Origin of the sequence: Sphingomonas sp. CCH10-B3 (genome assembly GCF_001556185.1) — a bacterium.
Lineage (GTDB): Bacteria > Pseudomonadota > Alphaproteobacteria > Sphingomonadales > Sphingomonadaceae > Sphingomonas > Sphingomonas aquatica.
In genome coordinates this window covers 1-55,119 of sequence record NZ_LSIJ01000074.1, presented here as the reverse complement: position 1 = coordinate 55,119, position 55,119 = coordinate 1, and the positions used below count along the sequence as shown (strand labels likewise).

The 55,119-nt window shown below is 66.3% G+C and carries 59 protein-coding genes and 1 pseudogene (1 of these 60 only partly in view); 8 read left to right on the top strand and 52 right to left on the bottom strand.

Annotation, left to right across the window (positions count from 1 at the left end):
- The 4 genes from AX672_RS18655 to AX672_RS12620 all read right to left on the bottom strand — a co-directional run.
- Positions 1-92 carry the start of a helix-hairpin-helix domain-containing protein gene (locus AX672_RS18655; RefSeq protein ID WP_231731323.1) on the bottom strand. It extends 796 nt beyond the left edge of the window, so the window shows 92 of its 888 coding nt (coding positions 1-92); the start codon lies at positions 90-92; its stop codon lies beyond the left edge, outside the window.
- On the bottom strand, positions 64-2,727 hold the full coding sequence (locus AX672_RS12630; protein WP_168727470.1) for an error-prone DNA polymerase: 2,664 nt from the start codon (positions 2,725-2,727) through the stop codon (positions 64-66). The genes AX672_RS18655 and AX672_RS12630 overlap by 29 nt, the downstream gene beginning before the upstream one ends.
- Positions 2,728-2,913: 186 nt before the next feature.
- Positions 2,914-4,353 carry a Y-family DNA polymerase gene (locus tag AX672_RS12625; protein WP_066651885.1) on the bottom strand — a complete coding sequence of 480 codons (1,440 nt, stop codon included), beginning with the start codon at positions 4,351-4,353 and terminating at the stop codon, positions 2,914-2,916.
- Entirely contained in the window at positions 4,256-5,044 is a 789-nt protein-coding gene (locus AX672_RS12620) for an ImuA family protein (RefSeq protein WP_066651883.1), read from the bottom strand. The genes AX672_RS12625 and AX672_RS12620 overlap by 98 nt, the downstream gene beginning before the upstream one ends.
- Positions 5,045-5,171: 127 nt before the next feature.
- Between AX672_RS12620 and AX672_RS12615 the strand changes: the two genes are divergently transcribed.
- Positions 5,172-6,107: a carbon-nitrogen hydrolase family protein gene (locus tag AX672_RS12615; protein WP_066651879.1), complete on the top strand. Its 936-nt coding sequence runs from the start codon at positions 5,172-5,174 to the stop codon at positions 6,105-6,107.
- A 128-nt stretch (positions 6,108-6,235) separates the two neighbouring features.
- Positions 6,236-7,732 (top strand): 1-hydroxycarotenoid 3,4-desaturase CrtD, encoded by a 1,497-nt coding sequence (gene crtD / locus AX672_RS12610; RefSeq protein ID WP_066651878.1) that lies wholly within the window; start codon positions 6,236-6,238, stop codon positions 7,730-7,732.
- Here the strand turns inward: crtD and AX672_RS12605 are convergent.
- The 12 genes from AX672_RS12605 to AX672_RS12550 all read right to left on the bottom strand — a co-directional run bounded on the left by AX672_RS12605 (position 7,710) and on the right by AX672_RS12550 (position 18,429).
- Complete coding sequence (locus AX672_RS12605; RefSeq protein WP_066651877.1) at positions 7,710-8,429, bottom strand: hypothetical protein; 720 nt, start codon at positions 8,427-8,429, stop codon at positions 7,710-7,712. The two genes, crtD and AX672_RS12605, sit on opposite strands and share 23 nt — an antisense overlap.
- 32 nt (positions 8,430-8,461) lie before the next feature.
- The gene (gene pufC / locus AX672_RS12600) at positions 8,462-9,586 is read right to left on the bottom strand and encodes a photosynthetic reaction center cytochrome PufC (protein ID WP_066651876.1); all 1,125 of its coding nucleotides are present in this window, start codon (positions 9,584-9,586) and stop codon (positions 8,462-8,464) included.
- Positions 9,583-10,557 (bottom strand): photosynthetic reaction center subunit M, encoded by a 975-nt coding sequence (gene pufM / locus AX672_RS12595; RefSeq protein WP_066651874.1) that lies wholly within the window; start codon positions 10,555-10,557, stop codon positions 9,583-9,585. Before pufM ends, pufC begins: the two co-directional genes overlap by 4 nt.
- Before the next feature lie 17 nt (positions 10,558-10,574).
- Complete coding sequence (gene pufL / locus AX672_RS12590; RefSeq protein WP_066651872.1) at positions 10,575-11,399, bottom strand: photosynthetic reaction center subunit L; 825 nt, start codon at positions 11,397-11,399, stop codon at positions 10,575-10,577.
- A 149-nt stretch (positions 11,400-11,548) separates the two neighbouring features.
- Positions 11,549-11,734 (bottom strand): light-harvesting antenna LH1, alpha subunit, encoded by a 186-nt coding sequence (gene pufA / locus AX672_RS12585; protein ID WP_066651870.1) that lies wholly within the window; start codon positions 11,732-11,734, stop codon positions 11,549-11,551.
- A gap of 26 nt (positions 11,735-11,760) precedes the next feature.
- Entirely contained in the window at positions 11,761-11,949 is a 189-nt protein-coding gene (gene pufB, locus AX672_RS12580; protein ID WP_231731321.1) for a light-harvesting antenna LH1, beta subunit, read from the bottom strand.
- Between the two features lie 184 nt (positions 11,950-12,133).
- Positions 12,134-13,579, bottom strand: a complete 1,446-nt coding sequence (bchZ, locus tag AX672_RS12575) for a chlorophyllide a reductase subunit Z (protein WP_066651864.1) — start codon at positions 13,577-13,579, stop codon at positions 12,134-12,136.
- Positions 13,576-13,755 carry a hypothetical protein gene (locus tag AX672_RS12570; protein ID WP_066651862.1) on the bottom strand — a complete coding sequence of 60 codons (180 nt, stop codon included), beginning with the start codon at positions 13,753-13,755 and terminating at the stop codon, positions 13,576-13,578. Before AX672_RS12570 ends, bchZ begins: the two co-directional genes overlap by 4 nt.
- Positions 13,752-15,287, bottom strand: a complete 1,536-nt coding sequence (bchY, locus tag AX672_RS12565; protein ID WP_066651858.1) for a chlorophyllide a reductase subunit Y — start codon at positions 15,285-15,287, stop codon at positions 13,752-13,754. The genes AX672_RS12570 and bchY overlap by 4 nt, the downstream gene beginning before the upstream one ends.
- 5 nt (positions 15,288-15,292) lie before the next feature.
- Complete coding sequence (locus AX672_RS12560) at positions 15,293-16,276, bottom strand: chlorophyllide a reductase iron protein subunit X (protein ID WP_066651857.1); 984 nt, start codon at positions 16,274-16,276, stop codon at positions 15,293-15,295.
- Entirely contained in the window at positions 16,273-17,202 is a 930-nt protein-coding gene (gene bchC / locus AX672_RS12555; protein WP_066651856.1) for a chlorophyll synthesis pathway protein BchC, read from the bottom strand. The genes AX672_RS12560 and bchC overlap by 4 nt, the downstream gene beginning before the upstream one ends.
- Positions 17,203-17,304: 102 nt before the next feature.
- The gene (locus AX672_RS12550; protein WP_066651855.1) at positions 17,305-18,429 is read right to left on the bottom strand and encodes a methyltransferase; all 1,125 of its coding nucleotides are present in this window, start codon (positions 18,427-18,429) and stop codon (positions 17,305-17,307) included.
- A gap of 111 nt (positions 18,430-18,540) precedes the next feature.
- Here AX672_RS12550 and AX672_RS19235 point away from each other — a divergent pair, with 111 nt between their 5' ends.
- Positions 18,541-19,668: a hydratase gene (locus AX672_RS19235; RefSeq protein ID WP_331711196.1), complete on the top strand. Its 1,128-nt coding sequence runs from the start codon at positions 18,541-18,543 to the stop codon at positions 19,666-19,668.
- A gap of 3 nt (positions 19,669-19,671) precedes the next feature.
- Here the strand turns inward: AX672_RS19235 and bchO are convergent, their stop codons facing one another.
- Genes bchO through AX672_RS12530 form a run of 3 tightly spaced genes read right to left on the bottom strand, consistent with a single transcriptional unit; the run spans position 19,672 to position 23,280 of the window.
- Entirely contained in the window at positions 19,672-20,556 is an 885-nt protein-coding gene (gene bchO / locus AX672_RS12540) for an alpha/beta fold hydrolase BchO (protein WP_066651853.1), read from the bottom strand.
- Entirely contained in the window at positions 20,549-22,318 is a 1,770-nt protein-coding gene (locus tag AX672_RS12535; protein WP_269454051.1) for a magnesium chelatase subunit D, read from the bottom strand. Before AX672_RS12535 ends, bchO begins: the two co-directional genes overlap by 8 nt.
- Complete coding sequence (locus tag AX672_RS12530) at positions 22,315-23,280, bottom strand: ATP-binding protein (RefSeq protein ID WP_066651851.1); 966 nt, start codon at positions 23,278-23,280, stop codon at positions 22,315-22,317. Before AX672_RS12530 ends, AX672_RS12535 begins: the two co-directional genes overlap by 4 nt.
- 47 nt (positions 23,281-23,327) lie before the next feature.
- Between AX672_RS12530 and AX672_RS12525 the strand changes: the two genes are divergently transcribed.
- Positions 23,328-23,804: a TspO/MBR family protein gene (locus AX672_RS12525; RefSeq protein WP_066651902.1), complete on the top strand. Its 477-nt coding sequence runs from the start codon at positions 23,328-23,330 to the stop codon at positions 23,802-23,804.
- A 163-nt stretch (positions 23,805-23,967) separates the two neighbouring features.
- Here AX672_RS12525 and AX672_RS12520 read toward each other — a convergent pair whose 3' ends face one another.
- The 28 genes from AX672_RS12520 to AX672_RS12385 form a co-directional block, all read right to left on the bottom strand.
- Positions 23,968-24,624, bottom strand: a complete 657-nt coding sequence (locus tag AX672_RS12520) for a tetratricopeptide repeat protein (RefSeq protein ID WP_066651849.1) — start codon at positions 24,622-24,624, stop codon at positions 23,968-23,970.
- Positions 24,624-24,983 carry a cytochrome c-type biogenesis protein gene (locus tag AX672_RS12515; protein ID WP_082730540.1) on the bottom strand — a complete coding sequence of 120 codons (360 nt, stop codon included), beginning with the start codon at positions 24,981-24,983 and terminating at the stop codon, positions 24,624-24,626. The genes AX672_RS12520 and AX672_RS12515 overlap by 1 nt, the downstream gene beginning before the upstream one ends.
- 47 nt (positions 24,984-25,030) lie before the next feature.
- Entirely contained in the window at positions 25,031-25,549 is a 519-nt protein-coding gene (locus AX672_RS12510) for a DsbE family thiol:disulfide interchange protein (protein WP_066651844.1), read from the bottom strand.
- Positions 25,546-27,474, bottom strand: a complete 1,929-nt coding sequence (locus AX672_RS12505) for a heme lyase CcmF/NrfE family subunit (protein ID WP_066651843.1) — start codon at positions 27,472-27,474, stop codon at positions 25,546-25,548. Before AX672_RS12505 ends, AX672_RS12510 begins: the two co-directional genes overlap by 4 nt.
- Positions 27,475-27,484: 10 nt before the next feature.
- Positions 27,485-27,919, bottom strand: coding sequence for a cytochrome c maturation protein CcmE (gene ccmE, locus AX672_RS12500; RefSeq protein ID WP_066651901.1), 435 nt, complete (start codon positions 27,917-27,919; stop codon positions 27,485-27,487).
- A gap of 106 nt (positions 27,920-28,025) precedes the next feature.
- Positions 28,026-28,751: a heme ABC transporter permease CcmC gene (gene ccmC / locus AX672_RS12495; protein WP_066651842.1), complete on the bottom strand. Its 726-nt coding sequence runs from the start codon at positions 28,749-28,751 to the stop codon at positions 28,026-28,028.
- A gap of 44 nt (positions 28,752-28,795) precedes the next feature.
- Positions 28,796-32,101: a glycosyltransferase gene (locus AX672_RS12490; protein WP_066651841.1), complete on the bottom strand. Its 3,306-nt coding sequence runs from the start codon at positions 32,099-32,101 to the stop codon at positions 28,796-28,798.
- A 73-nt stretch (positions 32,102-32,174) separates the two neighbouring features.
- Positions 32,175-33,179: a quinolinate synthase NadA gene (gene nadA / locus AX672_RS12485; protein ID WP_066651840.1), complete on the bottom strand. Its 1,005-nt coding sequence runs from the start codon at positions 33,177-33,179 to the stop codon at positions 32,175-32,177.
- Between the two features lie 53 nt (positions 33,180-33,232).
- Positions 33,233-34,003: a hypothetical protein gene (locus tag AX672_RS12480; RefSeq protein ID WP_231731319.1), complete on the bottom strand. Its 771-nt coding sequence runs from the start codon at positions 34,001-34,003 to the stop codon at positions 33,233-33,235.
- An 82-nt stretch (positions 34,004-34,085) separates the two neighbouring features.
- Positions 34,086-34,787, bottom strand: a complete 702-nt coding sequence (locus AX672_RS12475; protein ID WP_066651838.1) for a DUF4230 domain-containing protein — start codon at positions 34,785-34,787, stop codon at positions 34,086-34,088.
- Positions 34,784-35,638, bottom strand: coding sequence for an MBL fold metallo-hydrolase (locus AX672_RS12470; RefSeq protein ID WP_066651836.1), 855 nt, complete (start codon positions 35,636-35,638; stop codon positions 34,784-34,786). The genes AX672_RS12475 and AX672_RS12470 overlap by 4 nt, the downstream gene beginning before the upstream one ends.
- Positions 35,639-35,751: 113 nt before the next feature.
- The gene (locus tag AX672_RS12465; protein ID WP_066651834.1) at positions 35,752-37,305 is read right to left on the bottom strand and encodes a M56 family metallopeptidase; all 1,554 of its coding nucleotides are present in this window, start codon (positions 37,303-37,305) and stop codon (positions 35,752-35,754) included.
- Positions 37,302-37,670: a BlaI/MecI/CopY family transcriptional regulator gene (locus AX672_RS12460; protein ID WP_066651832.1), complete on the bottom strand. Its 369-nt coding sequence runs from the start codon at positions 37,668-37,670 to the stop codon at positions 37,302-37,304. The genes AX672_RS12465 and AX672_RS12460 overlap by 4 nt, the downstream gene beginning before the upstream one ends.
- A gap of 280 nt (positions 37,671-37,950) precedes the next feature.
- A complete protein-coding gene (locus tag AX672_RS12455) occupies positions 37,951-39,228 on the bottom strand; it encodes a glycosyltransferase (RefSeq protein WP_231731316.1) in 1,278 nt (425 codons plus the stop codon).
- A gap of 25 nt (positions 39,229-39,253) precedes the next feature.
- Positions 39,254-39,586: a Grx4 family monothiol glutaredoxin gene (gene grxD / locus AX672_RS12450; protein WP_066651830.1), complete on the bottom strand. Its 333-nt coding sequence runs from the start codon at positions 39,584-39,586 to the stop codon at positions 39,254-39,256.
- A gap of 8 nt (positions 39,587-39,594) precedes the next feature.
- A complete protein-coding gene (locus AX672_RS12445; RefSeq protein ID WP_066651829.1) occupies positions 39,595-39,828 on the bottom strand; it encodes a BolA/IbaG family iron-sulfur metabolism protein in 234 nt (77 codons plus the stop codon).
- A 4-nt stretch (positions 39,829-39,832) separates the two neighbouring features.
- Positions 39,833-40,153, bottom strand: a complete 321-nt coding sequence (locus AX672_RS12440; RefSeq protein ID WP_066651896.1) for a DUF1476 domain-containing protein — start codon at positions 40,151-40,153, stop codon at positions 39,833-39,835.
- A gap of 59 nt (positions 40,154-40,212) precedes the next feature.
- The gene (locus tag AX672_RS12435) at positions 40,213-41,214 is read right to left on the bottom strand and encodes an NADPH:quinone oxidoreductase family protein (protein ID WP_202189329.1); all 1,002 of its coding nucleotides are present in this window, start codon (positions 41,212-41,214) and stop codon (positions 40,213-40,215) included.
- Between the two features lie 66 nt (positions 41,215-41,280).
- Entirely contained in the window at positions 41,281-42,126 is an 846-nt protein-coding gene (locus AX672_RS12430; RefSeq protein WP_066651824.1) for an N-acyl homoserine lactonase family protein, read from the bottom strand.
- A gap of 126 nt (positions 42,127-42,252) precedes the next feature.
- Complete coding sequence (locus AX672_RS12425; RefSeq protein WP_066651823.1) at positions 42,253-43,215, bottom strand: NAD-dependent epimerase/dehydratase family protein; 963 nt, start codon at positions 43,213-43,215, stop codon at positions 42,253-42,255.
- 31 nt (positions 43,216-43,246) lie between these two features.
- Complete coding sequence (locus AX672_RS12420; protein WP_066651822.1) at positions 43,247-43,915, bottom strand: hypothetical protein; 669 nt, start codon at positions 43,913-43,915, stop codon at positions 43,247-43,249.
- Positions 43,916-43,979: 64 nt separating this feature from the next.
- Positions 43,980-44,627 (bottom strand): CoA transferase subunit B, encoded by a 648-nt coding sequence (locus AX672_RS12415; RefSeq protein ID WP_066651820.1) that lies wholly within the window; start codon positions 44,625-44,627, stop codon positions 43,980-43,982.
- A complete protein-coding gene (locus AX672_RS12410; protein ID WP_066651818.1) occupies positions 44,627-45,070 on the bottom strand; it encodes a hypothetical protein in 444 nt (147 codons plus the stop codon). Before AX672_RS12410 ends, AX672_RS12415 begins: the two co-directional genes overlap by 1 nt.
- Positions 45,071-45,119: 49 nt before the next feature.
- A complete protein-coding gene (locus tag AX672_RS12405; protein ID WP_202189328.1) occupies positions 45,120-45,653 on the bottom strand; it encodes a DUF4440 domain-containing protein in 534 nt (177 codons plus the stop codon).
- Positions 45,653-46,360 (bottom strand): CoA transferase subunit A, encoded by a 708-nt coding sequence (locus AX672_RS12400; RefSeq protein ID WP_066651816.1) that lies wholly within the window; start codon positions 46,358-46,360, stop codon positions 45,653-45,655. Before AX672_RS12400 ends, AX672_RS12405 begins: the two co-directional genes overlap by 1 nt.
- Before the next feature lie 63 nt (positions 46,361-46,423).
- On the bottom strand, positions 46,424-47,110 hold the full coding sequence (locus AX672_RS12395; RefSeq protein ID WP_066651814.1) for a VIT1/CCC1 transporter family protein: 687 nt from the start codon (positions 47,108-47,110) through the stop codon (positions 46,424-46,426).
- A 201-nt stretch (positions 47,111-47,311) separates the two neighbouring features.
- On the bottom strand, positions 47,312-47,896 hold the full coding sequence (locus AX672_RS18650; RefSeq protein ID WP_202189327.1) for a cytochrome c3 family protein: 585 nt from the start codon (positions 47,894-47,896) through the stop codon (positions 47,312-47,314).
- Positions 47,881-48,468 (bottom strand): hypothetical protein, encoded by a 588-nt coding sequence (locus AX672_RS12385; protein ID WP_202189326.1) that lies wholly within the window; start codon positions 48,466-48,468, stop codon positions 47,881-47,883. Before AX672_RS12385 ends, AX672_RS18650 begins: the two co-directional genes overlap by 16 nt.
- A gap of 174 nt (positions 48,469-48,642) precedes the next feature.
- On the opposite strand from AX672_RS12385, the gene AX672_RS12380 reads away from it, so the two are divergent.
- Positions 48,643-49,455: a universal stress protein gene (locus AX672_RS12380; protein ID WP_066651808.1), complete on the top strand. Its 813-nt coding sequence runs from the start codon at positions 48,643-48,645 to the stop codon at positions 49,453-49,455.
- A 27-nt stretch (positions 49,456-49,482) separates the two neighbouring features.
- Here AX672_RS12380 and AX672_RS12375 read toward each other — a convergent pair whose 3' ends face one another.
- A complete protein-coding gene (locus tag AX672_RS12375) occupies positions 49,483-50,406 on the bottom strand; it encodes an SMP-30/gluconolactonase/LRE family protein (protein WP_066651806.1) in 924 nt (307 codons plus the stop codon).
- A gap of 56 nt (positions 50,407-50,462) precedes the next feature.
- Here AX672_RS12375 and AX672_RS12370 point away from each other — a divergent pair, with 56 nt between their 5' ends.
- The gene (locus AX672_RS12370) at positions 50,463-52,124 is read left to right on the top strand and encodes a thiamine pyrophosphate-binding protein (RefSeq protein ID WP_066651804.1); all 1,662 of its coding nucleotides are present in this window, start codon (positions 50,463-50,465) and stop codon (positions 52,122-52,124) included.
- Between the two features lie 57 nt (positions 52,125-52,181).
- Here AX672_RS12370 and AX672_RS12365 read toward each other — a convergent pair whose 3' ends face one another.
- The 3 genes from AX672_RS12365 to thiS all read right to left on the bottom strand — a co-directional run bounded on the left by AX672_RS12365 (position 52,182) and on the right by thiS (position 54,228).
- The gene (locus AX672_RS12365; RefSeq protein WP_066651802.1) at positions 52,182-52,352 is read right to left on the bottom strand and encodes a CsbD family protein; all 171 of its coding nucleotides are present in this window, start codon (positions 52,350-52,352) and stop codon (positions 52,182-52,184) included.
- A gap of 65 nt (positions 52,353-52,417) precedes the next feature.
- Positions 52,418-53,182, bottom strand: a complete 765-nt coding sequence (locus AX672_RS12360) for an alpha/beta hydrolase (protein ID WP_066651800.1) — start codon at positions 53,180-53,182, stop codon at positions 52,418-52,420.
- A gap of 41 nt (positions 53,183-53,223) precedes the next feature.
- Positions 53,224-54,228 carry a sulfur carrier protein ThiS gene (thiS, locus tag AX672_RS12355; RefSeq protein ID WP_082730539.1) on the bottom strand — a complete coding sequence of 335 codons (1,005 nt, stop codon included), beginning with the start codon at positions 54,226-54,228 and terminating at the stop codon, positions 53,224-53,226.
- 50 nt (positions 54,229-54,278) lie between these two features.
- On the opposite strand from thiS, the gene aroQ reads away from it, so the two are divergent.
- Together aroQ and AX672_RS19280 are read left to right on the top strand one after the other, a co-directional pair.
- Positions 54,279-54,710 (top strand): type II 3-dehydroquinate dehydratase, encoded by a 432-nt coding sequence (gene aroQ / locus AX672_RS12350; protein ID WP_231731314.1) that lies wholly within the window; start codon positions 54,279-54,281, stop codon positions 54,708-54,710.
- A gap of 30 nt (positions 54,711-54,740) precedes the next feature.
- Positions 54,741-54,974 carry a hypothetical protein gene (locus AX672_RS19280; RefSeq protein WP_443026237.1) on the top strand — a complete coding sequence of 78 codons (234 nt, stop codon included), beginning with the start codon at positions 54,741-54,743 and terminating at the stop codon, positions 54,972-54,974.
- On the opposite strand, the pseudogene AX672_RS19085 reads toward AX672_RS19280, so the two are convergent.
- Positions 54,911-55,119 (bottom strand): annotated as a pseudogene (locus AX672_RS19085) (acetyl-CoA carboxylase biotin carboxyl carrier protein); the annotation flags it as partial. The gene AX672_RS19280 and the pseudogene AX672_RS19085 overlap by 64 nt on opposite strands.

Below are 55,119 nucleotides of genomic sequence, written 5' to 3'. Positions count from 1 at the left end.
CCGGTGATCTGGCGGAACCCGAGGCGGAGGGCGTGGGCTGCGCTTCTTTCTAGCCCCTCCCCTTCAGGGGAGGGGCTTACGCTCCAACCCATTATCCCATTCGCTCGCATTGACATCGATCCCGCGCACCTCGACACCGTGCTCGCGTGCATCGCGGACGATCTGCGCGGGCGCGTAAAACCCCATCGGCTGCGAATTGAGCAGGGCGGCGGCGAACACCGCCGGCTGATGGCACTTGATCCACGACGAGACGTACACCAGCCGCGCGAACGACAGCGCATGGCTTTCGGGAAAGCCGTACGAGCCGAACCCCTCGATCTGCTGGTAACAACGCTCGGCGAAATCCTGCGCGTAGCCGCGCGCGACCATCCCGCCGACGAGCTTTTCCTGGAACTTGTCCATGCCGCCGACATGCCGGAAAGTCGCCATCGCGCGCCGCAACTGGTTCGCTTCGGACGGCGTGAAGGCCGCCGCGACGATCGCGAGCTTCATCGCCTGTTCCTGGAACAGCGGCACGCCGTAAGTCTCGCCGAGCAGGGTCCGCAGCTCGTCGGGGTCGTGCGGCGGCGCGGGCGAGGGGAATTCGACCTTCTCGAGTCCAGACCGCCGCCGCAGATAGGGATGCACCATGTCGCCCTGGATCGGCCCCGGCCGCACGATCGCGACCTGCACGGTCAGGTCATAGAGTTTGCGGGGCTTCAGCCGCGGCAGCATGTTGATCTGCGCGCGGCTTTCGACCTGGAACACGCCGATGCTGTCGCCCTTGCACAGCATGTCATAGGTCGCGACGTCCTCGGCCGGGATGCTGTCGAGCTCGTAATCGCCGAGGTCATGCTCGCGCATCAGCTCGAAGCTCTTCTGGATGCACGTCAGCATCCCGAGCGCGAGCACATCGACCTTCATCAGCCCCAGCGCATCGATGTCGTCCTTGTCCCATTCGATGAAGGTGCGGTCCTCCATCGCGGCATTGTGGATCGGCACCATCTCGTCGAGCCGCCCCTGCGTCAGCACGAAACCGCCGACATGCTGCGACAGGTGGCGCGGGAAATTGAGCAACTGGTCGACCAGCAATTTCATGCGCTGGATGTTGGGATCGGCGAGGCTGAAGCCGGTTTCGGCGAACCGCTTTTCCTCCATCGCGCTGGCATAGCTGCCCCAGACGGTGCTGCTGATCCGCGTTGTCACATCCTCGGTAAAGCCCAGCGCCTTGCCGACTTCGCGCACCGCGCTGCGCGGGCGGTAATGGATGACGGTCGCGGCAATCCCGGCGCGGTCGCGGCCATAGCGGCGGTAGATGTACTGCATCACTTCCTCGCGCCGCTCATGCTCGAAATCGACATCGATGTCGGGCGGCTCGCGGCGCTCCTCCGACACGAAGCGCGAGAACAGCAGGTCGTGCTGCATCGGATCGACCGAGGTGATGCCGAGCAGGAAACACACCGCCGAATTGGCGGCCGACCCCCGCCCCTGGCACAGGATCGGCGGATCGCAACTCCGCGCGAAGCGGACGATGTCGTGGACGGTCAGGAAATAATAAGCGTAATCGCACTTGCGGATCAGCGCGAATTCCTCGTCGAGCATCTTTTGCAGCCGATCGGGAATGCCGTCGGGGTGGCGCGCGCGCGCGGCCTCCAGCGAGAGATGTTCGAGCCACGCCATCGCGTCCCACCCCTCGGGCACCGGCTCATGCGGATATTCGTAGCGGATCTGGTCGAGCGAGAAGTCGATGCGCGCGAGCAGGCGGTCGGTCTCGGCGACGGCTTCGGGGCAATCGGCGAACAGGCGGGCGATTTCGGCCGGGGATTTCAGGTGACGCTCGGCATTGGCCTCGAGACGCTTGCCCGCCGCCGCGATCGTCGTGCCGTGGCGGATGCAGGTGAGGATGTCGTGCAGCGGCCGTGCGGCGGGATCGGCGAACAGCGCGTCGGTGGTCGCGATCAGCGGCACGCCGAGCCGCGTCGCGCGCGCCTTGGCCCGTGCGAGCAGGCGCCGGTCGCGGCCATGAAAGGCAAAGGTCGCGGCGAGCCATACGCGGTCGGGGGCGACGGATTTGAGGCGCCTGACTACCCTATCAACCCCTCCCACGTTCGTATCGAGCGAAGTCGAGATACAAGCCACAAGCGACACGACCTCCGCCTCCCGTGTCTCGATGTCTCGATCAAGCTCGACAGAGCCTTCGCTCGACACGAACGGTGGGGGTGGAGAAGGTCTGTCCTCCACCCGCAGCGCCACCACATTGGTCGGCGGATCGACCGCCAGCTCGTACCGCTCGCGCGCATGATGCAACGGCACCGTCTGCGCCGGATCGACGCTCGACTCCGGCATCACGATCAGCAGCAGATCTTCGGCATGGCCCAGCAGGTCATCGAGCGAGAGGATGCAACTCCCCTTCTGCGCGCGCAGATTGCCGAGCGTGAGGAGCCGGCACAGCCGCCCCCAGCCGCGCCGGTTGGCAGGATAAGCGACGATGTCAGGCGTGCCATCGGCAAACACCAGCCGCGCACCGACCGCGAGCTTGAAGTCGATCGGCGGTAGCCCCGCCTCCGCCGCCGCCTCGCACGCCTCACGCAGCGCCAGATGCGCGCGCGCCGTCCCTGCCACCGTATTGCGATCGGCAATCCCGATGCCGCTCAGCCCCAGTGCAAGCGCGGTGGCGACCATGTCCGACGGATGCGACGCCCCGCGCAGGAACGAATAATTGCTCGCGGCGACGAGTTCGGCGGGCATTATCTTGGTTCACGCGGCGCGGAGACGCGGAAATTGCCGACTCCTTTATTCGTCATTGCGAGCGCAGCGAAGCAATCCACGGCGTCTCGCGTGACACTGGATTGCTTCGCTGCGCTCGCAATGACGGTGTTTTGTCGTGAGCGGGAACCGCCCCGCGCCGCCGCGTGAACCAATTCTCCGCTCCCCTCACGCGAACAGCCCGTGCATATACCACCCCGGCGCCACCCGCTCGGCGCCGTACAGCCCATGCCGGAAGATCCAGAAGCGCCGCCCGCGCGCATCCTCGACGCGGTAGTAGTCGCGCGTCAGTCCGGCATTGTCGTCGCGCTTCCACCACTGCGCGGCGATCCGCTCCGGGCCTTCGAAGCGCGTCACTTCATGCACCCCGCGCCGCCAGCGGAAGCGGTGGGGCGGGCCGTCGGGGACTTCGGCGATGACGTCGATCATCTGCGGCGGATCGAACAGATGGATCGGCCGCGATGGTGGCTCGCCCGCTTCGGGCGCATCCCAGTCGATGGCTTGCGGCGCGTCGATCGCGGGCAGCGCGAGCACGGCCTGCTCGGGGATATGGCTGTCGCGCGGGCGCAGCCGGCGGAACTTGCCCTTGCCCGCGCGCGCGCTCAGCCGGTCGATCAGCGCCGCCAGCTCGCCCTCGGCCACCGCCCCGCCCTCAAGCTGCAACTGCGTGGGCGCCATCGGTTCGAGCAGCGGCACCGCGAGCCGGATCAGGTCGAAGCCGAACCCCGGATCGATTGGATCGGCAAGCGCGTCGAGCCGCTCGCCGAACAGCCGCATCACATCCTTGGCGCCCCGCATCGGCAGGCTCGCCTCGACGCTCAGATCGCGCGCGACGCCGTCGCTGCGATAGAGCCGCGCGGCATAGCGCCGCCCGCCCATGTGTCGCTCGGCGAGCGCGACTTCGGCCTCCGCCGCCAGTTCGCCGAGCATTTCCAGCGGTCCAAGCAGCCGCGCGAGCCGGTCGCCGACATCGGCGCCGAAACGCGCGACCAGCGGCGCACTCGGCCGCGCGGCGAGGTCGCCGATCGTCTTCAGCCCCGCGCGGCGTAGCGCGAGTTCGGTGTCGTCATCGGCCTCGAGCGCCGCGATCGGCAACCGCCGCACCGCCGCGGCTTCGTCCGCCGCCGGCGCGGTCTGATAGCGTGCGAGCGCCTGCGCCGCCTCGGGCGTGCCCGCCAGCGCATGCCGCACCTGCCAGCCCGCCGCCGCCAGCCGGGTCGCGACATCATCGGCGATCGCTTCGGCATCGCCGCAGCCCGTCACGTCGAGCGTCACGCCCGTATCGCTGTCGAGCGCCACCATCGGCGTGTAGCGGTCGCAGCCATCGGCAATGCGTTCGAACAGGTGCAGATCGCCCGCCGGATCGGCATCGATCACGACCAGATCGGGCTCGCGCGCGCGGGCATCGGCGAGCGTCAGCCCGGCCAGCCCGCGCCCGCGCTCGCAGGTCGCGACGATCCGCATGGCGCCGCGCTGCTTGGCGGTAAAGACCAGAAGAGCGTTGGGCGGGCTATCCGCTGCGCCGTTCGTGCGGCGCCAGCGGTCCGCCGCCAGATGTGGCCAGTAGAGCGCCAGAAAGCGCCGCGTCTCGGAAAATCTTCGCGTCACGGTCCCACTCCACACGCCAGCCCAAATCGGCGCGACCGCCGCGCTGGCGCAATAATTGAACATCGAGCGTCGGATGCCCCGGCGCCTCGGCGTCGAGCGGCGCGGCAGCGGCCGCCGCCACCGACCAGCGCGTGTGTGCAGCACTAGGCGACGGCTCGGCCTCGGCGCGCAGCATCAGCACGGTGACGCCCGAGGCTTCGGCGGCGACCGTCAGCCGCCGGCTCGCGGTAAGGTCGAGCACGCGCGGTTCGCGCCACAGCTCGATCACCGCGACCGCGACATCGGGGCAGCGCACGACGTCGTTGGCGACCTTGAGCAAGCTCGCCGGATCGTCGAGCACGCCGAGCACCACCCGCCCCGGATCGAGCCCGAGTTCGGCCAGCCCCGGCGCATGCAGACACCCCCCGCGCCGCTCGGCACTTGCCTCGCGCAGCCAGAAGATCGTCGCGGGAGTCTCGGCCCCCGCAATCCGGCTCGCGAGCATTGCCGCAAAGCCGCCCGCGCAACCGCTATCGTCCTGTCCTTGCGCGAACAGCTCGTGCACCCCGGCACGCGCCAGCCCGCCGCCGAGCGCGGAATCGATCCCCGCATGCCCGGTCGCAACCAGACACGGCGCCTCCTTGGCGCGCACGCGCTCGACAGCGGCAATGCGCTGCCGCAAACTGGCAATGATCTCCGCCGAATCGGGCATATCTGTTCCTGATATGTTCTTTTTCGGCTTGTGGCGAGCATGAGTCAAGCATCGCTGCTCCCCGGCTGACCCAATCGCGCACGCCCACGCCATTCCCAGCCACGGCCCGTACCGCTAAGCTTCGCCGATGACCGACCCCGTCACCCTCGCCGCGCTTCAGCTCGGCACCGATCCCGCGGGCACTGCCGCGACGCTCGATCGCATCCTTGGCTGTGAGACCGCGATCCTCGCTTCGGGCGCGGCGGTCGTGGTGATGCCCGAGGCGCTGCTCGGCGGCTACCCCAAGGGCGAGGGCTTTGGCACGCGGCTCGGCTATCGCCTGCCCGAAGGCCGCGAAGCCTTTGCCGCCTATCACGCGCAGGCGATCGACCTCGACGGCCCCGAAGTCACAGCACTCGCCGGCCTGTCGGCGCGCACCGGCGCCAGCATCGTCATCGGCGTAATCGAGCGCCAGGGCGCGACGCTGTTCTGCACCGCGCTGTTCTTCGATCCCGCCGAGGGCCTTGTCGCCAAGCACCGCAAGCTGATGCCGACCGCTGCCGAACGGCTGGTCTGGGGGCTGGGCGACGGATCGACGCTGCCGGTGGTCGACAGCCCTGCCGGGCGGCTGGGAGCGGCCATCTGCTGGGAAAACCATATGCCGCTGCTGCGCACCGCCATGTATGCGAAAGGCGTCGAGATCTGGTGCGCGCCGACCGTCGATGATCGCGACATCTGGCGCAGCACGATGCGCCACATCGCGCATGAAGGCCGCTGCTTCGTCGTGTGCGCCTGCCAAGTCCAGCCGAGCCCCGCCGCGCTGGGCCTTAGCCGCGACGGCTGGCCCGACGACAAGCCGCTGATCCGCGGCGGCAGCATGATCGTGGGGCCGCTCGGCGATGTGCTCGCCGGGCCGCTGGAAGGCGACGCCGGGCTCGTCACCGCGACGATCGATCCGGGCGAGATCATCCGGGCGCGCTATGACTTCGACGTCGTCGGCCATTATGCCCGCCCCGACATCTTCGAGCTGCGCGTCGACGAAAGCCCCCGCCCGGGTGTTGCCTTTGGTCGACACGAGGTTTGACGCTCGCTCCATCCGCATCTGGACTCGCTGCCACTACCCCCAAAAAGCACCTGTCGCGCCCGCGCCCTGCGTGATAGCGCTGCCGCGATGCAACCGCGTGCGGCCAATTTCATCCTGACGCCCGCCCCATGACCCAGGCCCCCGTTCTCATCATCGGTGCCGGCATGGGCGGCCTGAGCGCCGCCGCGCTGCTCGCCGCGCGCGGGGTGCCGGTGCTGGTGCTCGAGCGCCAGCCGACGCCGGGCGGCAAGCTGCGGCAAGTGCAGGTCGCAGGTGCGGCGATCGATGCCGGGCCGACGGTGTTCACGATGCGCTGGGTGTTCGAGCGGCTGTTTGTGGAGAGCGGCGGCGATTTCGCGCGCGAAGTGCGGCTCGCCCCCACCGAGCTGCTCGCGCGCCATGCCTGGGACGATCGCGGCATCTTCGACCTGTTCGCCGATCAGGCCGCGACCCAAGCCTCGATCGGCGATTTCTTCGGAAGCGCCGAGGTGAAGGGGTACAGCGCCTTCAGTGCTGAGGCCAAGGCGATCTACGACGTTCTGCTGAACAGTTTCCTCGAAGGATCGCGCCCGACCCCGATCACGCTGATGACGCGCATCGGACTGCGCCGCCTGCCCGACGCGCTGGCGATCAAGCCGCACCAGTCGTTGTGGCGCGCGCTCACCCGGCATTTCAAGGACGCGCGGCTGCGGCAGTTGTTCGGGCGCTATGCCACCTATTGCGGCGCCTCGCCCTTTGCCGCGCCCGCGACGCTGATGCTGATCGCTCATGTCGAGCAGCAGGGCGTGTGGCTCGCGCAGGACGGCATGCACGCGATTGCCCAGGCGATCGAAGCGCTCGCGGTGCGCAACGGCGCGTCCTTCCGCTATAACGCGGGGGTCGAGGCGCTGATCGTCGAGGGCGGGCGCGCGGTCGGGGTGCGGCTGGCGGATGGCGAAGAGATCCGCGGCAGCGCGCTGTTGTGCAATGCCGATCCGGCGGCACTCGCGGTCGGCAAGTTCGGCGATGCCGCTCGGCGGGCGACGCCGGGGGCCGAGCGGATGCAGCGCTCGCTGTCGAGCATGACTTGGATGGTCAATGCCCCCACCAGCGGCTTCCCGCTCGTGCGGCACAATGTCTTCTTCTCCGACGATTACCGCGCCGAGTTCGACGCGATCTTCGGGGCGGGCAAGCTCCCGGGCAAGCCGACGATCTATGTCTGCGCGCAGGACCGCGACGATCGCGGCGCGCGCGTCGGCGAAGGGCCGGAGCGACTCCAGCTCATCGTCAATGCCCCCGCCAATGGCGACGGCCCCGGCCCGAGCGCGGCCGAAGTCGCGGCATGCGAGGCCGCGACTTTCGGTTTCCTCAAGCGCTGCGGGCTCGACATTGCCTATACGCCCGACACCGCGCTGCTGGTGTCGCCGGCGAAGTATGAAGCGCTCTTTCCCGCCACCGGCGGCGCGCTCTACGGCCTTGCCGCGCACGGCTGGCGCACGCCGTTCCAGCGACCGGGCGCAGCGAGCAAGCTGCCGGGGCTTTATCTGGCGGGCGGCGGGGTGCATCCCGGCGCGGGACTGCCGATGGCGAGCCTGTCGGGGCGGCTCGCCGCGGAGCGGATCGTCAGCGACCTGACGCGGCGCTGACCTTGCGCGGCGGCGCGGTGCGGATGGTGAAGGCGATGATCAGCGACACGCCGACGATGCTCGGCACGGCCCAGATCAGCGGATTGAAGACATGGTCGGGCACCAGCCTGATCAGCCCGACCGACAGGAAGGCGGTATAGGCCGAAATCCCCATGCCGAGCAGCGATCGGAAATGCTGCTGGATGTATGCGCGAGGCTGCACCACCGGCGCCCAGATATAGAAAAGCTGCGTCGCCATCGCGATCAGTCCGATCGCCGCGACCAGCATCATCAGCGGCTGGCCGAGCGTGAAGCCGACGACGCCGCAATTGATCGCCGACGCAATCACGACCGCGAACAGCGCCTGATGTCGCACCCCCCGCAGTTCCGCACGGCTGCTCCGGTAGCGCGCGACCGCCAGCCCGTAATCGGCAAAGCCGATCGTCAGCAGCCCGAGGTACAGCATCATCCAGCCGAACAGCCCCGCGAACAGCGCGCGGTCCTTGATCATCGGCAGGCGCTGCTCGGGGCCATAGAGCGACAGCAGCGCCATCGCGATGGCAAGGCCGCCCGCAACCATCAGCGCGCGCGCGGCGACGTCGCCCCATCGGCGGTGGACCTTGCCGCCCTTGCGCGACGCGATCGGCGCCCAAAAGGCGATCAGCCCGGTCGCGCCCGCCAAAACGTGAAGGACGACGATGGCTCCGAACAGAGTCATCGTCGTCCCTCAGACATCGGCCGAACGGCCGGTTACTTGGTGCCGACCGGCGTCGATGCCGCAGGTGCAACGGGCGCCGCCGCAGCAGGCTTGGCAGGCGCCGTACCGGTCGCTGGCGCAGGTGCCACCACCGCGTTCGCCACCTTTGCGGGCGCGAGCATCGGATAGTCGGCGAGCATGCTCACCCCGGCCATCGGCTTGTTCAGCCCCTGGTGGCAGGTCGTGCAATTGACCTTGTACGGGTCGCCATGCGGTCCCTTGCGATTGGCCGGGAACACCGACGCGAGCGAGGTGATGTACGCATTGTTGGTGTCGCGCACCATGCGGATGCCATACCACGCCTGCGCCCGTTGCGGCCGGCTGTTCGACCAGCTGCTGAACGAATCCGTGTTGTGGCAATAGGTGCAATTGACGTTCAGCGACGACGACATATGCATCATGAAGGCATAGGTCTGCTCGGTACGCGCGATCGATCCGCCGGGCTTGCCGGTCGGCAAGGCCGTATTCCCCTGGACGCGGGCATTCTGGGCGCCCTGGATATAGAGCGAGAACGGATCATAGGGCAGCGAGGCATAGGCCACCGTCGGCGTCGGCGTATTCTGTCCGCGCTTGTTGCCCATCAGGCGGCCGCCGGGCTCGGGCGCCATCGCCCATTTATACTGCGGCACCGCATTGCCACGGTGGCACGTCCAGCAGGTGACGCCTGTGCCTTTCACGTGCGTCGACCAGTTGCCGTTGATGTTGATCGTCATCTGCAACATCCGCCGCGCCACGACCTTGGTATATTTCTCGTCCGAGGCCATGTTTTCGGGGTTGTGGCAGTAATTGCAGCCGACCTTGGCGGGATCGCCCTCAGTGGGCGCGATCCAGTTGTTCATCGACGCCATCAGATAGTTGAAGCGCTCGGCACTGACGCCTTTCAGCACCTGCACATTCTGATAGGTTTCGCCCGCCGTCGGGCCACCGTCGGCCGGCAGCGGGAACGGCGGCGCGGGGACCGGCTGCGCGGTCAGCCGGTTGACCGCGATGATCTGATCACCGCCCGTGCCGCGGAAGCCGGTCTGCTCGCTCTTCTTCGGGCCGAGTTCGCACCCGGCTAGGCCAAGCGCGGCGCCGCCGATCGCGGCAACGCGGAGGATGTTCCAAGGACCGCTCATTTCGCTGCTCCCGGCAAAGTGGCGGGATCGACCACGCCCGTCGAAGGATAGCTCGGCGCATAGCCGTGCTGCTGCGCCCACAGATACCAATTGTCGACCACGGTGCCGGTCAGCAGGATGCCGATGCCGCCGGTCAGCGTCGTCAGCACCGCGAACCACCACGCCCAGCGGTGGATCGATTCCATCGTCGCGTTGAAGCCCATCGTCCACCGCCAGAACAGAGCGGCGCGTTCGGACGCCGTCCCGCGGTCGGTAATCTGCTCGATTTCGCGTTCACCGCCATACCGACCAACGGCCAGGATCGTGCCGCCATGCATCGCAAACAGCAGCGTCGAGCCATAGAGGAAGGCGATCGAGAGTGCGTGGAAGGGATCGTAGAACAGGTTGCCGTAGCGGATCGAGAAGGCCGCGGTCCAATCGAGGTGGGGGAAGATGCCGAACGGCACCGCTTCGGACCAGCTGCCCATCAGCACCGGGCGGATGAAGCCGAGCACGAGATAGAGCCAGATTGCCGACGCGAACGCCCAGGCAACATGCGTCCCCATGCCGAGCGCCAGCGCGCGGCGATAAGTGCGCACCCACCACAGCAGGATCGACGCGGTCAGGAAGAAGCCAGCGATCAGCCACCAGCCGCCTTCGGCGAGCGGGGGCAGGATGCGCAGGCCATATTGCGGCCCCGGCGGCTCCAGCGCGAGCCAGGGCAGCTGACGGACGAACTGCACCGGGCTCCAGTTGACCGACGCCAGCATGTTGAGACCGATGATCTCGAACGCGATCACGCCGAACACCATCGACAGGACGCCGAGCCAGCCGAGATAGATCGGGCCGATCTGCGCGTTGCCGATCTTGCCCGCCCAGTACAGGAAGCCGGCGGGCTGCGTACGGGGGTCCTCGTCGCCCTTGGTTGGCGGCCCCATTTCCGGTGCAGCGCGGAGCTGCACCTGGGTGAAGATATTTTGATAGCTAGCCATGAGTTTCGCCCTCCCCTTCAGGCCCAGATCGGCAGGTTGAGCCACCAGGTCCACCATTCGGGCCAACCGCGAGTCCACAGCGGGCCAGAGATGATGATGCAGACCGCGCTCCAGAACACCGCGGCGATCGCGAGGAACAGGCCCAGCCGGTGGATGCCGAGCGTGCCGATCGAATAGCCGATCGTGTCGCGGAAGAAGGCGTCTTCATATTCGGGCGACTTCACATCCTCGCCCGGCTGCGGATTGACCGCCGACAGCACCAGCCCACCGTGCAGCGCGAGCGCGAGGGTCGTGGTGAAGAAGAAGCTCACCGCGATCATGTGCGCCGGGTTGTAGTGGAAGTGCAGATATTGGTAGCCGGTGTTCGACACCCAATCGAGATGGCTGAAGATCCCGTATGGGAAGCCATAATGCCACGCGCCCAGCAGCAGCGGGCGGAACACCACCAGCGTCACATAAGCGAGGATCGCGAAGCTGAAGCCGATCGGGACATGATAACCCATGCCCAGCTTGCGGCAGATTTCGACTTCGCGCAGCGCCCAAGAACAAAAGGCACCGGTCGCGCAGATCGTGATGATCTGCCACAGCCCGCCTTCCTTGAGCGGCGCAAGGCCAAGCCCATATTTCAGATCGGGCGGTGCGATACTGATAAGCCACGGGTTCCATGTCGGCCCGAGCGATGCGCCATAAATGATGAGCGCAGTGCCGAGCGTCGCGAACAGCGCGGTCGTGACCCCGAAAAAGCCGACATAGAAGGGGCCAATCCAGAAATCGAACAGATCGCCGCCGACGAGCGTGCCGCCTCTAACCCGGTATTTCCGTTCAAAACTTAAGAGTGCCATGGATCAGCTCCTTCTCCCGCCGGCTGACGACGGGATGGCAGTTAAATTCCTTCGTCGGGGACTGGACGGACCTGGGCGCTTTTGGCGCCAATCAGGTCACGTCCGCCCCACCGCACCTGGATGCGGCAATTGATTGCCCGAAGGCTGACTCAGGACGCAGCAGCGGCCGTCGTCGTCACCGCAGCGGCTGCTGCCGGCGGATTGGGTGCCTCGAGCCAATTGTAACGATTGGTGCTCAGCAGAATGAAGTGGATGAGGATCGCGAGCGTGAACAGGAACACTGCCAGCGCCGTAAGAATCCTGCGTCCATCGAAGGTTGTCCACATTCTCCACATGACTTGATCTCCTTAGTTGCCCTTGATCAGGCCTTGCCGGCCACCGGAGCCTGGATCGGCGCAGTCGCCGCCATGCCGGCCTTGTACGGCGCGGTCCCGGGGAACCACGGGCGCCACTGCCAAACCAGGAAGTGGGCGATCACAGCGATGAGGACGAAGACCCCCATGCTGATGGTAAAGAGGGAGTGGAACTCCTTCGCTTCTTCCGGGGTCATATAGGTCCCCGGCCCCAGTCTTTCGTCTGTCATATCGCAGATTCCTTCAGTTTCGGTCGTTCCGGCGAGATCAGGCGCGCGGGACGCGTCCCCCGACGGTATCCACCCGACGCGACGCGCCGTGAGGATGGTGGGTGCCGATCGGCCCGGCTGGGGGCCGCATGGCAAAGGGTGTGGCGAAGCGTCATACGCTCCGGCTTTCGCTGATCGCGAGCGCGAGGCGCTCGGTCGTGACCTTGGCTTCGCCCGCGCGGCGCGCCCCGCGCTCGGCGGCGTCGCGGATGCGCTTGGCGGCGGAAATGCGCACCAGCACCGGCTCACGCTCGACGACGGCATCGAGCGCGACCTTGGCCTCGTCTTCCCAGGCAAGTTCGCGCTCGAGCCGTGCCGGCGTCGCCTCGGCCTGGTCGAGCTGGGTGCTGAGCGGGATGATGTTGAACAGCGCGTCGAACAGCGCGTTGCACACTTCCTGAATTAGATAGGTCGCGCCCGAATAGCCCATGTACGGCGTGCCCGTGTGGCGGCGGATCGCAGCGCCCGGGAAGGACACGGGGATGTAGATGCTGCGCGCCCCCGCTTCGGCGAGGTACATCCGCTCGTTATAGCTGCCGAACATGATCAGCGGCGGGTTGCTGGCGATTGCTTCGCGGACGGCGGCATTGTCGGGCTTCACGCCCGCCGTGCGCCGGAACGAGAAGTGGCACGGCAGGCCCATATCGTTTTCGAGGAAATTGCGGATGCCGCGCTCATAGGTTTCGGTCGCCACCACCGCGAAGCTCGCGGTTGCGAAGAAATCCTGCGTCACCGAGCGCCACAGATCCCACAGCGGTTTGATCGTCGTGTGCTTTTCGCGCTCGATGAAGGGCTCGGGATCGAGGCCCGTCAGCTCGCCGAGTTTGCGCAGGAACAGCGTCGTCGATTCAAGGCCGATCGGTGCCTGCAGGTACGGCCGCTCCAGCGCCTCGCACAGCCCGCGACCGAATTCGCGGTACATGCAGATGTTGACATGCGCGTTCGCCAGCTTGGGCACATCGGCAAGATGGCTGCCGAGCGGGAACACCATGTTGATCTCGGCGCCAATGCCCTCGACCAGCCGCCGGATTTCGGCGAGATCGCTCGGCATGTTGAAGGTGCCATACATCGGCCCGATGATGTTGACGCGGGGCTTTTCGCCCTCCTTCAGCACCTTCGGGGTCGGCACTTTCTTCGGCCCGAACTGCGTCCACAGCCAGGTCAGCGCACGGTCGCCCGACTGCCACTGATCCTCGTCGATCGTGCGCGGCAGGAAACGCTGGATATTGGTGCCTTCAGGCGTCACGCCGCCGCCGATCATCTCGGCGATCGAGCCGGTCACCACCACGGCGGGCAGATCGGGATCGAGCGTCTTCCACGCGCGCTTCATCGCGCCTTCGGTGCCGTCGCGGCCGAGCTCCTGCTCGCCGAGGCCGGTGACGACGATCGGCAGCTCGTGCGGTGGCAGACCATCGGTGTAATGCAGCACCGACGTCACCGGCAGATTCTCGCAGCCGACCGGGCCATCGATGATGACCTGCAATCCCTTGATCGCAGTGAAGGCGTATACGGCGCCCCAGTAACCGCCCGCGCGGTCGTGATCGAGGACGAGCGTCATTGCTCGGTCTCCACCATTGGTTGGGGGATGACGAAGCGGAACAGCAACCGCCGCGTGGCGATCGGTTGTGCGCGCCAGTCAACCGGCAGCGTCAACTGCGGCACGGCGAACTGGCCGGAGTCGGCCGTCGATGCATCATCGACGACCAATTTGAGCTGGGGGCGTCGCGCGCTCATGTGCCGACGCTTTCTTCGGCCTTGGCCATCGCGATCCGCTTGGCGGCGTATTTGGCCTTGAACTCGGGGCGCTCGACCGGCGTTTTTTCCCAGATCCCGGCAGCATGGCCGGTGCCGACACCGTCGAAGAAGGCACTCATCCGGTCCATGCGGCTCTGGTTGGCGAGGGCGGCATTAACGACCATCGCCAGGCTTCCGGCGCCTGCCGGCCCCATCAGCGGGCGGGCCGAGATGAGATTGGTGAAATAGAGCGCCGGAATCGATTTCTGCTTGGCGTGCTGGACGACCGGCGTGGTGCCGATCGCGAGATCGGGGCCAAATTCCTCGATCGCCGCGATGTCCTGCTCGAGGCTGGCGCGGTATTGCACCCGGCAGCCATGCGCTTCGAGCCAGTCGCGGTCGGGATCCGACCACACCGTGCGCGGGCAGGCAGTGCCGACATAGGGCACATCGGCGCCGCTTTCGATCAGCAGCCGCGCGACCAGCAGCTCGGAACCTTCATAGCCCGACACAGTGATCCGGCCCTTGATGGGCTTCGCCGCGAGTGCCCCGGCAATGGCGGGGAGGAATTTGTTCTTCGACGCGTCGATCTTGTCTTGCGCAATGCCGCACGCCGCCCCGATTGCGTCGAGCCACGCCGCCGTCCCGTCGCGCCCGACCGGCGCCGAGCCGACGACACTGCGCCCCGCCGCTTCAAACTCGCGCACCGATGCCGTGTAGAAGGGGTGGATCGCGCCGACGACCGCGCAATCGAGCGCCGAATAAAGCTCGCGCCATTCGCGCGTTGGCACGACCGGGCCTGCCGCAAGGCCCAGCGGCTCGAGCATGATGCCGATGCCCGGCGGGTCGGCGGGGAACATTTCGCCCAGCAACGTCACCGTCGGCCGGTCTGCGCGCTGCTTGGGCGCAGCGACCGGGCCGAGTTCGGCTTCGCGCCGCGCATAGGCGAGCATCGCGCCCGCGAGCACATCCTTCGCCTCGGCATGCGTCGGAACGCCGAAACCGGGCACGTCGATGCCGATGACGCGCACGCCGTTGATCTGGTCGGGCAGCAATTGCAGCGGCACGCCGCTCGCCGTCGGCACGCACAGATTGGTGACGATGATCGTGTCGTAAAGCGCAGGATCGGCGAGGCCGTGAACGGCATCGCGAATATCCTCAAACAGCTTGCCGGTGACGAGCGTTTCGGAGGAGAAAGGCACATAGCCGACCGTGCGGCGCGCGCCATAGAAATGGCTCGTAAAGGTCAGGCCGTACACGCAGCACGCCGAGCCCGACAGCACCGTCGCGGTGCGGCGCATCCGCAGGCCGACCCGCAGCGACCCGAACGCCGGGCACATCGACTGCGGCTGATCGTGTGGGCCCCGAGATTGATCAACTGGGTAATCGGCGGCATAGCGATCGAGAATCTCGGCCTTGCCCGCCTGCGCGGCCGCCGCCTTCAGCGTCGCCCCCGACGCGCAGCCGCCCTCCGCCACGCCTCCGGAGAGGTCGATCAGGTCGCGGTCGCGTGCAGGGGTTTCGATGTCCATGCCGCTCAGACCGTGTCGTAAACGACTTCGAGGGTGGGCTTGGCGACGAAATCGACGCCGCGCATGTCGGCCTGCGTCGCGGGCTTGAGCGTGAAATCGGCGCCGGTCACATCGGCGCTGAACAGCCCGAGCAAGCCATCCTGGTCGAGCGGGGTCGGCCGCAGCGGCGGCGCTTCGGCGACGTTGATCGCGAGCTCCTCGAACAGCGGCGCCCATTGCCCGCCGGGCTTGCCGATGATCTGGTAATTGGCGCTTTTCTTGCGGATGTCCTCGTTGGCCGGGATCGCCGTCAGCACCGGAATGCCGACCGCTTGCGCAAAGGCATTGGCCTCACCCGTGCCGTCGTCCTTGTTGAGGATCATCCCCGCGACGCCGACATTGCCGCCCATCTTGCGGAAATATTCGACCGCCTTGCAGACGTTGTTGGCGACGTAGAGCGACTGGAGATCGTTCGACGCGACGACGATCACTTTCTGGCACATGTCGCGCGCGATCGGCAGGCCGAAGCCGCCGCACACCACGTCACCCAGGAAATCGAGCAGGACGTAATCAAAGCCCCATTCGTGGAAGCCGAGCTTTTCGAGCGTTTCGAAGCCGTGGATGATGCCGCGCCCACCGCAGCCGCGCCCCACTTCGGGCCCGCCGAGTTCCATCGCGAAAACGCCGTCGCGCTGGAAGCAGACATCCTCGATGCCGATTTCCTCGCCCGCCAGCTTCTTCTTCGAGCTGGTCTCGATAATCGTCGGAGTCGATTTGCCGCCGAACAACAGGCTGGTCGTATCGCTCTTGGGATCGCAGCCGATCAGCAGCACGCGCTTGCCTTGCTGCGCCATCATGTAACTGAGGTTCGCCAGCGCGAACGACTTGCCCGACCCGCCCTTGCCGTAGATCGCGATGATCTGCGTTTCCTTGGTCACCGGACCGGTCGGCACCGGATCGGGCTCGTGGCTGGCCTCTTCGCGCAGCTGGCCGGGGTCGAGCATGCTCATTGGCTTCTCCAGTCGAGGACCATCTTCAGGCAGTCGCCGCCGGCAAAGGCAGCGGGATAGGCCTGGTCCGCTTGCGACGCGGGACGGATATGGCTGACGAGGCCATCGAGGCTGAGCGCGCCGGTCTCGATCAGCGCGAGCGTCGCGCGCAGGTCGTCGGGCGTGAATTCGGCGGCGATCCGCAGCCGCGCCTCGCGCATGAAGGCGGGCGGAAAGGCGAAATCGAGCCGGTCATAGAAGCCCGCAAGCAATATCTCGCCGCCGCGCCCCAGCCGCGTGATCAGCGTATCGAGCAGCCCGCTGGCGCCGCTGACGTCGGCGATCGTTCGGTAATCCTTGCGATCGTCGTCGGCGGGGTCGACCACGGCATAGCCGAAATCGTCGCCGCGCCGCGCCGGGTCGGTTTCCCATACCAGCGGCGCCGGATCGCCGCGCGCAATCGTGATGCGCGCCATCAGGCGGCCGAGAATGCCGTGGCCGACGATCAGCTCGGGCGCGGCACCACCGGCAATCGCATGATGCGCGGTCGCGGCGAGCGCGATCAGGATGCCGTCGATGCCAAGCGACTCGGGCACTCCCAGCGCGCGCGCCGCCGGCAGCACGATTCGCGCCGCCGACCCGCCGAACAGGCCGCGCGCGCCAACATAGCAATTGGCGCCGGGCACGAAGACCCATTCGCCGATCCGTCCGCGCGCATCGTCGCCCGCATCGACGATACGGCCGACCGATTCATAACCAGGGACCAGCGGATAGCCCATGCCCGGGAAGGTCGGCATCTTGCCCGACCACAGCAGCTTTTCGGTGCCGGTGCTGATGCCGCTCCACGCAATCTCGACGAGCACGTCAGCGGCGCCCACCGGGTTCAGGGCAAGCGCACGGAGCGACAGCCTTTCGGGCTCCTCCAATACGACTGCCAGCGTTTGCATCGCCGATCCCCTAGGGTCGAAGCAGTCCCGAACGGACTCCCTCTAGTTCAATGTCAACTTACTTGGACAGTTTGTGATGTCAACTTTTTAGGACGCGATTTCTTACACGGCAGCAACAATCACGCGGACATTTATCGGCAGCGGAGTCGTGACGGTCCAGGAACGACGGAATCCTGCCGAGTCGAGCATCTGCCGTATCTCGCGCGCGCTGCGGGGCCGCCCTGAGCCCATCGCCCAAAGGTAAAGCCCGAAATAAGCATCGCCGATGGTTTCAGCCCCCCTGGTCTCGGCCATCGGCTCGGCAATCACGAGTCGCCCGCCGGGTAAAAGGGCCGCGCGGATGTTGCGCAGCAATTGTGCGGCGGGCGCGTCGTCATGGTCGTGCAACACGCGCACCAGCGTCACCAGATCGTGCCCCGGCGGGATTGGCCCGGCAAGGAAATCACCGCCATGGGTGGCGATCCGGTCACTCAAACCCTCGCGCGCGAAGGCATCGGCAGCGCGCGCAGCGACCGCGGGCAGATCGAACATCGCAAGTGCGAGCCCCGGCACCGCAGTCGCGACCGACCGGACGAACCGCCCCTCGCCGCCGCCGATGTCGAGCATGCGCTGATGCCGCGCAAAATCATAAGCGCCAATCACATCGGCGGCGACCAGCGGCTGCGATGCCGCCATAAGTCGCGAATAAGCAGCGACTTCGTCGGCGCTGCCCTGCCCTGCCTCGCCAGCATAATGCCAGAAACGCTGCAGCGCTCCACCGCCGCCGCCACGCCGCAGCAGCGCGACGGGGTCGGCGAGGTCGGCATAGAGCAAGCGGTGGTGCGCGATCATTTCGACGATCCCGGCATTGGCGCGCAGCGCAGCGCCGTCGCCGGTCAGCGCCCAGCGGCCGCCGCCGACCGGTTCGGTCATTCCGATCGCCGCTGCCGCCCGCATCAACCTGTCGGCGGCCGCGACCGGCATCGCCCATTCTTCGGCCAGCGACTCGATCGCGACTGGCCCCGCTGCCAACCGGTCGAACACACCGAGTTCGACGCAGGCAGCCAGAATCTGCGAAAAGATAAATCCCGCGACGCGATCGAAAATTGCGCGCGCGCGGCGTCGGGCAATCGGCCGTGTCAGCGGAAACCGCGCGGCAAAGCGTTGGAACGCGGGGTTCCCGACGATGCCGTTGCGCCAGTTGATCCAGCGCACACGCCAATTGTCGCTTGATTGAAACAGATTCATATGTCCAATTAGTTGGACGGTTGCCGATGTGCCGTCAATCGCCACCTTGGGGACGGATGCCCGTCCGCTGTATCGGCCCGCTGCATCGGCCCGCTGAATCGGAGAGTGCGCATGTCGACTGCCGAACCGTTCCGACCCAATGGTGCGCGACCGCTCACGCGCGGTACGCTCGATCCTGACTGGAGCCCGCTCTGGTCAGGGCTGGCACGCATCGGCGGTGTCCTGCCGCCGCAGGCCGAGCCCGCTGGCGAGCGCTGCGCCGTCCTCGAACGCGCAGCCTTGCCGCAGCTGCGCCCCGCCAGCCTGCGCTATCCCGCCATCGGCCCGCGTTTCGACGTCGAGGTGGGGCCAGGCGGCTATGCGTGGTGGTATGTCGATGCGACCAGCGATTGCGGCCGTTATGGACTGACGATCATTGCCTTTATCGGCAGCGTCTTTTCGCCCTATTACAAGATGAGCGGGCGCCACGACCCCGAAAACTTCTGTTCGATCAACGTCTCGCTGCACGGTCCCCGCGCCAATGCCTGGGCAATGACCGAGCGCCCGCGCGACCGGGTCGCCCGCGACGCGACCAGTTTCGAGGTGGGGCCGAGCGGCCTGCATTGGGACGGGAACGCGCTCTACATCCACATCAACGAGACTTCGGCGCCGCTGCCCTATCCGGTGCGCGGCATCGTCTGCGTCCGGCCCGAGGCGATCGGCACCACCGGCTTCCACCTTCACCCGGCGGGCAAGCATCGCTGGCATCCGATCGCACCGCGCGCGCGAGTCGAAGTCGCGATGGCGCAGCCCGGCACGGTGTGGCGCGGCGACGGTTATTTCGATTCGAACTTCGGCGAAGAATCACTCGAAGACGGGTTCGTCGACTGGCACTGGTCGCGCGCGCATCTGCGGCGCGACGTGGGGGTGCTTTATGAAGGCACCCGCCGCAACGGCAAGCGTTTCGAACTGGCGCTGAAAATGGACCGGCAAGGCAATTGGGAAGACGAAGTCCCGCCGCCGACCGCCACGCTGCCAAGCTCGCGCTGGGGGATCCGGCGAGTCACGCGCGCCGATGCCGGCGCCCGGCCCAGCGTGCGCAAGACGTGGATCGACGCGCCTTTCTACGCGCGCTCGGCATTGACGACGCGGCTGTTCGGCGAGGATGCCTGCGCGGTGCACGAGAGTCTGTCGCTCAATCGCTTCCGCAGTCCCGTGGTGCAGGCGATGCTGCCGTTCCGGATGCCCAGGGCGGGTTAGCGCCTAAGCCACGCCCGCCGCCACGAACCGCTCGATCAGCGCCGCTACCTGTTCGGGCGCCTCCTCATGCGCGAGGTGGCCTAGGCCCGCGAGGGTTTCGACCCGCGCGCCCGGCACCAGTGCCGCCGCGTCGCGCGCGCTTGACGGCGGGATCATCGCATCGCTCTCGCCATGCACCAGCAGCAGCGGTACGGCGAGCTTCGGCAAGTCGCGGTTGAGCGAATCGAGATCCCAATCGGCCATCATCGTGATCGCGCCCGCGCAATGCGCCGGTGTCGCGAACAGCCGCTGATAGAGGTTGGCGCCATCGGCATCGATCCTCGATCCGGTGCTGCGCTTCAGAAAACCGCCGACCTCACCCTGTTGCCGCGCAATCCCGGCGAAGATGTGCGGCGCGAACGGATTGACGAACAGCATCCGCGCGAGCGTCGGGAACAGCCGGGCGGCAATGCCGGGAAACGGCATCAGCGCCGAATTGAGCCCAATGATCCCAGTCGGCGTGGCGAGCCCGTCGAGCGTCATCCGCACCGCGACGGCAACGCCCGCCGAATGGCCGATGATCAGCCGCGGCGTCACGGTCAGCGCACCAAGCAGCTCGCTGACCGCGCGCGCCATTGCGGTCATGCTCAGGCCACCCGGCGGCCGCCCGCTGGTAAACCCATGACCGGGCAGGTCGGGCGCGACGACCGTGAATCGCTCGGCCAGCAACGGTAGCAGCGACCGCCAGCTATGCGTCGCCGCACCGGTGCCGTGGAGCAGCAACAACACTGGCCCCTCGCCCGCCACCTGCACATGCCAGCGCAGCCGCCCGACAGTGACAAAGCGACTCGCCTCGCGATTGGGCCAGTCGCGGCCTTCGCGTTCCCATTCGGGTCGGTCGCTAAGCATGTTGGGCTTCCTTCACGGCAGCGTGCATCGTCCGCGCATCGGCGCGCGGCAGTGGCAGATAGCGGGCGTGCATGACAGCGGCGAGTTGCGCACCTTCGGGGCGGGGGCGCGGCGAAGTATCGACGAAGGCAGTCGCGATCCCCGCCGCAGCGATCGCGCGCGCGGCGGCTTCGGCATCGGCATCGGCGCGTGCGCGGACGGCTGATCCGTCGAGCGCGATGTTCCCGCGCCCGTCGGTCAGGATGACCAGATAAGGGGTCCGCCCGCGCCGTGCCGCCGCCTCGGCCAGTTCGCGCGCGGCGTTGAGCCCGGCTGCCAGCGGCGTGCCGCCGCCGCCCGGCAGCGCCGCCAGCGCCTTCTTCGCCCGCGCCAGCGACCGCGTCGGTGGTAGCAGCAATTCGGCCTCGCTGCCCCGAAACGCGACCAGCGCGACCTGCGCGCGCTTCACATAGGCCTCGGCCAGCAGCAGTTCGACCGCGCCCTTGGCCTCGGCGAGCCGGGCGAGCGCCGAAGAGCCGGAGGCATCGACCGCGAAGATGGTCAGCGCCTCGGCGCGCGATTCGAAGCGGCGGATGCGCAGATCGTCGCGGCTCAGCCGGACACGACCGGCAGTGGCCCCGCGCAGCCCTTGCCACGGCGCGGCTGCCCGCAATGTGTCGATGATGCTTAGCCGCAGCCCGCCGCGCGGCATCCCGGCGCGTACCCCGACCGGGCGTCCCCGCTTGGGCGAGCGCTGCTTAGCGCCCTTGCCGATCGACGACGCGCGCGGCTTGGGCCCGCCTGCCGCCAGCCGCTTGAGCACGTCCTTGGGCAGCGCCGCCAGCGCGGCCTCAAGCAGAATATCGTCGAGCGGGGGCGCGTCCCCGGGCTGCTCGTCCTGCCCTTCGCCTTCGGGCGGCGGTGGCGGTTCGGATTCGGGCTCGGGCTCGGGCGGCGCCTCGCTTTCGGGCGGCGGCGGCAGCCGCGTCGCGCGCGGACCGAGCACCAGCCGCGCGGCGAGCGCCAGATCGGAATCGCTCACGGCATCGCGGCCATCGAGCCGCGCCGCCGCCCGCGCGGCGCGCAAGGCCAAAATCGGTGCACGGATCGAGTCGATGCCCAGCACAGTGGCGATCGACACCAAAGCTTCGAGCGCTTCGTCACTCGTTTCCACATTGCTTCCGTTTGCCCTGGGCTTGTCGAAGGGCAGAACTTCCTCGCGACCGCGCGAAGGAAAGGACGGGGCTTCGACAAGCTCGGCCCGAACGGTTGAAGGTTGGTGGCCGTGTAGATCGATCCAGAAGGCCAGCCGCTCGGCCAGCGACGCCGGGGGCCGCTCATCGTCCACACCTTCGTCGAGCGCGACCACAAGGAACCGCGCCGGTGCCGCGACCCGCAGGCCATCACGCTCGGCCACCGCCTCGCCAGTATCGAGCGCCCCCGCAATCGCGGCTGCCACGCCCTCGTCCAGCCGCTCAGCCATCGGCACGATCAGCGCCCCGCCATCGCTCGCCGCCAGCAATCCCGTGCGCGCGACCGGCCGACCTGCGCTCAGCGTCGCGCCAAGATCAAGCCCGCCATACAGCCCGTCATCGTCGATATGCGCAGGCAGCCGCTTGATCGGGGCCCCCGCACCCAGCGTCTTGTTCAGTTCGGCAACGACCCGGTCGCCAACCACGCCGCCACGCAGAACCATGCCGCCAAGCCGCGGCTCGATCGCGCACAGCCGGGCCGCAAGCAGGGCATCGGCCAGCGGATCGGCCGTCAGCCCGGCATCGCTCACGCGAACAATTCGTCCAGTGCGCGCTCGATCCGCGCGGTCGAGCCGGTATCGTCGAGCACGTTGCGCCGCAGCCGGTGCCGCAGCGCCAGCGGCGCGACTCGCTTCAGATGCGCCAGCGCGACCAGCCGATCGCCCTGCAGCGCCGCCAGCGCCCGCGCCGCACGCATCAGCGTCAGCTCGCCGCGCAGGCCATCGGCACCGACGGCGAGGCAAAGCTCCGACGCGCGAACCAGCACTTCGTCGGGAATCTCCACGGCGGCCAGCAGATCCTTGCCCTTGGCGATCTGTTTCAGCGTCTTGCGTTCGGCCTTGGCCCAGCTTTCGGCGAACAGCGCGCCGTCGCGTTCGAAAGCGTCGCAGCGGCGCAGAATTTCGACCCGCGTCTTCAAATCCTGCGGCGTCTTCACTTCGACCGACAGGCCGAAACGGTCGAGCAGCTGGGGGCGCAGTTCGCCTTCTTCGGGATTGCCGCTGCCGACCAGCACAAAGCGCGCGGCGTGGCGCACCGACAGACCCTCGCGCTCGACGACATTCTCGCCCGATGCAGCCACGTCGAGCAGCAGATCGACCAGATGATCCTCGAGCAGGTTGATTTCATCGATATAGAGAAAGCCGCCATGCGCGCGCGCCAACAGGCCAGGCTCGAATGCCTTTTCGCCATGCCCCAGCGCCCGTTCAAGATCGAGCGCGCCAACCACGCGATCCTCCGTCGCGCCAAGCGGCAGATCAACAAAGGGAACCGGCACCTTGCCCTTGCGCGGCGTGCCATCCTGATAACCCGCCTGATCCGCCGCCACCGGCGGCAGCAGCCCGGCGAGCGCACGAACCGCCGTCGATTTGCCCGTCCCGCGGTCGCCGAACACCATCACCCCGCCGATCCGGGGATCGACGGCGGCGATCAGCAGGGCGAGCTTCATCTCGTCCTGGCCGACGATTGCGGAAAACGGGAACGACACGCGCATGCCAAGCGTGTAACACGCACTGGACACACGGCAAGATGGACAAGGGCATGACGCCGATCATTATCGCTGCAGGCGTGGCGCTGTTTCTGGGCGCGGCCGGCGGTCTGCTCACCCCGATCGACGGCTGGTACCGGGCGTTGCGCAAGCCGTCATGGCAGCCGCCCGACTGGGCTTTCGGCCCGGCATGGACGATCATTCTCGGCCTTGCCGCATGGTCGGCGGTGGTCGCATGGAATGCGGCAGCGACCGGCGACCAGCGGCGCGACGTGGTCGTGCTGTTCGCGGTCAACGCGGTCTGTCACTTTCTGTGGAGCCCGCTGTTCTTCCGGCTGCGGCGGCCCGACTGGGCGCTGGTCGAAGTCGTGTTCCTGTGGGCATCGCTGGTGGCACTGGTGGCCGGTCTCTGGCCGATTTCGCCGTTCGCGAGCGCGCTGATCCTGCCTTATCTCGCCTGGGTCAGCTTCGCGGCCTTTCTCAACTGGACGATTGTCAGGCTCAACGCCCCGTTCGCGCCGGCAACCTAGGTCTGCCGCCTACAGACGCAGCCGTCATCTCCGCGGAGGCGGGGATCTATAGTCGCTACAGTCCGCGACGACCCGACGAGGCGTCCGGTATGGATGGCTGCCTGCGCGGAGATGACGATTCAATAGCGTGCAAACCCGCTCCGCCGGCGGCCGGTTGCTTCGTTCAGCGCTGTTCGGCCTGCGCTTGGGCGCGGGCTTGTTCAGCCATCTGGATGAACTGGTCGAGCACCGCGATGCGCTCGGTGATCGCCGCGCGATAGGGGGCGTTCGGTTGCGTCAGCGCGAGCGCGCGCAGCCAATCGGCGCGTCCCTCCGCCAATTGCCCCGACTGGATGTGCCCCAGCCCCTTGAAAAAGCGCGGAGCCGGGTGGCGGGGGGCAATCGCGATCGCCCGGTCGAAGGCAAAGCGCGCGCTCGGCGACATCATCCCGCCGTCGTGCGTTACATAAGCGCTGCCGAGGTCGGTCCACAGCTCGGCACTATTCGGATATTTGTTCACCGCCCCAATCGCGAGCTGGACCGCGCTGCGGGCGTCGCCGGTCCGCATCAGCGCATCGAACGCCGCTTCATACTGCGATTCGACGGTATATTTGCCCCACATGGACGTGCGCAGCGCGATCATCTCCGGCGCGGTTTCGATCGATTGCGGCTGCGGCTTGGGTGCTGCAGCGGGCAGCCCCGGCCGCCCCTGCAGCGCATAGCCCGCGCAGCCGAGCATCAGCGCCGCGCCGACCGTCGTCCATAGCTGGCGAGGCACGCGCAGCAGCGCCAGCAATCCGGCGGCCGCGATCGTGACCAAGGCGAGCATCACCCAGCCCATCAGCGAGGTTTCCGCTTGAAGGTGCCGCGCGCGATCCACAGCCCGAACGCGATCAGCGCGAGCGGCGCGATCCACAACGGCAAGGTCGCCGCCGACAGCGGCGGATCATAGGTGACATAATCGCCGTAGCGCGCGATCAGCCAGTCGCGGACCTGTTGCGGCGTCTCGCCCGCAGCGATCCGCCGCCGCACCAGCGCGCGCATGTCGCCCGCCATTTCGGCGTCGCTGTCGGCGATCGACTGGCCCTGGCAGACGAGGCAGCGCAGCGTCGTCATTAGCTTTTGCGCTGCAGCTTCCTGCTTCGGGTCGGGCAGCTGGGTATAGGCGAGCTTGGCGGGCGGCAGCGACGAATCCGCCATCGCGGGCGACGCCGATGCGATCAGCAGCAAGGCGAGCGCGAACCGCTTCACTTTGCCTTCTCCAGCGCGGCGAGAATCCCGGGCACGTCCTCGTCGCGGATGTCGCCGATGTGCTGGAGCACGATCTGGCCCTTGCCGTCGACGACAAAGGTTTCGGGCACGCCCGATGATCCGATCGCAAGCTGGACTTCGCTTTCGGGATCGCTGCCGACGGCGGCAAAGGGATCCCCATAGCGCGCGAGGAAATCCTGCACGTCGGCGGCCTTGTCGCGGATTGCGACCGCTTCGATTCGGGCGCCCGCCGCCTTCAGCTTGGCAAGCTGCGGCGCTTCGGCGGCACAGGGCACGCACCAGCTGGCGAAGACATTGAGCAGGCGTGGCTTGCCGTCCGTGAACGTGGCGCTGGCGACGCCGGGCTTGCCCGGGATGATCGGGTCGAGTTTGAACGCCGGCAGCGGGCGTCCGACCATCGCCGAGCGGATCGTCTTGTCGGCCGGTCGGGCAAGTCCCCAGATCGCGACCGCCACCAGCAGCAGAAAGCCGATCAACGGCAGCCAGAGCTTCACGCCAGCGCCTCCTCGCGCCGCGCGACGGTGCGGCGCTCGCGCAACAAGCGCCCGAGCAAGGACAACACACCGCCGATCGCAACGATGGCCCCGCCTGCCCAGATCAGCGTCACGAACGGCTTCCACCACAGCCGCAACTGCCAGCGCCCGGCATCATCCTGCTGGCCGAGCACGGTGTAAAGTTGGCCGTCGACTAAGGTCGCGATCGACGATTCATTGGTGGTGGTGACCGGATTGGCGAAATAGCGCGACTGCGGCGTCAGCACGAAGCGCGATCCGTCGCGCTCGACCCTCAGCTGCGCTTCGAGAGCCGACCAATTGGGGCCGAGGATCGGACGAATGCTCTGCAGTGTCACGGTATAGGGGCCGACGCGGTGCGGCTCGCCGATCTTCGCGGCGACCAGTGTCTGCTGCGTAAACGCGCTCTCACTTGCCATCCCGGCAAGGCTGACGGCGATGCCGAGATGCGCGAGCACCATGCCATAGATGAACAGCGGCGTGCGGCGCAGATTGCGGCGCCACAGCGGCGCGACGCTCGCGACCGCCAGCCCGGCGGCAAGCGCCAGGCCGAGGATCGGCAATACGCCAGCGCTGCTCGCGAAGACGACGAGCCCGGCGGCGATGACGCCGGTCACAACGATCGGTACGAACATCCGGCCCAGCACCGCGCCGCCATCATCTCGCCGCCAGCGCATCAGCGGCCCGGCCGCCATGATCGCGACCAGCACCAGCGCCACTGGCCCCGCCGCCTTGTTGAAGAAGGGCGGGCCGATCGACACTTGCAAGCCGAACACCCCGGCCGCGAAGATCGGATAGAGCGTGCCGATCAGCACCACGCCCAAGATCACCGACAGCAGCAGGTTGTTGGCGACGAGCGCGCCTTCGCGGCTGACGAATTCGAAGCCCTGCCCTTCGCGGATCGTCGCGACGCGGGTCGCGAACAGCAGCAGTGCCCCGCCGATGTAAAGCGCGAGCAGGACGAGAATGAACGCACCGCGCTCGGGGTCGACCGCAAAGGCATGGACGCTCGTCAAAATGCCCGAGCGGACCAGAAAAGTGCCGATCATCGACATCGAGAACGCGACCACCGCGAGCATGATCGTCCACGCGCGCAAGCCGTCGCGGGTCGCGAGCACGGTCACCGAATGCAGCAGCGCGGTCGCCGCCAGCCACGGCATCAGCGAGGCATTTTCGACCGGGTCCCAGAACCACCAGCCGCCCCAGCCGAGTTCATAATAGGCCCAGTAGCTGCCCGCCGTGATGCCGAGCGTCAGGAAAATCCAGGCGCCGAGCACCCAAGGCCGCATCGCGCGGGCAAAGGCGGGCCCGACATCGCGCATCACCATCGCGCCGACTGCAAAGCTGAACGCGACCGATATCCCGACATAGCCGATGTAAAGCGTCGGCGGATGGAAGGCGAGGCCGGGGTCCTGCAGCAGCGGATTGAGGCCGTTGCCATCGGCAAGCACCTCGGTCACCCGCGCAAAAGGATTGGAGGCAAACAACAGGAATGCGTAAAAGCCGAGCGCGATCAGTGCCTGGCTGCCGAGCGTCGCAACCAGCGTCTTCTCATTGATCCGTCGCTCGAGCAGCGCGACCGCGCCGCCCGCCAGCCCGAGGATCGTGACCCAGAGCAGCATCGAGCCCTCATGGTTCCCCCAGGCGCCGGCAATCTTGTAGATCAGCGGCTTGGCCGAATGGCTGTTGTCGGCGACCAGTTTCACCGACAGGTCGGTTACGACGAACACCCAGATCAGCAGCGCCAGCGCCAGTGCCACGACCAGCCCCTGCACCACCGCGACCGGGCGCACGCTGCGCTGCACATCGGGATCGCCGCGCGCAATGGCGATCACGGCGAGGATGAACTGCAAGGCGGCAAGCGCCGCCGCGATCCAGAGGGCCGCAAGCCCTGCTTCGGCGATCATCGGCGCTGGCTCACTGTTTCGGCGACTTTGCCGCGCCCATCTTGCCCGCCATTTCGGGCGGCATGTATTTTTCGTCGTGCTTCGCGAGCAGGTTGCTGGCAACGAAGCTGCCGTCAGGCTGGAACTGCCCTTCCGCGACCACGCCCGAGCGTTCCTTGAACAGGTCGGGCGTGATGCCCTTGAAGGTCACCGGCACCGTCGCCTTGCCATCGGTAACGACGAAGCTGATCGTCACGCCGTCAGCCTGCTTGCGGATCGATCCGCCCTCAACCATTCCGCCCAGCCGCACCGCGCGCCCGAGCGGCAGGCCCTGCTTGGCGACATCGCCTGGGGCATAGAAAAACGCCGCCTGATCCTTCAGCGCCGACAGCGCCAGCCCGCTCGCGCCTGCAATTGCCGCCAGCCCGAGCAGCCCGAGATACAACCGTTGATGCTTCGCCTTCACTTGCCGCGTCTTTCCGCTGCCGCCATAGCGCGCCAGCTCCATAGCGCCAGCGCCGTAGCGCCGATCAGCGTGACCGCATAGGCGGCGGTGACGAAAGGCCAGGGGTTCATTGGGCCGCCATCCGGCGCATCCGCGCCTCTGCCTTGGTATTGGCGAGTTCGGCGCGCATCCGCATCAGCACGATCGCCGCGAAGAACAGCGTGAAGCCGCCGAGCGTGAACGGCAGCGGCCACAAGATCGAACTATCGATTGTCGATTTGGTGACGCCGATGCTCTGCCCTTGGTGCAGCGTGTTCCACCACACCACCGAATAGCGGATGATCGGCAGCAGGATCGACCCCGCGATCCCGTACAGCGCCGGAATACGCCCATCGCCGCCGCGATCCTGATCGGCGCGCGACAGCGCCATGAAGCCCAGATAGACGAACAGCAGCAGCAACATTGACGTCAGCCGCCCGTCCCATTCCCACCAGGTGCCCCAGGTCGGTCGGCCCCAGATCGATCCAGTCATCAGACACAGCGCCGCAAACACCGCGCCGGGCAGCGCACAGGCTCGCGCGGCGGCCATCGCCAGCGGGTGGCGCCAGACGAGGAACACAAAGCTCGACACTGCAATCCCGCTCCACCCGGCCATGCCGAGCCATGCGGTCGGCACATGGATGTGGAGGATGCGGACTGTCTCGCCCTGGAGATAGTCGGGCGGGATCTGTGTGAGCGCGCCCCAGGCGCCATAAGCGACCAGCAGCACGCCAGGCCAGAACAATGCCGGAGTCAAAGGACGCGCAATCTTCAGGAAGCGCGCAGGATTGGCGAGGGCGTGAATCGACGGCACTGACAAGCTTCTAGGACACTAAATCCAACAAATCCACTTGGACATCATGATGCGTTACCCGTCACTGTCCCGGTGCGCTCGAGCTTGCCCCAGCCGACCCACCAGCCGCCGATCGCAGCGCTGATCGCACGCAGCACCACCCAATACATCAGCTGGCGATAGACGAACCGCTGGGCGACCAGCCGCAGCACCGGATAGCGTGGCTCGCGCCCGTCGAGGCGGTATGCGATGGCACCCGCGGCGATGTCGATGGTCGTGAAGATCAGCCAATAAAGTGCCATTTTGACGACATCGGTCTGCGTCTGCGCCCAGCCATGCTGCGCAACCCGATTCGCGGTCGCGACGATCGAAACCACCAGCGCGAGATCGATGAAGGGCGAAATCGCCGCGAACAGAATCTGGAACAGCCAGGCCTGCGGCATGCCGATCAGCGCCAGCCCGCGCGGGCGTCCGCTCGCCATCACGCCGCGATGCTTCCACAGGCATTGCAGCGTCCCGAATGCCCAGCGATAGCGCTGCTTGGCCAGCGCGCGGAAGCTTTGCGGCGCTTCGGTCCACGCCACCGCTTCGGTATCGTAGGTGACTTGCCACCCGGCGCGCTGGATCGCGATCGTCAGGTCCTGATCCTCGGCCAGCGTATCGACCGGATAACCGCCTACCGAATCGAGCGCGGCCCGCCGCCATGCGCCGACCGCCCCCGGCACGACCGTGATCGCGTCGAAACGCGACAGCGCCCGCCGTTCCAGATTTTGAGCGGTCACATATTCGACCGCCTGCCAGCGGGTGACGAGATTGACGCGGTTGCCGACCTTGGCATTGCCCGCGACCGCGCCGATCTTGGGGTCGGCGAACCAGCGCGCCAGCCGGTCGATCGTGCCGGGTTCGAACTGCGTGTCGGCGTCGAGCGCGATCACGATTTCCGCCGTCGCCAGCGTCAGCGCGCGGTTGAGCGCCGCGGCCTTGCCGCCGTTCCGGAGCGTCAGCAGCGTGACCTGCGGCTCGTCGCCAAATGCTGCCGTGACGATGTCGCTGGTGCCGTCGGTCGAACCGTCGTCGACGACGATGACCTGCAAGTCAGGATAATCGCTTGCGAGCACGCGGCGTACCGACGCCTCGATCACGCGCGCTTCGTTGAAGGCGGGGATGATAACTGACACCGGCGGCTGGTAGCTCGCTTCGGGCGGCGTTGCGCGGCGGCGGCGCAACAGCGCCACTCCGGCGATGATGACGGCGCGCGCAATGCCGAGCGCGATCGCCAGCGCGAACATCCAGCCGAACAGCCACTGGATGCCGGCCAGCAGCAGGAAGATGCCGATATCGGCGCGCACGGCCGCCAGATCGGATCCCTTGATCGTCGGCATCACCGCCTCGCGATTCAGCCCGGCGAGCGTCGACACCGGCACGAACCGATAACCGCGCGCGCGCAGTCGCTCGATCAGCTGGGGCAAAGCGGCGACGGTCTCGGCACGATCGCCGCCGCCGTCATGGAGCAAGACGATGTTGCGCGACACCTCCGGCGTCGCCGACACGACCGATGCCACCGTCTGGTCGGCGATTGCCTGCGCGCCGGGACGTTTCCAGTCGCCGGGGTCGGCATGCAGCCCGACGACGGTATAGCCCTGTTCCTGCGCCACCAGCGCGGGCAGCAATTCATCCGCCGTCGTCGGCTCGGCGTCACCGAAATAGGGCGCGCGGAACAGCCGGGTCGAGCGGCCGGTATAAGCTTCGAGCAGGCGCTGAGTCAGGTTGAGCTCGAGCTTGGTAATGGGCGCCGACGCCAGCGCGAGATTGGGATGGGTGTAGGTATGGTTGCCAAGCTCATGCCCTTCGTTCACCATCCGCTGGAGCAGCAACGGATTGGCGAGTGCATTCTCGCCGATCACGAAAAAGGTCGCAGGGACCTTCTCGCGCTTCAGCACGTCGAGGATTGGCGGCGTCCAGGTCGGATCGGGGCCGTCGTCGAACGTCAGTGCGACCAGCTTCGGAATGGCGCCGATGCGCTTGACCACATAAGGGGTCGGCAGCACGTCATAATGCACGTCGCGGATCAACCCTTGGGCATCGAAGCGCAACGTGCGGGCACCGCTTCGCGGCGTCGCGGTGATGCGCAATATCTCGCCCGATGATTCGACATCGGCGTTCGAAATCTCGTCGATCCGGCGAAGGTCGGGCAGCGTACCCCGGCGAAATGCCTGTATCGCAGGCCAGACGCCGGGGTCTTCGCTGCCGAGCCGCCACAGCGCGATGCTGCCGAGGCCGCTGGCGCGCAGTGCCTTCAGTTCGTTCCACATTGCGGCGGCATCGAGCATCCAGACCTGATGCCGCACGCCGCCTTCCTCATAGCCGAAGCCGCTGTTGCCGCTGACGGGATCGAAGACCACTGGCGCGTCGCTGTCATGCGCAGCGAGCCAGGCTTCCTCGATCGTCATCGGATCGGCGACGTCGCCGTGCCAGTCATAGCCGTAGCTGCCGACCGCAACGATCATCCGGTCGGGCGTCACCTCAGCAAGCGCGGCACGCAGGTTGTCGACATACCAACCCTGCGGCGCGATCGGCCCGGGATCGCCGCCTTCGGAATGGAAGTCGTAATTCATCAGGATGATCTTGTCCGCGACCCTCGCAAAGGCGCGCGGCGACCAGGCCGGGTTACCAACCGGCACCGCCACGAACACCGATGCACCGATCTTGTCGAACGCGGCATTGGCCTCCCCGATCAGTGCGCGATAATCGGCAACGGCTGACGGTGGCAGCAGTTCGAAATCGAACACGATGCCGGCCCAGCGGTGCGACGTTACTTCCGCCTTCAACGCGGCGAGGAATTTCGCCCGCGCGGGCTTGCTGGCGAACAGCGCTGCTGCTCCCGCGCCATCCCACTGGCCATTTTGCGCATTCTGGACGAGCGGCATTACGGCGGGACGACGCGGCGCCCCCGCCAGAATGCGCGCAAGCGGGGCATCTTGCGTTGCATTGAGCGCATGCGTCGGGCCGTTCACGAACAGCGTCACCGGCGCCACAATATCGATTGCACCGATGTTGCGGCTGAGCGATTCGGCACTCGATGGGTCCCAGGGAACGTAAAACGCCATCGTCACCGGCTTGCCCCCGGCGGCCGGTTTGCCGCGCGGCAGCCAGCTCCCGAGCCGATGCCGAAGCCCCGAAATCTGGCGGGCGAGCGGTGCGGGCTGCGCGCGTTCGAACGCCAGCGGCAATTCGCCGCCGCTCGGCACGCTGACGAGCGTCAGGATGAACACTCCTGCCGCAAGCGCAGCAAGCGCGATCACCGACCAGAACCCGCGCGACGTCCAGCGTCGGCGCGCGCCCGTCGGGTCGAAGAAAACCGGCTGATCCATGCCGGTGCCGTTACACTAGCGGGCTGGCCGTGGCACCTGATCGCAGCCGGAATTGCAGCAAATTAAATGAGGCTCAATCGCCACTCACCGGCACCGGCCCCAGATCGCCTAGCCCGACGGTGCCGCTCGCCATCGCCAGCATCGCGTCAAGCGACTTTTTCGCGCGCAGCCGGAGTCCTTCCTCGATCTCGATTCGCGGCGCCAGGTCGCGCAACGCGACGTAGAGCTTTTCCATCGTGTTGAGCGCCATATAGGGGCAGATGTTGCAGTTGCAGTTGCCGTCGGCCCCCGGCGCGCCGATGAAGGTCTTGCCCGGCTCGGCCTTTTGCATCTGGTGGATGATGTGCGGCTCGGTCGCGACGATCAGCGTGTCGCCTGGCATGTCCTTCGCAAATTGCAGGATGCCGCTCGTCGACCCGACATAATCGGCATGATCGAGAATATAGGCCGGACATTCGGGGTGCGCGGCGATCGGTGCATCGGGGTTGAGCGCCTTCAGCTTCAGCAGCTCGGTCTCGCTGAACGCTTCGTGGACGATGCACACGCCCGGCCACAGCAGCATGTCGCGCCCGGTTTTGCGCTTCAGATAGCCGCCAAGGTGCTTGTCGGGGCCGAAGATGATCTTCTGTTCGGGCGGAATCTGGCTCAGGATCTTCTCGGCCGACGACGAAGTGACGATCACGTCGGAAAGCGCTTTCACTTCGGTCGAGCAATTGATGTAGGTCAGCGCAATGTGATCAGGGTGCGCCGCGCGGAATGCCGCAAACTTGTCGGGCGGGCAGCTGTCTTCCAGGCTGCACCCCGCGTTCAGATCGGGCAGCACGACGATCTTTTCGGGGCTCAGGATTTTTGCGGTGTCGGCCATGAACTTGACGCCGCAAAAGGCAATGACATCGGCATCGGTCGCCTGCGCCTTGCGGCTGAGGTCGAGACTGTCGCCGACGAAATCGGCAATGTCCTGAATTTCGGGCTTTTGGTAATAATGCGCGAGGATCACGGCGTTGCGCTCCTTGCGCAGCCGGTCGATTTCGGCGCGCAAATCGAGTCCGGCTAGGCTTTCGCGGAGCGGCACGTTCATTCCAATTCCCCTCGCAGTGTCGGCGGCTCACATGGCCCCGGACGCCCGCCGGATCAACCCAGCGGCGATGGCGGAAATGCCAGCGGTGCGATCGCGGCGCCCGGCGAACCGGCGGTCACCGCCTCGTACAGCGCCAGACCGATCGGTGTGAAAGTGATCAAATTGGTCAGCGCCTCGGTGGCGATCATCCCGCCCAGCCCCCAGAACCACGCCGGGTGGACGCGCCCGTCGCGCCGCCAGTCGGCGATCATGCCGATGATCGGGAAGATCAGCAGTGTCCAGAAGGCCGCCTGATAGGCATATGGGATCAGCAGCGGCATCGGCAGCAACCGCCCGACACCGGGCCCGACCAGCAGCGCCATGCCGCAATAGTTGAGCCGCCGATGCCAGCCGGTGTGCTTGCGCTGCGCAATGCCTGCCCCGATCAGCGCCATGCAGCCGATCAGCGACAGCGGATCGAATACCAGCATGTGCAGCGGCTGGAAAAAGAACGGCACGGTCCCGGCCCGGACGTTCATCACCGTCACGGCGGTGCCGAAATAGAGCATCAGGCATAGCCAGCCGACTGCCACCCAGCCGAATCGCCGGTGCAGCGCGATCGGCCCCTGCGTCGCGAACCAGTTCTGCGCCAGATAGATCACGATCCAGCCCATGAAGATGATTGCATGCGCGTGGACGAGCAGCGGACGCGCGAAGGTCGAGCGTCCCATCGCCAGGTTGAGGCTGAACCCGGCGACGAGCACACCGGCCATCACGAACGCCATCGTCAGGAAAAACCGGTCGTCGTTGCGCTCGACGCCGTGCGGCGTTGCAATGGTTGCCATATACCCCCCCCGGAAACGATGCGTTGGTCGTTACCACAATCGTCCCCACGGCGAAACGGATTGCCCGCGAGGACGGTCGGCGTCAGCGCCTGTCGTTCATCACATCTTCGATACTGCGCGAAACGTCCCATTGCTCGCCGTCGATGCGCCGCCGTTCCGCCGGAAAGGTGACGATCACCCTTGCGTCACCGTGTCCAAGCGCCCGCAGCGGCTGGGCATAAAGCCGGACCAGTGCCTGTCGCGCCAGCTCGCGCGCCTGCGCCATTCGTGAGGGCGACCGCGCTGCTGCATTCGCCTTTTCGGTCGCATGGATCGAGGTCCGCTGCGCCAGTTCCTCCGCCGCCTTGCGCGTGACGAAGATGCCGGTCGTCTTGACGAGGCTGCGGCGTGCTTCGTCGATATTGGCGGGCGCCGGCGTAACGTCAGGCGCCTTGACGATCAGCGTCCGGGTCTTGTCTGACCATTCGATGTCGCCCGAGCCGATCCGCGAGACATCGACGAAATAAGCGACCGAATAGGGCATTTTGACGACTTGATCCGACCGCAGCCAGCCGAAGCCGCGAACATCGGACGCGGTGCTCTGCACCGTCCCCGAAAGCTCGGCGACTTTCAACGTGCTTGCCCCCGCCAACCGCGCCGAAATCAACTCGGTGAGCGGCGCGCCGCCTGCTGCCGGTTCGGTGACGGCATAGCGTTCGCGGTAGCGGTCATAGGCCAGGAAGGCGAGCGCCGCGGCTGCAATCAGCGCCGCCGCGACGACAAGCCAGCGCCGCGTCGCCGTCATGCGGTACGCCGCCAATGCGCGTCATCGCGTGCGACGATACCGCGTCCTTCCAGATCGATCAGATGCGCCAGCACCGATCCACCCGCCGCGCCCCACAGGCGCCGGTCGACGCCCGCATACATCCCGGCGACAATGTCGGGGACTGTGGCCGGTCCGGCCTCCAGTGCGCGCAGGATCTGCCCCTCGCGCGCCTTGCGGTGGCCGATCAGGTGACGGACATGCTGCGCCGGGTTGGTCACCGGATCGCCGTGCGCGGGGTAATAGACGCGGTCGTCGCGTGCCTGCAGCTTCGCCAGGCTCGCCATGAAGGCGGTCATGTCGCCGTCGGGCGGCATCACCACGGTGGTCGACCAGCCCATCACATGATCGCCCGAAAACAGCGCGCCGGTCTCTGGCAGCGCGAAGGCGAGATGATTGGACGTATGGCCCGGCGTCGCAACGGCTGTCAGTGTCCAGCCCTCGCCTGCCACGCTCTCGCCATCCAAGAGCACGCGGTCGGGCGCATAATCGGTGTCGAAAGCAGCGTCGGATCGGCCGCCCATGTCGATCACCAGCGGCGCGCAACCGACGATCGGAGCGCCGGTGGCCGCTGCCAGCGCGCGGCTCGCCGGGCTATGGTCGCGGTGCGTATGGGTGATGACAATCGCCGTCACCGGGCGACCGCCAATCGCTGCCAGCATGGCTGCGACATGGTCGGCATCGTCGGGACCGGGGTCAATCACTGCAAGGTCGTCCGTGCCGACCAGATGTGTCTGTGTGCCAGTGAAAGTGAACGGCGACGGATTGGGCGCAAGCACCCGCGCGACCAGCGGATCGAGCGCGACCAGCGCGCCGGTGGGGAGCGACTCCATGCCCGTCACATGGCCCTTCGCTCCGGGCAACTCAAGCTGCGATGGGCCTTAGCCGACCCCCTTTGGCAACGTTCGGTCCGGCGGGCTGGGCAGACCCGCCGGACCGGTTGAGGTCACTTCGCCTTGGCGGCGTCGGCCTCAAGCTCGGCGATGGCTTGGTCGATCCCCTTCAGCGCCGCAGCGCGGGCCGATTCCGACATGTCGCGGTTGGCAACGATGCCGGCGCGGGCGGCACGGACGCCCTCCAGCGCGCTCATCCGGGCATGGCGCTCGATCTCGCCCGAACGGAGCATGACAATCCGCGCATCGGCGGCGCGACGCGTGGCATCCTTTGCCAGCCATTCGATGCGGTTGCGGCAAATGATGATGATGTGCTTGCCGTCCTTCTGCTTGTTCTTGACGACGGGCTTGCCTTCGTCATCGGCGCACTTGCCGTCAATCACCTCCGGCACGATGACGCGGATCTTCTTGTCGGTCAGTGGGCGCGCGAGTACGGCCTCAATATCGTCGCCCTCGCTATCGATCGTCTCGACCTTCCCGTCCCTGTTGCGAATGATGATCTTCGTGCGGGTGTGCACTTCGGGCTTTGCCGAGGGTGCCGGCGGCGCGGGTGGTAGTTCGGCAAGCTTGGGCGGCGGCGGCAGATCGGCGGCTTGCGGGGCAACCGGCATCGCACCGGGCGCAGCCGGCGCCTTGGGCGCGTCGAGCTGTGCGATATCGACGCCGATCGACGCCTTCACCTGGCTGCGCAGCCGTTCGGCAGCCTGAGTGCCCGATGCCGTCAGCCCAAGCGAGACCAGCGCCACGGCTGCAACCGCCGCACCACCACTCGCAAGGCGCGCCTTCGAAACACGATCCTTCGACAACATCCTCAGTCTCCCTTTAAGCTCGTTGATAGTGTGCAGATGGCAAGCTGCCGACACGGCGCCGCCATGCGCGGACTTGACGATCGCGCGGCCATAAGCGTGGCGGACATTGGCAGCGCGCCCTGCCAGCACCCGCTCGTCGCACGCCATTTCCTGGTCAGCGCGGAACGCCCGGAACGCGCGCCACGCAATCGGATTGAACCAGTGCAATGCGAGCACGACCAGCGCGATCCAATTGGCGATCAGATCGCCGCGCGCGTGGTGCGTCAGCTCATGCGCCAGCGCCAACGCCTGTTCGTCGGCGTCGTAGCGATCCTTGAAGTCGCTCGGGAAAGCGACGTATTTGCGCCAGATACCGAAAGCGAGCGGTCCGGTGGCGCTGTCGCTTTCGATCACCTGCACCGGCCCGAACAGCGTGGCGCGAGCACCCGTCAGCATCCGACCCACGAACAGGCGATAGCGGATCAGGTGCCAGCCGATGAAGCCCGCCGCGCCGATCGCCCAGATCGCGAGCAACACCGGCCCATAATCCGGCGCCGCGACCACGTCCTGCGCCGGGGCGGCGCCCGTCAGGTCGACAAACATCACCGTGACCTGCTCGGCCGCGCGGCTGATCGGCGCGGCCGCGCTCGGTTGCCATTCGGCAGGCAGCGGCGGCAGCAACAGGCGCGCAACGGGCAACAGCCACAATGCATAGGCAACGCCCGCGCCGAACAGCCGCCGCACCGGCGCGCGCAGCACCAGCACGAGCAGCATCAACAAGGTGGAGGCGATCAGCGCCTCAATGGCCCAGGCGATCATTGCTTGAGCGCCTTCAGCAGCGCTTCGATCTCGGCGATGTCGCTGCTCGTCAGCTGATCGCGCTCGGCGAGATGCGCGACGAGCGGCGTCAACTTGCCACCGAACAGCCGATCGATCAGCTTTTGCGATTCGCCCGCGACATAATCCTCGCGCGCGACCAGCGGGCGATAGAGATAGCGGCGACCGTCTTCCTCATGCGCGATCACCTTCTTGGCGAGCAAGCGGCCGAGCAGCGTCTTCACCGTATTGGCGCTCCAATCGCGCGCGGGGCCGATCCGCTCGGCAACATCCTGCGCCGACAGCGGGGCCTGATCCCACAACACTTCCATCACCATATGCTCAGCATCGCTGATACGTTCGGTCATGCGAGAACCTCCTTCGACTACGTTCGTAATCGCACTGATTACGGCTGTAGTCAAGAGATGCGCCAACCGATGGAGCGCGGCTGTCGGAAAAGCTTACACCGCGCCCCGCTCAGCGGCGCTCGTTAACCATTCAACTGCCCGGAAATATGCGGGTTTCTCGGCTTGGCACGGCGAGTGCATCGCTATGTGCATGCCGCGTGGCATGCCGCTTCAGGGCGGATCGACTGTTTTTTCCGGTATCGCGTCGATCCGCCCACCCGGCACCCGCCGCAAAATTCGTTCAGCCTGCCGCAGTCGCCGCCAGATAGGCGCGGTCAGCCGCACGCCGCCCGGTGCGCGCCCGCAGCGCTGCATGGGCAAGCGCGCGCGGATAAATGTCGCTGAACAATTGCTCGAACGTGCGGTCCCAACTGAACTGCTGCGCGTGGTGGTGCGCCGCCGCGCCGATGGCCCGCGGATCGTTGCGCCAGACTGTCTCGACATTGCGCGCCATCGTAACTGCGTCGTCCACCGGCCCCAGCCGCCCGAGTTCCGGCGGCACCCGGTCGATCATCGCGCCGCTCGCCACGCCGACGACGGGCAGGCCCGATGCTTGCGCCTCGACGATCGAAATGCCGAAGGTCTCATCGGCCATACCCGATACATAAATGTCGGATGACGCCAGCGCCCGCGCCAGCTGCTCGCGATCGCTGACGAATCCGGGGAATGCAATCGGCAGCCCCGCGGCTTCCGCCATCATGTCCTCGCGCCGCTTGCCGTCGCCGACCAGCACCATTGCCGCGCCGAGCGAGGGCGGCAAATGCCGGAACATCTCGACTAGGGTCTGCGCGCGCTTTTCATTGTCGAGCCGCCCGGCATAGATCAGCAGCGGGCCGTCACCCGGCAGGCCGAGTTCGGCGCGATAGTGGGGGTCGCGCTTCGACGGGTGAAAGCGCGAGATGTCGACGCCGAGCGGCAGCACACTCGTCCGGTGGATCTTGCGCCGCGCGAGCACGCCGCGAATGTCTTCCGACAACGTGTAGACCCAGTCGAATTCGCGATAGGTGATCTCGGCATAGCCGTAGGACAGCCACTGAAAGCCGCGACCGATGGTGGTGCCGAACAGCTTTTGCGCGACGCGAAACACATGCGCATTCGGGAAATCGGTGCTGTAGCCCGCGACCAGCGCCGTTTCCGGCACGGCACGGCGGTGATGGATCGCCGTCCACGGCAGCACCCAGGGACAGAGCGATTCGACAATCGCCGGGCGATAGCGCGCGAGGATGTCGCGAACGATCTTGGTGCGCAGGATGAAACGGTAATTGGGGCTGCCGCGTACCGGATCAGCGCCGACTTCGGCCCAGATGTGGCGGCCGTCGACGACGATCTTGTCCTCGGGCCCGGGCACTATCTGCAGCAGCGAATGCGGCGTGTGCGCGAGCACATAGTCGCGCTTCGCCTTCAAATAGGTGCCGACCCCGCCGCCTGCCGTCGCCGACCAGCTTTGCGTCAAGTCGCAGATCAGCATCGGCGCGGGTGCGTCAAGCGGTTGCGGGAAGCCGCCCTGTTGCAACAGCATTGTTCAACGCCCCCGTTGTTATGATCTAGTGCGCGCCAACCAGACCCTTGGCTTCGAAGAGCTGCGCGAGCTCGCCCGATTCGAACATTTCCATCATAATGTCCGAACCGCCGACGAATTCGCCCTTCACATAGAGCTGCGGGATCGTCGGCCAGTCGGAAAACGCCTTGATGCCCTGGCGGATCCCCTGATCCTGCAGCACATCGACGGTTTCGAAACCGACGTTCAGATGCTGGAGAATGGCGACCGCGCGGCTCGAAAAGCCACACTGCGGAAACAATGCGGTGCCCTTCATGAACAGCAGGACGTCGTTCGTTTCGATCAGTTCGGCAATACGGGCGTGGGTTTCATCGGTCATGGCGGTCCTCAGTCAGGAAGGGCGGTCGTCAATTGTAGCGCATGGAGGACGCCCCCCATGCGCCCGCCGAGCGCGGCGTAAACGGCCTGATGTTGCTTGATGCGCGGCAGCCCCCGGAACGAGGCGCTGGTGACCCGTGCGGCATAATGGTCGCCGTCGCCGGCAAGATCGGTAATGACAACGTCCGCGTCAGGGATGGCAGCGCGAATCAGCGCCTCGATCTCGGCGGCGGGCATCGCCATCGGCTCAATCGCCCTTCAGCTGGCGCAGCGCTTCGCTCGCCTGCTCGCCGAGCGCGCGGCGCACGCCGGCTTCGTCGATCTCGACACCGGCAGCGGTCAGATCGCCAAACAGCTTGCGGATGACATCCTCGTCGCCGGCTTCTTCGAAATCGGCGTGGACGACGGCCTTGGCATAGGCTTCGGTCTCTTCCGGCGTCAGCTTCATCAGCGTGGCTGCCCAATGCGCGACAAGCTTGTTGCGCCGCGCCGTCACGCGAAAGGCAAGGTCTTCCTTGCGCGCGAATTGCGTTTCGAAAGCCCGTTCGCGGTCGTCGAAAGTGGTCATCGGCATCTTTCCGAATTGATTGTTGTTGCGCAAATAGGGTGCGGGACGCGCGCGCGCAACTAAGCCGCCACGCGCACCACGAGTTTGCCGATCGCACCGCGTGCCGCCATCTTGGCGATCGCGGCACCGCCCTCGGCAAAATCGAACACTTCGGTCACGCGCGGGTGGATCTTGCCCTCGCCCCACAGCCGGAAAAGATGGTCGATATGCGCCTGATTGGCCTCCGGATCGCGCGCGGCAAAGGCACCCCAGAACACGCCACAGACATCGCAGCTCTTGAGCAGCGTCAGATTGAGCGGCAGCCGCGGGATGCCGGCCGGGAAGCCGACGACGAGATAGCGCCCTTCCCACGCGATCGATCGCAGCGCGGGTTCGGCATAGTCGCCGCCGACCGGATCATAGATGACGTCGGCGCCATTGGGGCCGGTCGCGGCTTTGAACTGGTCGGCGAGCGCCTTTGACGCGTCCTTGTCGAACGGGGCGCGGCCATAGACGAGCGTCGCATCGGCCCCTGCCTCGCGGCAAGCCTGCGCCTTCTCTTCCGACGAGACGGCGGCGACCACGCGCGCACCGAAGGCCTTGCCTAGCTCGATCGCGGCAAGGCCAACGCCCCCCGCCGCACCCAGCACGAGCAGCGTCTGCCCCGCCTTCAGATGCCCGCGGTCGAGCAACGCGTGGATCGTCGTGCCATAAGTGAGGACCAGCGCCGATCCTTCCTCGAACGAGCGCCCCTCGGGCAGCTTGTACAGCCGCGCCGCATCGGTCACGACTTTCTCGACCAGCCCGCCGTGGCCGATCGTGCCGAGCACGCGGTCTCCAATCGCGAGCGCGGTGACGCCCTCACCCACCGCTTCGACCACGCCCGAAATCTCGCCGCCCGGCGCGAAAGGGCGTGCCGGCTTGAACTGGTATTTGTCCTCGATGATCAGCACATCGGGATAGTTGATCGCGCAGGCCTTAACGGCGACCAGCACTTGCCCCTTGGCAGGCACCGGATCGGGCAGTTCGTCCATCATCAGCGTTTCGGGTCCACCCGGCGCCTTCGATAACAATGCCCGCATCACGCTCTCCCGTTGCTGTCGTTCGCCCTTCCTTGCCGCGCTCGGCGCGACCCGTCCAGTGCGCCTCTAGTCCGCGGCGGCAGGAAATGCGGGCAGCTTGGCAACGTCGCGCGGATCATGCTGGATGATGACGGTTGCCTTGATATTGGTTGCAAGGCCCTTGAACCGCGCCAGCGACGCGAGTGTATCGGCACGGTTGGTATTGAACGTCGGCACGCCGTTGCTGGCAAGATTTTCCTGGAAATGGGCGAGGTCGCCGGTCAGCAGAAATGTGGCGCCGCTGCCGAGCTTGACGAGCAGGCTGTGATGGCCGGGGGTGTGGCCGGGCGTGTCGATCATGGTGACGCTGCCGTCGCCGAAAATGTCCTTGTCACCGCTGACCGGCACCGATTTGCCGGGGCCGCCGACCCAATTCTTGAGCGCGGTTGGATTGGCACCGAACATCGGCGGCGACGCACTCAGCGCGTCAAAATCACCCTTGCCGATCATCAGCGTTGCCGCCGGGAAGGATGCCGCCTGGCCCGTGTGATCGTAATGATAATGGCTGATGCCGATGGTCGAGATCTGTTCGGGCTTCACCCCGATTTCAGCGAGCTGTTCGACCACGGTCTTGGTAATCGTTGCCCCGCCCGTCTTTTGGTCGATCTTCAGGCCCTTGAAGCTGGCTGGCAGCCCGGTGTCCCAGATCATGTAGCTGTCGCCGTGCTTGATCAGGTAGCAACTCGCGACCAGCGCCATTCCCTTGCCGGGATAGGCGCGCGTGTCCGAAAACAGGTTGAGATCGGGGATATAGGTCGACCCGCAATCGAGCCGCCAGAGCCTGGTTTCGGCAGGCGGCTTGCCGCTCGCCGCAAAGGCGCAAGCGCCCGCCAGAATCGTGCCGGCCACCAGCAACACCAACGCTCGCTTCATCACCTGTCCCCCGCATTCGGTTGCCGCGTCGCCACTTGCGGGCGCTACGTACTGCCGAAGCTTAGGACTTTCGCGGCGGCGATGAAAGGCGGCAAATCGCGCATTCTAGAGGAGTTTCCTCCCGGCTTATCGCAGCGCGGGTTGCACGAGCGGCGAGACATAGCTCGCGTCATGCGCGAAGGGCAGCGGCGCGCCGTCGCGCATCGCCTGCAGCACGCTTGCAAAATCGGTCTGGCAGCGGAAGCCCAGCACCCGCTCGGCGCGCCGTGCGTCGTAAACACGGTCGATCGTCATCGGCAATTCCCAACCGCGCTGCGCATAAAGTGCTGGCGCATCCGGGAAATAACGCGCGACGACGGTCGCTGCATTCGCCTTCAGCGGCACCACGTCGGCAGGGGCGAAGGGCGTCGGCGCGGCGACGAGAAACAGATCGAAACCGAGCATCGGCGCGCGCTCCAGCGCCGCAAGATGCGCCGCGGCCGCATCCTCGACCGTCAGGCGGCGGTTGAGGAATTCATTCGCCTTGTTGTTCTCACCCGACAGCGTCAGGTCGGTGTCGTCCTCTTCCGGGAAAAACCGCCCTGTGCGCAGGATCACGCAGCGCAGCGCATGCCGCTGGTGATAGAGGCGACAAATCTGCTCGGCCGCGAGCTTGGTGATGCCATAGATGTTGCGCGGCTCGAGCGGCGCAAACCCTTCGTCGAGCCAGATCGCTCGGTCGCTGGCCCCCGCGCGCACCGCGGCCGAGATCATCAGCGAAGTGGTCGATGTGAAGACGAAGCGCTGCACGCCGTGTTCGACCGCTGCTTCGAGCAGGTTGAGCGTGCCGGTGACGTTCACGTCGACGAAGGCCTGCGTCGGATAGCGGACGATGTCCGGCTTGTGCAGCGCGCCGGAGTGAATGACGGCTTCGATCCCGGCATCGGCAAAGATGCGCCCCACCAGCGCCCGGTCGGCGACCGACCCCACGACATCGGTGTCCGCCCCCGGCGCCGGGTCGAGCCCGGTCACCTGATGCCCCGCCGCGCGCAACAACGGCGCGATGAAGCGGCCCAGCCAGCCCGACGAACCGGTAAGCAGAATACGCATGGCGGCGCCCTAGCGAGCCAATGTTACGGTTTCAAACTGCGGCAACGGCAACGGTGCGCTCGCCCGCATCGGCCCAGTCGTCCTGACGTCCCAGCCACGGATTGAGATAGAGCGCCGGAATCTTGAACAGCAGCAGTTCGCGGTGAATCCAGAAATCGACCGCGCGCTCGACCCACGACGCAGGCTTACGGCCAGTGCGATCGAGCCACGCCTGATAAGGCTGCCAATGGCTCGGCTCGTCGCGTTCGATGATGCGGAAGATCTTCATCATGACCGTATCGGACTTCACCAGCGGCGACCGCAGCAGCACATCGACCTGCCGCATACCGCGCTGCTCGGTGAGCATGATGACACGGCACAGCCGCTCGAACTGGCGCGGGTCGGCGATGATCGCCTGGGTGTCGAGCGCATCGATGCCGCGCCCGAACATGATCTCGACGAAGCGGTCGATATGGCCGCAAGTGCGATCGACCTTGAACGGTCGCCTGCCCTGCAGTTCGAACCAGCGCTTGAACATCACATAATGTTTGCGCTCGTCGGCGCGGTGCTTCTCGACCTCGGCAATGAACTGGCGGTCGTCGGGGCAGCAGGCGCGCACCGCCTCCAGCACACGGTCGATGCTCGTATAGCCGCGATGCTCGTTGTAAATGTACACCGAGGCGAGAATATCGAGATATCGCTGTCGCAACATTTTGAACATGTTGCAGCCCTACGCCTCGCCGCCGCGCCAAGCAACGCGGCTGCGCCCGGCCGAGGGTACGCTGTCAGGCCGCGACGCGCTCGACATAATGCGCGGTGGTCTTCGCACGCACATCCTCGGCCGTGACGCTTGGCGCCAGTTCGATCAGTTCGAACGGGCTCGCATGGTCGGGCCGGTGGAACACGGCGAGATCGGTAATGATCATGTCGACGACGTTCCTGCCCGTAAGCGGCAGCGTGCAGGCGGGAATGAACTTCGGGTCGCCGTTCTTCGACGTATGCTCCATCACCACGACGATGCGCTTGACGCCCGCGACCAGATCCATCGCGCCGCCCATCCCCTTGATGAGCTTGCCGGGAATCATCCAGTTGGCGATGTCGCCGCCTTCGCTCACTTCCATCGCGCCGAGCACGGTCAGGTCGATATGCCCGCCACGGATCATCGCGAAGCTGTCGGCGCTGCTGAAATAGACCGACTGCGGCAGCTCGCTGATCGTCTGCTTACCCGCGTTGATCAGGTCGGGATCGACTTCGTCGGGGTAAGGAAACGGCCCAATGCCCAGCATGCCGTTCTCGCTCTGCAGCGTCACGTCCATGTCGGCCGGGATGTGGTTGGCGACCAGCGTCGGAATGCCGATGCCGAGATTGACGTAGAAGCCGTCCTGCAATTCCTGCGCCGCGCGGGCGGCCATGTCGTCACGAGTCCAGGGCATCAATTTTGCTCCTTGCGGCCAAGCGTGCGCCACGCCTGCCAAGTTCCAATCGAATAGCATAAAGCATAGATCGCCACGATCAGCGACGACCAGATGACGAAGGGTGAGACAGCCTGTGGGATGACAACCATGGCAATCGGCAGATCGAGGCTGCGCCATACATAGATCGCACTGATCACCACGAGCCCGAGGCGCAGAAGTGGCAGCCTGCTGATCAGCCCCGCCCCCGAAAAAGCGTATGCGGCCCATATGCAGAGGACCGCCGCGATCACCAATGTCGCCAGATGCGGCCACGCCTGCCCGCGCTCGACCGCCCGGACAATGAGTGGCGGCGCACCAAAGAAGCGATACCAGTCCGCCCCGCCGACTATGCAGCCAAGATGCAGGAGTGCCGCCCCAATGCTCAACCAACCGCCGATCACGAGCCAGCGTTGCGCAGTCATTCGGCCCTCCGATAACACGAAGCGATGCAATGTGGCTTCGCCCGCATCGCTATTTTGCCTGTGGGGTGGTCTGCAGATAGGCTTTGGGCAGCGGGAACGCGGGCGTTTCGCCCTGCCAGGTGATCGACAGGATCCGCCACTTGCCGGCGACCCGCACGAGCTGGATCGAATTGATCCCGCGCGAAAATGGTGCGCCATCCGCCGTGCGGCGGCTCTCATAGGTTGAAAAGACATGGACGACATTGCCATAGCGTTCGGTGCGACGGCCAATCTCGCGCTCGAAAAAGCCATCCTTGGCGAACGCCGCACCGGCGCGGTCGATATAGTCCTGCTGCGTCAGCACACGCGGCCCCGCGTCGCCCACCGGGACCAGCCGCCCCTCGGGGACGAACAATGCCTTGAACCGCGCCCAGTCGCGCGGCCCGGCCGGACCGGAGATGACGTCGTAGAGCGCGGCAATGACATTATCGACCGTCGCGCCGTCATCCTGCGCCTGCGCCTGCGCGGCCGGTGCTTGCTGAGCCTGCGCGGGCATTGGAAGCGCGACTGCGAGCGCGGTGCCCAAAATAACCGCCCGCAGCATCACGCCGCCGCCCGCTCGCGCGTGGTCACGAATTCGATCTTCTTGTCGTAGGGCGCGCCCAGAATCAGGCGGTTCACATAGATGCCGGGCAGATGCACCTGATCGGGATCGAGGCTGCCGACCGGCACGATTTCCTCGACCTCGGCAATGCAGACCTTGCCCGCCGTCGCCATCGGCTGGTTGAAGTTGCGCGCGGTCTTGCGGAAAATCAGGTTGCCTGCTTCATCCGCCTTCCAGCCCTTGACGATCGACAGGTCGGCACGAATGCCGCGTTCGAGGATGTAATCCTCGCCGTCGAACTGCATCACCGGCTTGCCCTCGGCCACCAACGTGCCGACGCCGGTCTTGGTGTAGAAGCCCGGAATGCCCGCCCCGCCCGCGCGGCACCGCTCGGCAAGCGTTCCCTGCGGGCAGAATTCGACCTCAAGCTCGCCCGCCAGATACTGCCGCTCGAACTCCTTGTTCTCGCCGACGTAAGAACTGATCATCTTCTTGACCTGCCGCGTGCGCAGCAGCTTGCCGAGGCCCTCGCCGTCGATCCCGGCATTGTTGCTGGCGATCGTCAGCTCCTTGACCCCGGCATCGCGGATCGCGTCGATCAGTCGCTCGGGGATGCCGCACAGGCCAAAGCCGCCCGCGCACAGCGTCATGCCGTCGAACAACAAGCCGTCGAGCGCGGCGGCGGCACTGGGGTAGAGCTTGTTCATCGGCGGCTCCGGGACTCGGGTTGATTTGCCGCCGCTTAGTCCCGGCAACAAGCGCGGGTCAACTTATCCGGCCGCGCCGAACAGCAAACCGACGCCCGCCGTGATCGCCATGGCAATCGCCCCCCAAAAAGTGACGCGAATGGTTGCCCGCAGCACCGGCGCCCCGCCCGCGCGCGCCCCCACGATCCCGAGCGCTGCCAGAAACACGATCGAACCCGCGGCTATCCCGATTTCGAGCATCGGACGCGGCAGCACGAATATCAGCAACAACGGCAAGATCGCCCCGACCGCGAAGCTGCCAGCCGAAGCGAGCGCCGCTTGCACCGGGCGCGCCTCCAGATGCACGCTCAAGCCCAGCTCATCGCGCAGATGCGCTTTCAGACCATCCCTTGTGGTCAGCCGCTCGGCGACTTGCGCCGCCAGCGCGCGATCGAGCCCGCGCGCCATGTAGATGCGCGTCAGCTCCTCCAGCTCTGCCGCCGGGTCGTCGACCAGTTCCTGCGCTTCCTTCGCCCGGTCGGCAGCTTCGGTATCGGCTTGCGAGCTGACCGAGACATACTCGCCCGCCGCCATCGACATCGCGCCCGCCACAAGGCCCGCGACGCCCGTTACCAGAATCGCTGACTGGCTCTGCGCCGCCGCCGCGACCCCGATCATCAAGCTGGCGGTGGAGACGATGCCGTCATTGGCACCGAGCACAGCCGCGCGCAGCCAACCGATCCGCGCGACAAGGTGGCGTTCACGATGCATTTGATTTCGTCCTCCAATTGGCGATCAGCAACGCTTCACCGTTAGTCATCGCGACCTTCACCTTCGCCGCCCTCGCCGCCCTCCCCGCCCTCGGCATCTGGTCGGCGGTGGCAGCGCACGCAATTTTCGATGTTGCCGATGCCTTCCTCGGCATGCCGCGCGCGCAAGCTCGCCGGTTGATGCGCATGACAGCCATAGCAGCTATAAGTCGCATAGTCGGTCCGCGGATGACAGGTCGCGCAGGCCACCGCATGGTTGCGATCGAGCTGGAAATAGCGCGTGATCGAAGCTGGCCGGCGCCCACGCGCGGTCATTATGGCAGGTCGAACAATTTGCGCGGTTCGATTGGTGAAACGGCGTGTCTGGCGGCGTATGGCAGCTTGAGCATTGCGCTCGGGTCTCTGGCTTCAACAGGCTATGAGCGAAGCGCTTATCCGCGCGCCGCGTCAGCCGGGGTTCGGCATGATCCGAGTGGCAAGCCATGCAATTCGGTTCGACCAGCGATTGATGGAAGATCGGCGCCTTTGCCGCACGCGCGATGGGGGAACCGCGTGTTGTCAGCCTGCCGATGTCGGCAACCTTGTGACATACAGTGCACCGCGTCGGCGATGCCCCCAGAAACGGTGTGTGGCAGGCGAAGCAATCCTTGGCGATCGCCGAATGCGCGGGCTTCACCGGGCCGGGCGCGATCATCCGCTCAGGATGGATGATCGCAAAACCGATGATGCCGACGACGAGGGCGGCGATGACGCGCAGCAGCCAGCGGTTCATCACCACCACCGCCAAAACAGGCAAATCGACACAACGTGCGCCAGCGCGAGAACGGCAAAGGCCAGCGTGATCGGCAAGTGGATGACTCGCCATTGCTGAATAACGCCGAGCGTGATCGTGTCCCAATAGGTCCGCTCGTCGAGCTCGTCCGGCGACAGGCCCTGAGCAACCAGCGCCGCCTTGGTGGCCAGCAAGCTTTTGCGGGCGTGTTGTAACAGATACTTGCCCGTCAGACCGCTGCCGATGTTGATCGCCATTGCCCCGATGGCGAGCCAGCCCAGCCACGCATTGAAATGAATGCCGGCATGGACGAGGATCAGCAGCGATCCGGCCCAAGCCAGCCGCTCATGCCGCCGCAACAGCTTGGCGGGCTTGCCCCAGCTAATGATTTTGCGTTTGCGCGCCGAATAGATCAGCGAGGCCAGGATCAGCGCGACGCCCGGAATGCCGAGATACCGACCGATCCAGACCAGATCAAAGGCGTGTAGCAGCGCGTCGATCGCCAGCGTCGCCGCCGCCAACGCCAGCAGCATCGACGCAAAGGGTAAGACGCTATGCGTCAGGAGGCGTGCCTTCGCCGTTGCCAAGGATCCAATCCTACCGGAGCCGACGGCGCGACAGACGCGGAGTCGGGGTGTTAACCGGCGCTATCATCCAAAGTTCCGCACGACGCGGCATTGATCGCCGTCAATGACCGCGCAGACGCCGGAGCCTATCCCCGTCTTGGGCGTTGAGTCCCGAGTTTAGCTGGGAGGAACAGGATGCGATCGCTCATTGTTTATGCCGACGGCGAACCCGCCAATGCGGCGCGGCTGGAGGCCGCCCTCGATATTGCCCGGCTGACGAACGGGCACATCACACTCCATGTCAACACACCGCTCCAGCGCTTCGTCGCGATGGATCCGTTCGGCGGCAGCTACCTGCTCGCCGATGCCCTGGCAGAGGCGCAAGAAAACGAAGCGAAGCTGATCGCCAACCTGACCGCAACGCTGGAGCGCGAGGACGTGCCCTGGGACATGCGCACCAGCACTGGCATTGCCGCCGACGGACTGCTGACGGCCGCGATGCTCGCTGATCTGATCGTGCTGTCGCTGGGCAACAGCGAAGACGACGCCGCGTCCGATCCGGTTCGGCTGGTCGGCGACGTCGTGCTCGCTTCGCCTTGTCCCGTGTTTGCCGTGCCCGCAACGATCAAGCCTATCGTTACCACCGGCACCGCCATCGTCGCTTGGTCAGGCACGCCCGAATCGGCCAATGCGCTGAGAGCCGCCGTCCCGCTGCTCGCCGGCGCGCGCGACGTGAAGCTGGTCACCATCTCCAACGCGCCGGACTTTTTCCCGGCCACCGATGCCGCCTGCTATCTCTCGCGCCACGGCATCCACGCCGAAATCTGCGAGCGCCCGCACGACGACCAGCCGACGGCGATCGCGCTGGCCAACGCCACCGAGGCGCTCGGCGGTGACTGGATCGTGATGGGCGCCTATGGCCACGGCCGGTTCCGCGAACAGCTTTTCGGCGGCGTGACGCAGCGATTGCTGGAGACCGCGCAACTGCCGCTGCTGCTCAGCCGCTAGCCCTGACCTTCAACGAAGCGGCTCGGATCATGCCGAATACGCCAGCTTCAACCCCGGCCGCGCCCAGGGCATTGCGATCAGCTGGCCGGTGCCCGACAGCGTGATGTAGGCGGTTCGCATATCCGCCCCGCCCCAGCAGATGTTGGTGGTGAAGGGATCGGGCGTCGGCACGAATTCGACGAGGTCGCCTGCCGGTGAGATCACCGAAATGCCGCTTTCGCCGATCGTCGCGACGCAGATGTTGCCGCATGCCTCGACGCCGAGCGAGTCGAAGAATTTATACCCCGCGGGCCGGTAGAGAGGCATGCCCGCCCCACCGAGCCCAGCGGTCTGGTCCACCTTGCCGGGCTCGGTCACCCGGAACGCCATCAACCGGCAGGTGTAGGTTTCCGCCGCATAGAGCGTGTTGCCATCGGGCGAGAGGCCGATGCCATTGGGGTTCTCGCTCGGGAAGATGACTTCCTCCAGATGGCTCCCGTCGGTCTTTGCATAGAAAATGCCCGTGATGTCGCGCTCGCGCGGGCGGTTCTTGCCGTGATCGGTGAACCAGAAGCCGCCGTGCGCGTCGAACACAATGTCGTTCGGACCGCGCAGGATGCAGCCGAAATCGCCGTCCTTGTAGAGCACCTCGACCGCGCCGGTGTTGATATCGATCCGCTCGATCCGCCCGCCCGAATAGTCATCGGGTTGGCCGCTGGGGATCAACAGGCCACTCGGATGCTCATGGTAATTGAAGCCGCCGTTGTTGCAGCAATAAAGCTTGCCATCGGGGCCGAGCGCGAGGCCATTGGGGCCGCCGCCGGGCGTCGCGACCGTTTCCTTGGTGCCGTCGGGGCGGACGCGGGTGATGCGGCCGACAGCAATCTCGACGAGGATGACGCTGCCATCGGTCATCGCCACCGGCCCTTCGGGGAAGCGCAGACCGGTGGCGATGGTGGTGAAGTCGGGCATGATCTCTCCTGTTTCGCGCCAGCCTAGTCCTTGGCTATGGGGGTGCCAAGGAGAGCATGATGACCTTGCGTACCGGCGGCCGGATTCTCGTCGACAATCTGCTCGCACAGGGCTGCGACCGCATCTTTCAGGTGCCGGGCGAGAGTTTCCTCGCGGTGCTCGATGCACTCCACGACACGCCGCAGATCGACGTGGTGACGTGTCGGCAGGAAGGCGGCGCGGCGTTCATGGCCTGCGCCGATGGCACGCTTACCGGGCGACCCGGCGTGTGCTTCGTGACGCGCGGACCGGGCGCGACCAATGCGAGCATCGGCGTGCATGTGGCATTCCAGGATTCGCAGCCGATGATCCTGTTCATCGGAGACGTCGACCGCGGGATGCGCGACCGCGAGGGCTTTCAGGAAATCGATCTGGTGGCGATGTTCACCCCGCTCGCGAAACTCGCCTTGCGGATCGACGACGCGCGCCGCATCCCGGAATATGTCGCGCGGGCGTATAATGTCGCGACGAGCGGGCGGCCGGGGCCGGTGGTGGTTGCCCTGCCGGAAGATATGCTGCGCGATAAGGTGGAGGTCGAGGATATCGCCTTCCGCCCAGCCGGTGAATGCGGCAGCGCAGGTTCGCAGCTCGGAGAAATACTGCGCCTTGCCGAGCGCCCCATCATCCTCGCAGGCGGGGCGGGATGGAACGCGCGGGCTGGGCAGATGATCGCGCGTTGGGCGGAAGATCTCAATATCCCGGTGGCCGCTGCGTTTCGTCGGCAGGATTGCATCCCGAACACCAGCCCCGTCTATGCCGGCAACCTTGGTTATGGGCCCAACCCGAAATTGGTGAAGCGTGTGCGCGAGGCGGACCTGATCATCGCCATCGGCGCGCGGCTCGGTGAAGCAACGACTGACGGATACACGTTGATCGAACCGGCAACCGACCGCGGACCGACGATCGTACATGTTCACCCCGACCCGGCCGAGCTTGGGCGCGTTTATCCTGCAGTGCGAATCTGTTCGGGTATCGAGGATTTTGCCCGGTGGCTTGGACCGGCAGAGAATTGGTTCATCCTCGCTGGGCCGTTGTCCGCCGGGCATGAGGCCCACGCCGAATGGCTCGACTGGTCCACTCCCAAGCCCCGCGACGGCGTCACCCTCGACCTCGGCCTCTGCGTCGCTGCGATGCGCGAGCGCCTGACGCCCGAGGGCACGATCATCTGCAACGGCGCGGGCAATTTCTCCGGCTGGTGGCACCGCTATTGGCATTATGGCCCGCCCGGCACGCAACTCGCCCCCACCGCGGGCGCGATGGGGTACGGCGTCCCCGCAGCCGTAGCGGGCGCGCTGCGTTGCCCCGACAAGACCGTCGTCGCGGTTGCGGGGGATGGCGATTTCCTGATGAACGGGCAGGAACTCGCAACCGCCATCCAGCACGGCGCGAACATGCTCGTCATCGTCGTCGATAATGGCGGCTATGGCACGATCCGCATGCATCAGGAGCGCGAATACCCCGCGCGGCTAAGCGGCACCGCGCTCCACAACCCCGATTTCGCCGCGCTCGCCAAGGCTTACGGCGCGTGGTCCGAAACCGTCGAGACCACTGAGCAATTCGGCCCCGCGCTCGACCGCGCACTCGCGCAAAGCGGCGTCAAGCTGCTCCACCTGAAGACCGACATGGAAGTCATCACCAACGGCACGACGATCGACGCCATCCGTCGCGCGCATAAATAATGGGCCGCCCCGATCAAGTCAGGACGGCCCATCGATCAGCCGGGTAAGGCTAAAGCCTTAGATATCGTCGCCGAGCGCGCCCTTGACCTTGCCGACGGTCTGCTGCGCCTTGCCCTTGGCTTCCTGCGCGGCGCCATCGGCCTTGGTTGCCGGGTCGTCGCTCATCTGCTTGACCTTGCCGATCGCTTCGTTGACGTTACCCTTGATCTTGTCACCAAGCTCACCCATCGCTTTTCTCCTTCATCGATAGACTTCAGGAGAACTTTGGACGGCCCGTTCGGTTCCGGGAATAATCAGCTTACAGGCGTCACCTGGCGCAGAAATGCCTCGACCGCGCGCCAGTTCGCTTCATAGCCCGCCGGGTCCTTGTCCTTGATCAGCGTTGACGAGCCGTGCGTGCCGCCTGCTTCGGGCACATATTGCAGCTTGCGCGCGCCCGGCACCGCGGCGAGGATCGACCGCGCGGTCGCGATCTCCTGCGGGTCCTTGGCCGAAGTGACATAGACCGGCACCCGCAGCCGCGCCGCCGCGCGCGTTACCGGATTGCCATCGCCCAGATATTCGCCGGGCGAAAACGCCATCACCGCGTCGACATCGGCGGGATTGTCGGCGGCGACGAGGAAAACGAGTGCGGCCGAATAGCTGCTGCCCCACAGGATCACCGGCACGCCCTGCGTCCGGCCCCACGCGAGCGCGGCTTCGAGATCCTGACGCGCTTCGAGATAGCCGGTGGACTTGCCATTGCGGTGGACGGTCGAATTGTCGCCGAACAGATCGCCGCCCGATCGCTGGTCGATCGCATAAGCGGAATAGCCCATCGCCGCGAGGCGTGGCGCGATCGTCGCATATTCGTCCTTGCTCGATCCTGCCTGATGGAACAGCAGGATGACCGCCTTGGGCTTGGCGGCCTTGTACAGCCAGCCGGCGATGCTGGTGCGGTCATAGGTCTTGAGCATGTTGGGCTCGCGCGGCAGCGCCTGTCCCGAGCTCGCCGGGTCCGCGCCGCGATCACAAGCGGCCAGCGACAGCCCCAGCATCAGCCCCAACAAAACGCGCATACCCAATCTCCTGCGACGACCATCGCGGGGCGACTAGCAGGTCAGATAAGCCCCGCCAACGGACTCGACGGATCGGCATAGCGGCGCTGCCCCATTCGCCCGGCGAGATAGGCCATCCGCCCCGCCTCGACCGCCGATTTCATCGCCGACGCCATCAGCACGGGATCGCGGGCTTCGGCGATGGCGGTGTTCATCAGCACGCCGTCGCAGCCCAGCTCCATCGCCACCGACGCGTCGGAGGCCGTGCCGACACCCGCATCGACCAGCACCGGCACCTTCGCGCCTTCGACGATCAGCCGGATCGTCACCCGGTTCTGGATGCCGAGCCCCGATCCGATCGGTGCGCCCAGCGGCATGATCGCGACCGCGCCCGCATCTTCCAGCCGCTTGGCCGCGATCGGATCGTCCACGCAGTAAACCATCGGCAGAAAGCCTTCCTTGGCCAGCACCTCGGTTGCGCGCAGCGTTTCCACCATGTCGGGGTAGAGCGTCTTGGCCTCGCCCAGCACTTCGAGCTTCACCAGATCCCAGCCGCCAGCCTCGCGCGCCAGCCGCAGCGTGCGGATCGCTTCCTCGCCGGTGAAGCAGCCGGCGGTGTTGGGCAGATAGGTGATTTTCTTCGGGTCGATGAAGTCGGTCAGCATCGGCGCCTTGGGGTCGCTGATGTTGACGCGGCGCACCGCGACGGTGACGATTTCGGCACCCGATGCCGCGACGGCAGCGGCGTTCTGCGCGAAATCCTTGTACTTGCCGGTGCCGACGATCAGCCTTGATCGGAAGGTGCGCCCGGCGACGGTCCAGCTATCCGCGGGCATTGCGGGCGCATGATCGCCGCCGCCGACGAAATGGACAATCTCCAGCTCGTCGCCATCCTCGATTCGCACCTCAGCCAGCGTCGAACGCGGCACGATTTCGAGATTGCGCTCGACCGCAACCTTTTCGGCGGCCAGCCCGAGCTGTTCGGCAAGGCCTGCGATGGTCAGGCCTTCGGCTACGCGGCGATGCTCGCCATTGACGCGGATGGTGATGGTGTGGTCGCTGTGCATGACCGCCAGATATGGGGTGCACCCCCAAGTCGCAACCGAAAGGCCACCGCGTGCCCGTCATCTTCGTCCTCAACGGCCCCAATCTCAACCTGCTGGGTTTGCGCGAGCCCGAAATCTACGGCCATGATACGCTCGACGACATCGCCGGGATGCTCGAGGACCGTGCGCGCGTGCTCGGGTTCGAAATCGACATGCGCCAGTCGAATCATGAAGGCCATCTGATCGACTGGCTGCACGAAGCCCAGGCGAGCGAGGCCAAGGCGGTGCTGCTTAATCCGGGCGGCTATACCCACACATCGGTCGCGCTGCACGATGCCGTAAAGGCCGTCACGACGCCGGTCATCGAAGTGCACCTTTCCAACCCGCATGCGCGCGAAGCCTTCCGCCATACCAGCTTCGTCGGCCGGGCCGCGCGTGGTACGATCGCGGGATTCGGCGCGCAATCCTATCTGCTCGCGCTTGAAGCAGCGGCGCGCATCTGACAGAGGGATGATGAAACAGGGATTTTTGACATGACCGATACCAACGCCGACCAGCCCGGCGACATCGGGGCAATGCGGATCGACGTCGCGCTGGTTCGCCAGCTCGCCGAATTGCTCGACGAAACGCAGCTGAGCGAGATCGAAGTGCAGGATGGCGAGCGCAAGGTGCGCGTGTCGCGCAGCCTGACCGTCGCTGCCGCGCCCGCCGCGATCTTGTCGCCGACCGACACGAACGGCGCAGCGCCGGGCTCGGGCGACAGATAGGCGGTGCCGACCATCGGCGATTTGACCGCATTGGCATGATCGGGCGGGGCAGCGGCCGCCGGCGCTGCGGCTGGCGGCGCGGAGGCGGGGGCAGGGGCGGTCATCACCGGCGCGACAGCGGCGGGCGCGGCAGCGACGGTCAGGC

What these genes read in the sequence shown, in the direction of transcription:
- AX672_RS12375 (WP_066651806.1), bottom strand. Translation starts at nt 50,406, where the DNA reads ATGCCCGACTTCACCACCATCGCCACCGGTCTGCGCTTCCCCGAAGGG.
- pufA (WP_066651870.1), bottom strand. Translation starts at nt 11,734, where the DNA reads ATGTGGAGAATGTGGACAACCTTCGATGGACGCAGGATTCTTACGGCG.
- AX672_RS12570 (WP_066651862.1), bottom strand. Translation starts at nt 13,755, where the DNA reads ATGAGCGCGCGACGCCCCCAGCTCAAATTGGTCGTCGATGATGCATCG.
- AX672_RS12560 (WP_066651857.1), bottom strand. Translation starts at nt 16,276, where the DNA reads ATGAGCATGCTCGACCCCGGCCAGCTGCGCGAAGAGGCCAGCCACGAG.
- AX672_RS12360 (WP_066651800.1), bottom strand. Translation starts at nt 53,182, where the DNA reads ATGCGCGTTTTGTTGGGGCTGATGCTGGGGCTGTCGCTGGCCGCTTGT.
- grxD (WP_066651830.1), bottom strand. Translation starts at nt 39,586, where the DNA reads ATGACCGATGAAACCCACGCCCGTATTGCCGAACTGATCGAAACGAAC.
- AX672_RS12505 (WP_066651843.1), bottom strand. Translation starts at nt 27,474, where the DNA reads ATGATCGCCGAAGCAGGGCTTGCGGCCCTCTGGATCGCGGCGGCGCTT.
- AX672_RS12475 (WP_066651838.1), bottom strand. Translation starts at nt 34,787, where the DNA reads ATGACGGCGACGCGGCGCTGGCTTGTCGTCGCGGCGGCGCTGATTGCA.
- AX672_RS12550 (WP_066651855.1), bottom strand. Translation starts at nt 18,429, where the DNA reads ATGAATCTGTTTCAATCAAGCGACAATTGGCGTGTGCGCTGGATCAAC.
- AX672_RS12365 (WP_066651802.1), bottom strand. Translation starts at nt 52,352, where the DNA reads ATGGGTGAGCTTGGTGACAAGATCAAGGGTAACGTCAACGAAGCGATC.
- AX672_RS12525 (WP_066651902.1), top strand. Translation starts at nt 23,328, where the DNA reads ATGACGCCGATCATTATCGCTGCAGGCGTGGCGCTGTTTCTGGGCGCG.
- AX672_RS12405 (WP_202189328.1), bottom strand. Translation starts at nt 45,653, where the DNA reads ATGCTGCGGGCGGTTATTTTGGGCACCGCGCTCGCAGTCGCGCTTCCA.
- AX672_RS12460 (WP_066651832.1), bottom strand. Translation starts at nt 37,670, where the DNA reads ATGACCGAACGTATCAGCGATGCTGAGCATATGGTGATGGAAGTGTTG.
- AX672_RS12490 (WP_066651841.1), bottom strand. Translation starts at nt 32,101, where the DNA reads ATGGATCAGCCGGTTTTCTTCGACCCGACGGGCGCGCGCCGACGCTGG.
- pufB (WP_231731321.1), bottom strand. Translation starts at nt 11,949, where the DNA reads ATGACCCCGGAAGAAGCGAAGGAGTTCCACTCCCTCTTTACCATCAGC.
- AX672_RS12425 (WP_066651823.1), bottom strand. Translation starts at nt 43,215, where the DNA reads ATGCGTATTCTGCTTACCGGTTCGTCGGGCTGGCTGGGCCGCTTCATC.
- AX672_RS12455 (WP_231731316.1), bottom strand. Translation starts at nt 39,228, where the DNA reads ATGCTGTTGCAACAGGGCGGCTTCCCGCAACCGCTTGACGCACCCGCG.
- AX672_RS19280 (WP_443026237.1), top strand. Translation starts at nt 54,741, where the DNA reads ATGACCGATACCAACGCCGACCAGCCCGGCGACATCGGGGCAATGCGG.
- thiS (WP_082730539.1), bottom strand. Translation starts at nt 54,228, where the DNA reads ATGCACAGCGACCACACCATCACCATCCGCGTCAATGGCGAGCATCGC.
- AX672_RS12420 (WP_066651822.1), bottom strand. Translation starts at nt 43,915, where the DNA reads ATGTTCAAAATGTTGCGACAGCGATATCTCGATATTCTCGCCTCGGTG.
- bchC (WP_066651856.1), bottom strand. Translation starts at nt 17,202, where the DNA reads ATGCAAACGCTGGCAGTCGTATTGGAGGAGCCCGAAAGGCTGTCGCTC.
- AX672_RS12615 (WP_066651879.1), top strand. Translation starts at nt 5,172, where the DNA reads ATGACCGACCCCGTCACCCTCGCCGCGCTTCAGCTCGGCACCGATCCC.
- AX672_RS12440 (WP_066651896.1), bottom strand. Translation starts at nt 40,153, where the DNA reads ATGACCACTTTCGACGACCGCGAACGGGCTTTCGAAACGCAATTCGCG.
- nadA (WP_066651840.1), bottom strand. Translation starts at nt 33,179, where the DNA reads ATGAACGTGCCGCTCCGCGAAAGCCTAGCCGGACTCGATTTGCGCGCC.
- bchY (WP_066651858.1), bottom strand. Translation starts at nt 15,287, where the DNA reads ATGGACATCGAAACCCCTGCACGCGACCGCGACCTGATCGACCTCTCC.
- bchZ (WP_066651864.1), bottom strand. Translation starts at nt 13,579, where the DNA reads ATGACGCTCGTCCTCGATCACGACCGCGCGGGCGGTTACTGGGGCGCC.
- AX672_RS12410 (WP_066651818.1), bottom strand. Translation starts at nt 45,070, where the DNA reads ATGACTGCGCAACGCTGGCTCGTGATCGGCGGTTGGTTGAGCATTGGG.
- pufM (WP_066651874.1), bottom strand. Translation starts at nt 10,557, where the DNA reads ATGGCTAGCTATCAAAATATCTTCACCCAGGTGCAGCTCCGCGCTGCA.
- AX672_RS12400 (WP_066651816.1), bottom strand. Translation starts at nt 46,360, where the DNA reads ATGAACAAGCTCTACCCCAGTGCCGCCGCCGCGCTCGACGGCTTGTTG.
- AX672_RS12515 (WP_082730540.1), bottom strand. Translation starts at nt 24,983, where the DNA reads ATGGCGGATTCGTCGCTGCCGCCCGCCAAGCTCGCCTATACCCAGCTG.
- AX672_RS12630 (WP_168727470.1), bottom strand. Translation starts at nt 2,727, where the DNA reads ATGCCCGCCGAACTCGTCGCCGCGAGCAATTATTCGTTCCTGCGCGGG.
- AX672_RS12530 (WP_066651851.1), bottom strand. Translation starts at nt 23,280, where the DNA reads ATGCGCGTGTCGTTCCCGTTTTCCGCAATCGTCGGCCAGGACGAGATG.
- AX672_RS12415 (WP_066651820.1), bottom strand. Translation starts at nt 44,627, where the DNA reads ATGCCCTGGACTCGTGACGACATGGCCGCCCGCGCGGCGCAGGAATTG.
- AX672_RS12470 (WP_066651836.1), bottom strand. Translation starts at nt 35,638, where the DNA reads ATGGAGTCGCTCCCCACCGGCGCGCTGGTCGCGCTCGATCCGCTGGTC.
- AX672_RS12445 (WP_066651829.1), bottom strand. Translation starts at nt 39,828, where the DNA reads ATGGCGATGCCCGCCGCCGAGATCGAGGCGCTGATTCGCGCTGCCATC.
- AX672_RS12620 (WP_066651883.1), bottom strand. Translation starts at nt 5,044, where the DNA reads ATGCCCGATTCGGCGGAGATCATTGCCAGTTTGCGGCAGCGCATTGCC.
- AX672_RS12395 (WP_066651814.1), bottom strand. Translation starts at nt 47,110, where the DNA reads ATGCATCGTGAACGCCACCTTGTCGCGCGGATCGGTTGGCTGCGCGCG.
- AX672_RS12380 (WP_066651808.1), top strand. Translation starts at nt 48,643, where the DNA reads ATGCGATCGCTCATTGTTTATGCCGACGGCGAACCCGCCAATGCGGCG.
- pufC (WP_066651876.1), bottom strand. Translation starts at nt 9,586, where the DNA reads ATGAGCGGTCCTTGGAACATCCTCCGCGTTGCCGCGATCGGCGGCGCC.
- bchO (WP_066651853.1), bottom strand. Translation starts at nt 20,556, where the DNA reads ATGCTTAGCGACCGACCCGAATGGGAACGCGAAGGCCGCGACTGGCCC.
- AX672_RS12480 (WP_231731319.1), bottom strand. Translation starts at nt 34,003, where the DNA reads ATGGCAACCATTGCAACGCCGCACGGCGTCGAGCGCAACGACGACCGG.
- AX672_RS12370 (WP_066651804.1), top strand. Translation starts at nt 50,463, where the DNA reads ATGATGACCTTGCGTACCGGCGGCCGGATTCTCGTCGACAATCTGCTC.
- crtD (WP_066651878.1), top strand. Translation starts at nt 6,236, where the DNA reads ATGACCCAGGCCCCCGTTCTCATCATCGGTGCCGGCATGGGCGGCCTG.
- AX672_RS12435 (WP_202189329.1), bottom strand. Translation starts at nt 41,214, where the DNA reads ATGCGGGCATTGTTATCGAAGGCGCCGGGTGGACCCGAAACGCTGATG.
- AX672_RS12520 (WP_066651849.1), bottom strand. Translation starts at nt 24,624, where the DNA reads ATGGGCTGGGTGATGCTCGCCTTGGTCACGATCGCGGCCGCCGGATTG.
- AX672_RS19235 (WP_331711196.1), top strand. Translation starts at nt 18,541, where the DNA reads ATGTCGACTGCCGAACCGTTCCGACCCAATGGTGCGCGACCGCTCACG.
- pufL (WP_066651872.1), bottom strand. Translation starts at nt 11,399, where the DNA reads ATGGCACTCTTAAGTTTTGAACGGAAATACCGGGTTAGAGGCGGCACG.
- AX672_RS12430 (WP_066651824.1), bottom strand. Translation starts at nt 42,126, where the DNA reads ATGAAGCGAGCGTTGGTGTTGCTGGTGGCCGGCACGATTCTGGCGGGC.
- AX672_RS12465 (WP_066651834.1), bottom strand. Translation starts at nt 37,305, where the DNA reads ATGATCGCCTGGGCCATTGAGGCGCTGATCGCCTCCACCTTGTTGATG.
- AX672_RS12605 (WP_066651877.1), bottom strand. Translation starts at nt 8,429, where the DNA reads ATGACTCTGTTCGGAGCCATCGTCGTCCTTCACGTTTTGGCGGGCGCG.